The organism is Mesorhizobium sp. M1078 (assembly GCF_040318615.1).
Classification (GTDB): Bacteria; Pseudomonadota; Alphaproteobacteria; order Rhizobiales; family Rhizobiaceae; genus Mesorhizobium.
The window spans coordinates 1-57,671 of the sequence record NZ_JAMYMP010000029.1; the positions used below are offsets into that span (position 1 = coordinate 1).

Annotated in this window: 50 protein-coding genes and 1 tRNA gene (1 of these 51 running past the window's edge); 18 read left to right on the forward strand and 33 right to left on the reverse strand. The window is 64.1% G+C overall.

Annotated elements, in window-relative coordinates; translation table 11 throughout:
* Positions 1-287: 287 nt before the first annotated feature.
* Positions 288-1,520 carry an ABC transporter substrate-binding protein gene (locus tag NKH38_RS26120; RefSeq protein ID WP_023730189.1) on the reverse strand — a complete coding sequence of 411 codons (1,233 nt, stop codon included), beginning with the start codon at positions 1,518-1,520 and terminating at the stop codon, positions 288-290.
* A gap of 177 nt (positions 1,521-1,697) precedes the next feature.
* On the opposite strand from NKH38_RS26120, the gene NKH38_RS26125 reads away from it, so the two are divergent.
* The 3 genes from NKH38_RS26125 to NKH38_RS26135 are packed head-to-tail and all read left to right on the forward strand — an operon-like array spanning position 1,698 to position 4,470.
* Entirely contained in the window at positions 1,698-2,468 is a 771-nt protein-coding gene (locus tag NKH38_RS26125; RefSeq protein WP_023704977.1) for an SDR family NAD(P)-dependent oxidoreductase, read from the forward strand.
* A gap of 2 nt (positions 2,469-2,470) precedes the next feature.
* Entirely contained in the window at positions 2,471-3,538 is a 1,068-nt protein-coding gene (locus NKH38_RS26130) for an ABC transporter ATP-binding protein (protein WP_023730190.1), read from the forward strand.
* A 50-nt stretch (positions 3,539-3,588) separates the two neighbouring features.
* Positions 3,589-4,470, forward strand: a complete 882-nt coding sequence (locus NKH38_RS26135) for a MurR/RpiR family transcriptional regulator (RefSeq protein WP_023730191.1) — start codon at positions 3,589-3,591, stop codon at positions 4,468-4,470.
* Between the two features lie 3 nt (positions 4,471-4,473).
* On the opposite strand, the gene NKH38_RS26140 is transcribed toward NKH38_RS26135, so the two are convergent.
* Entirely contained in the window at positions 4,474-4,788 is a 315-nt protein-coding gene (locus tag NKH38_RS26140; RefSeq protein WP_023730192.1) for a DUF167 family protein, read from the reverse strand.
* Between the two features lie 13 nt (positions 4,789-4,801).
* Positions 4,802-5,092, reverse strand: a complete 291-nt coding sequence (locus NKH38_RS26145) for a YggT family protein (RefSeq protein WP_023668602.1) — start codon at positions 5,090-5,092, stop codon at positions 4,802-4,804.
* A 148-nt stretch (positions 5,093-5,240) separates the two neighbouring features.
* Between NKH38_RS26145 and NKH38_RS26150 the strand changes: the two genes are divergently transcribed.
* Positions 5,241-5,316 (forward strand) — tRNA-Ala (locus tag NKH38_RS26150).
* Positions 5,317-5,417: 101 nt separating this feature from the next.
* On the opposite strand, the gene NKH38_RS26155 is transcribed toward NKH38_RS26150, so the two are convergent.
* On the reverse strand, positions 5,418-7,379 hold the full coding sequence (locus NKH38_RS26155; protein ID WP_084569919.1) for an acyltransferase family protein: 1,962 nt from the start codon (positions 7,377-7,379) through the stop codon (positions 5,418-5,420).
* 103 nt (positions 7,380-7,482) lie between these two features.
* Positions 7,483-8,091, reverse strand: coding sequence for a TetR/AcrR family transcriptional regulator (locus tag NKH38_RS26160; protein WP_023737945.1), 609 nt, complete (start codon positions 8,089-8,091; stop codon positions 7,483-7,485).
* A 107-nt stretch (positions 8,092-8,198) separates the two neighbouring features.
* Here NKH38_RS26160 and NKH38_RS26165 point away from each other — a divergent pair, with 107 nt between their 5' ends.
* From NKH38_RS26165 to NKH38_RS26175, 3 genes are all read left to right on the forward strand, one after another.
* Positions 8,199-8,885: a PspA/IM30 family protein gene (locus NKH38_RS26165; protein ID WP_352765254.1), complete on the forward strand. Its 687-nt coding sequence runs from the start codon at positions 8,199-8,201 to the stop codon at positions 8,883-8,885.
* 111 nt (positions 8,886-8,996) lie between these two features.
* Positions 8,997-9,284 carry a YiaA/YiaB family inner membrane protein gene (locus NKH38_RS26170; RefSeq protein WP_023668598.1) on the forward strand — a complete coding sequence of 96 codons (288 nt, stop codon included), beginning with the start codon at positions 8,997-8,999 and terminating at the stop codon, positions 9,282-9,284.
* Between the two features lie 91 nt (positions 9,285-9,375).
* Positions 9,376-12,801, forward strand: coding sequence for an acyl-[ACP]--phospholipid O-acyltransferase (locus NKH38_RS26175; protein WP_352765251.1), 3,426 nt, complete (start codon positions 9,376-9,378; stop codon positions 12,799-12,801).
* Between the two features lie 48 nt (positions 12,802-12,849).
* Here the strand turns inward: NKH38_RS26175 and NKH38_RS26180 are convergent, their stop codons facing one another.
* The 12 genes from NKH38_RS26180 to exbB all read right to left on the reverse strand — a co-directional run bounded on the left by NKH38_RS26180 (position 12,850) and on the right by exbB (position 25,849).
* Positions 12,850-14,061: a hypothetical protein gene (locus tag NKH38_RS26180; RefSeq protein WP_023730197.1), complete on the reverse strand. Its 1,212-nt coding sequence runs from the start codon at positions 14,059-14,061 to the stop codon at positions 12,850-12,852.
* A gap of 49 nt (positions 14,062-14,110) precedes the next feature.
* The gene (locus NKH38_RS26185; protein ID WP_031238722.1) at positions 14,111-15,061 is read right to left on the reverse strand and encodes a hypothetical protein; all 951 of its coding nucleotides are present in this window, start codon (positions 15,059-15,061) and stop codon (positions 14,111-14,113) included.
* Positions 15,062-15,188: 127 nt separating this feature from the next.
* A complete protein-coding gene (locus tag NKH38_RS26190) occupies positions 15,189-16,970 on the reverse strand; it encodes an ABC transporter ATP-binding protein (protein WP_352765248.1) in 1,782 nt (593 codons plus the stop codon).
* A 187-nt stretch (positions 16,971-17,157) separates the two neighbouring features.
* Entirely contained in the window at positions 17,158-18,102 is a 945-nt protein-coding gene (locus NKH38_RS26195) for an acetamidase/formamidase family protein (RefSeq protein WP_023668593.1), read from the reverse strand.
* Complete coding sequence (locus tag NKH38_RS26200) at positions 18,092-19,687, reverse strand: ABC transporter substrate-binding protein (protein ID WP_502896679.1); 1,596 nt, start codon at positions 19,685-19,687, stop codon at positions 18,092-18,094. The genes NKH38_RS26195 and NKH38_RS26200 overlap by 11 nt, the downstream gene beginning before the upstream one ends.
* 75 nt (positions 19,688-19,762) lie before the next feature.
* Positions 19,763-20,683, reverse strand: a complete 921-nt coding sequence (locus tag NKH38_RS26205; RefSeq protein WP_023668591.1) for an ABC transporter permease — start codon at positions 20,681-20,683, stop codon at positions 19,763-19,765.
* A 13-nt stretch (positions 20,684-20,696) separates the two neighbouring features.
* A complete protein-coding gene (locus tag NKH38_RS26210) occupies positions 20,697-21,599 on the reverse strand; it encodes an ABC transporter permease (protein WP_352765243.1) in 903 nt (300 codons plus the stop codon).
* Entirely contained in the window at positions 21,577-22,191 is a 615-nt protein-coding gene (locus tag NKH38_RS26215; RefSeq protein WP_023668589.1) for an ANTAR domain-containing response regulator, read from the reverse strand. Before NKH38_RS26215 ends, NKH38_RS26210 begins: the two co-directional genes overlap by 23 nt.
* On the reverse strand, positions 22,188-23,282 hold the full coding sequence (locus NKH38_RS26220; protein WP_023668588.1) for a transporter substrate-binding protein: 1,095 nt from the start codon (positions 23,280-23,282) through the stop codon (positions 22,188-22,190). The genes NKH38_RS26215 and NKH38_RS26220 overlap by 4 nt, the downstream gene beginning before the upstream one ends.
* Positions 23,283-23,453: 171 nt before the next feature.
* A complete protein-coding gene (locus NKH38_RS26225) occupies positions 23,454-24,410 on the reverse strand; it encodes an energy transducer TonB family protein (RefSeq protein WP_352765240.1) in 957 nt (318 codons plus the stop codon).
* On the reverse strand, positions 24,407-24,865 hold the full coding sequence (gene exbD, locus NKH38_RS26230; RefSeq protein WP_352765238.1) for a TonB system transport protein ExbD: 459 nt from the start codon (positions 24,863-24,865) through the stop codon (positions 24,407-24,409). The genes NKH38_RS26225 and exbD overlap by 4 nt, the downstream gene beginning before the upstream one ends.
* A 6-nt stretch (positions 24,866-24,871) precedes the next feature.
* The gene (exbB, locus tag NKH38_RS26235) at positions 24,872-25,849 is read right to left on the reverse strand and encodes a tonB-system energizer ExbB (RefSeq protein WP_352749145.1); all 978 of its coding nucleotides are present in this window, start codon (positions 25,847-25,849) and stop codon (positions 24,872-24,874) included.
* Positions 25,850-26,193: 344 nt separating this feature from the next.
* Between exbB and NKH38_RS26240 the strand changes: the two genes are divergently transcribed.
* Entirely contained in the window at positions 26,194-26,868 is a 675-nt protein-coding gene (locus NKH38_RS26240; RefSeq protein WP_352765259.1) for a cysteine hydrolase family protein, read from the forward strand.
* A gap of 245 nt (positions 26,869-27,113) precedes the next feature.
* On the opposite strand, the gene NKH38_RS26245 is transcribed toward NKH38_RS26240, so the two are convergent.
* Both NKH38_RS26245 and NKH38_RS26250 read right to left on the reverse strand, forming a co-directional pair.
* Positions 27,114-28,070, reverse strand: a complete 957-nt coding sequence (locus NKH38_RS26245; RefSeq protein ID WP_352765236.1) for an LLM class flavin-dependent oxidoreductase — start codon at positions 28,068-28,070, stop codon at positions 27,114-27,116.
* A gap of 158 nt (positions 28,071-28,228) precedes the next feature.
* Positions 28,229-28,384, reverse strand: coding sequence for a hypothetical protein (locus NKH38_RS26250; protein ID WP_023670454.1), 156 nt, complete (start codon positions 28,382-28,384; stop codon positions 28,229-28,231).
* Positions 28,385-28,617: 233 nt separating this feature from the next.
* On the opposite strand from NKH38_RS26250, the gene NKH38_RS26255 reads away from it, so the two are divergent.
* Entirely contained in the window at positions 28,618-29,385 is a 768-nt protein-coding gene (locus tag NKH38_RS26255) for an SDR family NAD(P)-dependent oxidoreductase (RefSeq protein WP_352765162.1), read from the forward strand.
* A gap of 210 nt (positions 29,386-29,595) precedes the next feature.
* Here NKH38_RS26255 and NKH38_RS26260 read toward each other — a convergent pair whose 3' ends face one another.
* The 8 genes from NKH38_RS26260 to NKH38_RS26295 form a co-directional block, all read right to left on the reverse strand.
* The gene (locus NKH38_RS26260) at positions 29,596-30,540 is read right to left on the reverse strand and encodes an ABC transporter permease (protein WP_023702405.1); all 945 of its coding nucleotides are present in this window, start codon (positions 30,538-30,540) and stop codon (positions 29,596-29,598) included.
* Positions 30,537-31,589: an ABC transporter permease gene (locus NKH38_RS26265; protein ID WP_023806411.1), complete on the reverse strand. Its 1,053-nt coding sequence runs from the start codon at positions 31,587-31,589 to the stop codon at positions 30,537-30,539. The genes NKH38_RS26260 and NKH38_RS26265 overlap by 4 nt, the downstream gene beginning before the upstream one ends.
* The gene (locus NKH38_RS26270; protein WP_352765104.1) at positions 31,589-33,100 is read right to left on the reverse strand and encodes an ABC transporter ATP-binding protein; all 1,512 of its coding nucleotides are present in this window, start codon (positions 33,098-33,100) and stop codon (positions 31,589-31,591) included. The genes NKH38_RS26265 and NKH38_RS26270 overlap by 1 nt, the downstream gene beginning before the upstream one ends.
* A gap of 174 nt (positions 33,101-33,274) precedes the next feature.
* Positions 33,275-34,300, reverse strand: coding sequence for a BMP family protein (locus NKH38_RS26275; protein ID WP_023670460.1), 1,026 nt, complete (start codon positions 34,298-34,300; stop codon positions 33,275-33,277).
* Positions 34,301-34,426: 126 nt separating this feature from the next.
* Positions 34,427-35,374 carry an ABC transporter permease gene (locus NKH38_RS26280; RefSeq protein WP_352538938.1) on the reverse strand — a complete coding sequence of 316 codons (948 nt, stop codon included), beginning with the start codon at positions 35,372-35,374 and terminating at the stop codon, positions 34,427-34,429.
* A 2-nt stretch (positions 35,375-35,376) separates the two neighbouring features.
* A complete protein-coding gene (locus NKH38_RS26285; protein ID WP_023694460.1) occupies positions 35,377-36,348 on the reverse strand; it encodes an ABC transporter permease in 972 nt (323 codons plus the stop codon).
* Position 36,349: 1 nt separating this feature from the next.
* A complete protein-coding gene (locus NKH38_RS26290; RefSeq protein WP_352740978.1) occupies positions 36,350-37,867 on the reverse strand; it encodes a sugar ABC transporter ATP-binding protein in 1,518 nt (505 codons plus the stop codon).
* A 48-nt stretch (positions 37,868-37,915) separates the two neighbouring features.
* Entirely contained in the window at positions 37,916-38,929 is a 1,014-nt protein-coding gene (locus tag NKH38_RS26295; protein ID WP_023670464.1) for an ABC transporter substrate-binding protein, read from the reverse strand.
* 203 nt (positions 38,930-39,132) lie between these two features.
* Between NKH38_RS26295 and NKH38_RS26300 the strand changes: the two genes are divergently transcribed.
* The 9 genes from NKH38_RS26300 to NKH38_RS26340 all read left to right on the forward strand — a co-directional run bounded on the left by NKH38_RS26300 (position 39,133) and on the right by NKH38_RS26340 (position 52,804).
* Positions 39,133-41,553, forward strand: coding sequence for a glucan 1,4-alpha-glucosidase (locus NKH38_RS26300; RefSeq protein ID WP_352765101.1), 2,421 nt, complete (start codon positions 39,133-39,135; stop codon positions 41,551-41,553).
* Between the two features lie 47 nt (positions 41,554-41,600).
* Positions 41,601-42,614: a phosphogluconate dehydrogenase (NAD(+)-dependent, decarboxylating) gene (gene gnd / locus NKH38_RS26305; RefSeq protein ID WP_023694463.1), complete on the forward strand. Its 1,014-nt coding sequence runs from the start codon at positions 41,601-41,603 to the stop codon at positions 42,612-42,614.
* Between the two features lie 23 nt (positions 42,615-42,637).
* Positions 42,638-44,011 (forward strand): glucose-6-phosphate dehydrogenase, encoded by a 1,374-nt coding sequence (gene zwf / locus NKH38_RS26310; protein ID WP_023687745.1) that lies wholly within the window; start codon positions 42,638-42,640, stop codon positions 44,009-44,011.
* A gap of 116 nt (positions 44,012-44,127) precedes the next feature.
* The gene (locus NKH38_RS26315) at positions 44,128-44,832 is read left to right on the forward strand and encodes an ROK family protein (protein WP_023730211.1); all 705 of its coding nucleotides are present in this window, start codon (positions 44,128-44,130) and stop codon (positions 44,830-44,832) included.
* Positions 44,833-45,046: 214 nt separating this feature from the next.
* Positions 45,047-45,511 carry a Ros/MucR family transcriptional regulator gene (locus NKH38_RS26320; protein WP_023730212.1) on the forward strand — a complete coding sequence of 155 codons (465 nt, stop codon included), beginning with the start codon at positions 45,047-45,049 and terminating at the stop codon, positions 45,509-45,511.
* Positions 45,512-45,635: 124 nt separating this feature from the next.
* Entirely contained in the window at positions 45,636-46,736 is a 1,101-nt protein-coding gene (locus NKH38_RS26325) for an aminotransferase class I/II-fold pyridoxal phosphate-dependent enzyme (RefSeq protein ID WP_352765099.1), read from the forward strand.
* A gap of 158 nt (positions 46,737-46,894) precedes the next feature.
* Entirely contained in the window at positions 46,895-48,136 is a 1,242-nt protein-coding gene (locus NKH38_RS26330) for an MFS transporter (protein WP_023670472.1), read from the forward strand.
* Positions 48,137-48,497: 361 nt separating this feature from the next.
* On the forward strand, positions 48,498-49,604 hold the full coding sequence (locus tag NKH38_RS26335; protein WP_023687741.1) for an efflux RND transporter periplasmic adaptor subunit: 1,107 nt from the start codon (positions 48,498-48,500) through the stop codon (positions 49,602-49,604).
* Positions 49,601-52,804 carry an efflux RND transporter permease subunit gene (locus NKH38_RS26340; RefSeq protein WP_023694470.1) on the forward strand — a complete coding sequence of 1,068 codons (3,204 nt, stop codon included), beginning with the start codon at positions 49,601-49,603 and terminating at the stop codon, positions 52,802-52,804. Before NKH38_RS26335 ends, NKH38_RS26340 begins: the two co-directional genes overlap by 4 nt.
* 30 nt (positions 52,805-52,834) lie before the next feature.
* Here NKH38_RS26340 and NKH38_RS26345 read toward each other — a convergent pair whose 3' ends face one another.
* The 6 genes from NKH38_RS26345 to NKH38_RS26370 form a co-directional block, all read right to left on the reverse strand.
* Positions 52,835-53,470: a LolA family protein gene (locus NKH38_RS26345; protein ID WP_023687739.1), complete on the reverse strand. Its 636-nt coding sequence runs from the start codon at positions 53,468-53,470 to the stop codon at positions 52,835-52,837.
* 56 nt (positions 53,471-53,526) lie between these two features.
* A complete protein-coding gene (locus NKH38_RS26350) occupies positions 53,527-53,790 on the reverse strand; it encodes a YMGG-like glycine zipper-containing protein (protein WP_023670477.1) in 264 nt (87 codons plus the stop codon).
* A 188-nt stretch (positions 53,791-53,978) separates the two neighbouring features.
* Positions 53,979-54,695, reverse strand: coding sequence for a glutamine amidotransferase (locus NKH38_RS26355; RefSeq protein ID WP_023752685.1), 717 nt, complete (start codon positions 54,693-54,695; stop codon positions 53,979-53,981).
* Between the two features lie 14 nt (positions 54,696-54,709).
* Entirely contained in the window at positions 54,710-55,189 is a 480-nt protein-coding gene (locus NKH38_RS26360; protein ID WP_023687738.1) for a tellurite resistance TerB family protein, read from the reverse strand.
* A 76-nt stretch (positions 55,190-55,265) separates the two neighbouring features.
* The gene (locus NKH38_RS26365; RefSeq protein ID WP_023806421.1) at positions 55,266-56,867 is read right to left on the reverse strand and encodes a heme biosynthesis protein HemY; all 1,602 of its coding nucleotides are present in this window, start codon (positions 56,865-56,867) and stop codon (positions 55,266-55,268) included.
* Between the two features lie 10 nt (positions 56,868-56,877).
* Positions 56,878-57,671, reverse strand: partial view of a COG4223 family protein gene (locus NKH38_RS26370; RefSeq protein ID WP_023730221.1) — the 3' portion only. 697 nt of this gene lie beyond the right edge of the window; 794 of the gene's 1,491 nt are visible here — the last part of the coding sequence; its start codon lies off the right edge, out of view; it ends in the stop codon at positions 56,878-56,880.

Consider the following 57,671-nt stretch of genomic DNA (forward strand, 5'->3'; position numbering starts at 1 on the left):
CCCCCCGCGGTCCTGCCCGGCCCCCCCGCCCCGCCGCGGGGGGGGGGGTGGTGGGTGCCGCGGCTCGGTGGTCGGGGGGGGGGCCCACGGAGTGGATGTCGACCCTTGGGGCGCAAGGCGAGGTGATGTTTGCCCCTATTGCCCCTTCCTATGTCCATCGCGGCGGTTGCCAGGTGGTTCCCCCACTCCGTCTCGGCTTCGCCGAGCCACCTCTCCCCCCTCCGGAGGGAGAGGAAAGTGTGGCGCGCCCCGATCTCTGGGGCGCGCCGGGCGCAGGGAGATACGCCCTATTTCTTGATCACGGCGTTGGCCTTGGCAGCCGCTTCCTTCAAGCCTGCCTCGGGGTCGCCGCCGAGATAGATCTTCTGCATGGCATCCGAGGTGATCTGGGCGACTTCTTCCCAGCCGGGGATGACCGGTGCAAAGCGAGCGTCGGGCAGCAGCGCGGTGAACGCTGCCAGATCGGCATTGTTGACGTAATAGTCCATCTTGGCCTCTTCCTTGTTCACCGGCAGGAAGCCTTCGCCTTGCGTGAACTTGGCGCGCTGTTCGGTGGTGAACAGGAAGTCGAGCAGCTTCCAGGCCTCATCCTTGTTCTTGGAATTCTTGAACATGATGATGGAATCGGTGACGCCGTACGTGCCGCGCGCGCCGGTCGGTCCGGCGGGGATAGCGGCCACGCCATATTTCAGGTTCGGCGCCTCGTCCTTGATCTGGTTGGACAGGAAGGGCGCGGTGATCATCATGCCGACCTTGCCCTGCTTGAACAGGTTCTGGACGTCCTCGCGGTTGTTGGAGGTGACGCCGGGTTCCGTCAGGCCTTCGTCGATCATCGACTTGTAGAGCTTGGCGGCTTCGAGCGCGCCCGGCGTGCCGAGGCCCGACGTGCCATCCTTGTTGAGAATCTCGGTGCCTTGCGACCACATCGCATAATAATAATAGACGTCGGTCTCGATCTCCTTGCCCTGCAGGCCGAAGCCGAACGTGCCGGTGCCCAGTGCCTTGATCTTGCGCGCATCCTCCTGCAACTCGGTCCAGGTTGCCGGCGGGTTAGCGATTCCGGCCTTCTCGAACAATTCCTTGTTGTAGTACATGGCGCGCGCCGAGGCCGCGATCGGCAGGCCGTAGGTCTTGCCCTCCATGATCGAGGGCGACAGGAAGGTGTCGATGAAGCGGTCCTTGAACTCCGGCTTGATATAGCCGTCGAGCGGCTCGGCGACATCCTGCTGGACGAAATCGATCAGCCAGCGGGTGCCGATGATCGACAGGTCGGCATTGGTGCCGGCCGTGATGTCGGTGGTCAGCTTCTGCAGCAGCACGTCCCACGGCACAACTTCGAACTTGACGGTGATACCCGGGTTGGCTGCCTCGAATTCCTTTTTCACCGCTTCGAAATACGGGCCGGTCTTGGCGCTGTATTCGGCGACGGTTACGCGCACCTCGCCGGCATCTGCCTGCGCGGCCAGGGCGAGCAGGCTCATTCCGGCCATCAGGCCGACAGTCCATTTTGCAAGCTTCATTCGATCTCTCCCATTTGATTGCGCCTGCGCTCTTGCGGCTTCCAGGCGGCCAAGGCTTTATGTGACTTTCCTACATTATCGGTGATTTCACGCTGTGCAAGCGGATTATCCTGTTGCTTAATTACATTTGTTAAAATAGCGTTTCCGACTATCGTAGATCCCAGGGAGGCGCGCAGGGTGGTTTCAACGGCCGAATTCGCCGGCAAGACCGTGCTGGTGACCGGCGCCGGCGGCGGGCTCGGCTCGGCTATTGTGGCGCTGCTGGCCGAACGAGGCGCGCGGGTCGTCGGCTGCGACCAGTCGCAAGATGCGTTGCGCAGCCCACACCTGGCGTCGCGTCACGCCTTCGACCTCCTCGACCGGGCTTCCATCGAGGCGGCGATACCAGCGATCCTTGAGAAAGATGGCGTTCCCGACATGCTGATCAACAATGCCGGCTGGACGCGCGCAGAGACGCTTGCCGCATTGACACCTGATAAGATTGAGCACGAGCTCGACCTCAATCTGACCGGGGTGATGCTGTTCGCCGATCCACTGATCAAGGCAATGGCCGCGCGCGGTTCGGGCAGCGTCGTCTTCATCTCTTCCGTCAACGCCATCGCCCACTTCGGCAACCCGGCCTATGCCGCAGCCAAAGCCGGCATCAATGCCTATGCCAAAGCGATCGCTGTGGAACTCGGCCGCAACGGGCTGCGCGCCAATGTCGTCTGCCCCGGCTCGATCCGCACGGCCGCATGGGACCATCGGCTGGCCAAGAACCCGGATGTTCTCGGCAAGCTCAAGCGGCTCTATCCGCTCGGCCGCATCGTCGACGCCACGGAAGTGGCCGAAGCGGTGGCCTTCCTTGTTTCGGATCGCGCATCGGGGATAACCGGCGCGGTGGTGCCGGTCGACGCCGGACTGACCGCCGGCTTCCTGCCCTTCATCGACGACATATTGGGAGCCTGACAATGACCGATGTCGAGTTCCGCGACCTGTCGAAATCCTTCGGACGCCATAAGATCCTCGAAAACATCAGCCTCGACATCAAGAGCGGCGAGTTCGTCGTGCTGGTCGGCCCTTCCGGCTGCGGCAAGTCGACCTTGCTGCGCATGCTGGCCGGGCTGGAGCCGATCACCTCAGGCGACCTCTTGATCGGCGGCGTGCGCGCCAACGATTTGCCGCCACAGCAGCGTAACATCGCGATGGTCTTCCAGTCCTATGCGCTGTTTCCGCACCTGAAAGCGGCCGACAATATCGGCTTTGGCCCAAAGATTCGCGGCGAAAGCCGCACGGCAATCGACGCCAAGGTGAAAAAGGCCTCTGGCGTCCTCAACCTGTTCTCCTATCTCGACCGCTATCCCCGGGAGTTGTCGGGCGGCCAGCGCCAGCGCGTCGCAATGGGCCGCGCCATCGTGCGCGAACCCTCGGTGTTCCTGTTCGACGAGCCGCTCAGCAATCTCGACGCGCAATTGCGCGTGCAGATGCGCACCGAGATCAAGGCGCTGCACCAGCGGCTGAAATCGACCATCGTCTATGTCACCCACGACCAGATCGAGGCCATGACCATGGCCGACCGCATCGTGGTGATGGACCGCGGCAAGATCCAGCAGGTCGGCGCACCGCTGGAGCTCTACGACCGTCCCGCCAACAAATTCGTCGCCTCCTTCATCGGCTCGCCGTCGATGAGTTTTGTCTCCGGCGCCCTGAAGACGACGCCCGAGAAAAGCTGGTTCGAATCGGCCGGCGGAGGGCGACTGGCGCTCGGCAGCAAGACGGTGCCGGCTGGCAGCACGGTCGAGGCCGGCATACGGCCCGAACACTTCGTCATCGGCGAGGCTGTCGACGCGATGGCGATCAAGGTCGATGTCGTCGAGCCGACCGGCTCGGAAACCCATGTCTATGGCGCGATCGGCGCCGACACGGTGCGCGCCGTGTTCCGCGATCGGATACAGGTCAAGCCGGGTGAAATGCTGCCGGTCTCGGTCGCGCCTGCAAACATCCATCTGTTCGACACGGCGACAGGCCTGCCGCTATGAGAGCGCCGGCATGAAAACGAAAACACCACGATGAAGACGACAACCCAGAAATGAAAACGCCGGCCGACATCATCACGCGCCTGCAGCTGATGTCGCAGGACGGCACCAAATCGGACCGCCGCCTGGCCGGCCTCGTGCTGACCGATCTCGACTTCGCCTCAAAGGCGGCAATCTCGGAAATCGCCGCGCGCGTCGGCGTCAGCGAGCCGACGGTCACCCGTTTCTGCCGCAATCTCGGCTGCGAGGGTCTGCGCGATTTCAAATTCTACCTGGCGCAGGCGATCGCCATTGGCGGCCAGTATCTGTCGCCCGAACCGCTGAACCGCGACGCGCGCGAGCAGCGCATTGCGTCGGCCATCACCGAAGCGGCAATCGCCGCCCTCCAGCGCGCCAGCGAAAACCTCGACATGAAGACGCTGGTGGGCGTGGCCGCTCGCATCGTCAGTTCGGGCAATGTGCTGTGCATCGGCTCCGGCGGCATTTCCTCGATGATGGCGACCGAGATGCAGAACCGGCTGTTTCGGCTCGGCGTGCCGGTGCTGGCGCAGATCGACGGGCAATTGCAGCGCATGTATGCCGCGGTCGCCACATCGGAGACGACGCTGATCGCGTTCTCGGTGTCCGGCTATGCGCGCTCGGTGATCGACGCCGTTCAGGTGGCCCAGCAATATGGCGCCACCACCATCGCCGTAACCCCGCCGGAATCAGCGCTCGCCAAGGCCGCCGATACCGTCATCCAGTTCCAGTCGCTGGAAGACGGCAACATCTACAAGCCGACCTCGTCGCGCTATGCGCTGCTGTCGATCGTCGACATGATCGTCACCTCCGTGGCCGAAACGCGCGGACCCAGGGTTCTCGAAAACCTGCGCCGCATCAAGCAGAGCGTGAACACGCTGAAGGTCGACGATCCGAAGCTGCCGCTGGGGGATTGAGGATTATCCGGCGGCCAGTGCCTCGATGCTCTTCACCAGCGTCGATGGTTCGCCAACCACACGCACCGTCTTCAGCCGCGCCGTGCCGCCTGCAATGACCGACACGACCGATGCCGGAACGCCCAGCGCCTTGGCCACCAGCCGTTCCAGCGCCGCATTGGCCGCGCCATTCTCCGGCACGGCGCGCACGCGCGCCTTCAAATGGCTGCGCCCGTCGGCCGATTTTTCGGCGCCTCCGAGCCTGTCCACGGAAGACTTCGGCGTCAGCCGGATAAACAGGTCGATGCCGTCGGCGCGCAAGTGGAATGGCGCGTTCATGCCATCGTCGGGTTCACAGGACCAGCGGCGCTATCGTGGTGAGAATGAGCTGCCTGAGGAAGAACAGGAGCAGAAGCAGGATGATCGGCGAGATGTCGACGCCGCCAAGGTCGGGCATGAACCGACGGATCGGTCGCAGCGCCGGCTCGGTCAGCCGGTAGAGCATGTTGCCGATGCTGCCGACGAACTGATTGCGCGAGTTGACGACGTTGAACGCATAGAGCCAGGAAAAGATCGCCGAGGCGATGATGACCCACCAGTACAGGTCCAGCGCCATGACGATTGTTTGAATGAGGGCGAGCATGCCGGTCTCCGATTGTTGCCGACATGTAGCCATTGCGCGCGAAACCGGCAAGGGCCGGTCGCCTACAAGCTCCGGGCACAAGGGATTTCGGCAAAACCCCGCCTTGACAGGAAACCGCAGCCTTCGATAAATGCGCCATCCGCTGGACGGGGCTGTAGCTCAGCTGGGAGAGCGCGTCGTTCGCAATGACGAGGTCAGGAGTTCGATCCTCCTCAGCTCCACCAGCGGAATTTCCATTTCCTTGCTCGTCCCGAAAAATATCTGGACTCTGTGCCTGCTGGAGCAACTTGGGAAAGCGCGTGGCCCTTTCGCTTTGGGAATCGCATCAGAGGCCGAGCCTGGGGGCGAGATAAGGCGCGAGCGCAAGCGAATAGGTGGCCGTCAAATGACCGGTGTCGCGCCAGACGATCATATTGCCGACGACCGCCGGGCATAGTTCCGGTCCGCACAAAGCGTCAGTCATATCGACGACGCGCACGTTTTTCTGACCCTCCGCGGCAAGCGCCAACAGGTTGTTGAGCTCGGCGTCGCTTCTTTTGGTGAAGCATTTTGCGGGCGTGGCGCTCAGGCAATCGCCGGGTTCGAATCGCATCAAGGGCGTGTTGCGGATGACGATGATCTGCGGACCTGCCTCGGTCAGTTCGCTCCAGACATTGCGCAGCCCCTCGATCATCAGGTCATCCGGAACCGATCCGGCGTTGGACTGGCTGGTGATGACGGCGAGCGGCCTGAGCTTTAAAATCTCAGCCAGCACTTTCTCCCTCCACTCGTAGCAAGATGGATACGGCTTGCCGTCCGACTTGGTGGGCGCACGCGCGAATGCGCAGGCGGATTTCGAGAAAGAAACCAGCTTGTATTTGCGGTCCCTGGCGATCTTGTTCAAGGCTGGACCCCATTGGGCAGCGTGGGAATCGCCAACGAGGACGATGGTTTTCGGGCCGGCGGGGTCGCCCAGCACGCATCCCACCGGTTTTGCGCCTTTGAGGTTCTGCTGACATCCCGCCGAGAACAACCTCGACACATCCCGCCTTAGCCTGGCCAGCGGCGGCAGGAGGTCCACATCGTCCGGAACCGCGGCGCCGGTCAGCAAGGCGGCAGGCCCGGGATAGGCCGGCGTGCCGATCAGCGTAATGTCGGTGCGTTGCGTCGTCACGAAATGCAGCAGCCCCTCCGATGCCGCCACGCATGCCAGGACAGCGATGGTGCCGTACCCCAGCGGCTTCCACCAGGCACCCCGGGATTGCCGGCAGGGTTGTTCGACATAGCGATAAGACAGGTCCGACAGGACCACGGTCACCGCAATCAGGCCGGCACCACTGGCAAAGGTCAGCGAAAAGCCCTGTCCTAGGAAGAATGTGATCAACGGCCAATGCCAGAGATAGATCGAATAGGACCTATCGCCGATGAACCGAAGCGGCCACAAATCGAGCCCACGAAACCGACCGGCTTGGACTTCGCCAGCCAGGATGATGAGCACGGTGGCCAGGGTTGGCAGCAACGCACTGAGGCCAGGGAACGGTGTCGCCGCTGAAAACAGAAGAGCGGAGGCAAGGATGCCGGCGGTGCCGGCAAGCGCCATCACCCGGCTTGCACCCGCGCCCAGGCGGAACCGGTGCTCGCCAAGCACCAGCAGGCCGCCCAACGCCAATTCCCACAGGCGTGTATGGCTGACGAAATAGGCCTGTGCCGAATCCGTTTTCGTCAGGATGACCGAGGCGGCCAGCGATGCCAGGAAAACGAGCGACAATGTCGTCGCCAGGCATCGTCGCAAGGAGAGATGCCATCGCCGCGCCAGCCAGATCACGCCGATCATGAGCACCGGCCAGACGATGTAGAACTGCTCTTCTATGGAAAGCGACCAGTAATGCTGCACCGGCGTCGGCAGATTGTCGGCGTCGAGATAGCTGACTGCCTCGTGGGCCAGACGCCAGTTCTCGACATAGAGCGCGCTGGCCAGGATCTGGTTGGCCGTTTCCTCCCAGCGCGCCTTGGAAATGAACAGCAGCGTACCGAGCAGCGTCACCAATAGCACCAGGATCGCTGCTGGCAGGAGCCGGCGGATTCGTCGCGAATAGAATTCGATCAGCGAGACGCGACCGTCGCGCAGCGCCATCTGCGCCAGCAGCCCGGTGATCAGATAGCCAGAGATGACGAAAAAGACGTCGACACCGATATATCCGCCGGGAAGAGCATGGGGCCACAGGTGAAAGACGACCACCAGAGCGACGGCCAGTCCGCGCAACCCTTGTATTTCGGGTCGAAACCGACGGTTCTGATCGATTGTCACCGGGTATCCCCCAACAGTCTCAGCCGGCCTGGATCAACCGGCAGTCCGCGCCACGATCTTCATAAGGGCAGAGTGCCGTGAGGCAAGAGCCGATCGCAGCAGTTCATTCCCTTTCCGTCTCCAGTCCGCTCACCAGCGTGTCGACGAAACCCAGCAGCTCACTTTCGAGGTCGGTGGACGCCAGGCCAATGAAACGGTCTTCGAGCGAGATGGCGACGATCCCATGCACGGCGGAGAACAGCGTGCGCGCGCGGGCCAAAAGCTCCGGCGTTGCCGCCGCCGGGAGCAGCTGGGCCAGCGGCTCAACCAGATGCTGGACCAGCACCGCATGTTCGGCCAGATGCCATTCGGGCACCGCCACGCCTGGCGCCATACGGTGCTCGAACAGCGCCTTCCACGCCATGCGGTTGTCGCGGGCGAAGCCGAGATAGGCCTTGGCCAGCGCCTTCAGCCTTGCCCTAGGCTCGGCGACGCCGGTCGCCTCTTGCTGCAGGGCCGCCCCCAGCCTGGCCAGTGTGATCGAATTGACGTGCAGGATGAGCTCGTCCAGGTCGGCGAAGGCGGTGTAGAGCGCGCCCAGCGCGCAGCCGGCATCGGCCGTGATGTCGCGCGCACGCAGACCGGCGAGCCCCGAGGACTGGATGCGCGCTTGCGCGGCCTCGATCAGCCTGCCTTTGAGGTCCTCGCGTTTGGCGTCCCGTTTTGCGGTCATTAACCTTCTCTTATGCGCAATCATGAACACCGTTCATTTTCTCCTTGAACGCCGTTCACAATGTGCTACTTTGCCTCATGAACAACGTTCATAGAGGAGAAACGGAAATGTTGAAACAGTTTTTTGCTCTCGTTCGCGGCCGAAGCTACGAAGCCGCCGAGGCGGTCGTCGACCGCAACGCGCTGATAATCCTGCGCCAGCAGATCCGCGATTACGCCGACGCTATCGCGGCCGCCCGCCGGGCGGTTGCAATTGCCATCGCCCAGAACGAACAGGAAGTCGCGCAGTACAAGAAGCTTGTCCTCCGCATCGACGATTTGGAGAAGCGCACGATCGCCGCGATCGAGCAGGGACAGAATGAACTGGCCCGCGAAGCCGCCGAAACCATCGCCATGCTGGAAGCCGAACGCGACGCCTCCGCCGAGGCGCAGAAAAGCTTCGGCACCGAGATTGAGCGTCTCAAGCGGATTATCCGCGTCTCCGAAATGCGCCTGCGCGAATTGCAGCGCGGCCAGCGCATCGTTGCCGCGGTCGACTCGACCCAGCGCCTGCGAGAAAGCGCGCCCGGCTCCAGCCTGTCGGCGCTCAGGGACGCCGAGGAGACGCTGCTGCGCCTGCGCACCAGGCAAAAGCAGATCGACGACACCGCGGCCGCCATGGCCGAGATGGAACAGTCGGGCGATCCTGCCGCGGTCTCAGAGAAGCTTGCGGCCGTCGGCTGCGGCGCGCCGCTGAGAAGCAGCGCCGACGCCGTGCTCGAACGGCTCACGAAGACCATGACCAAGCCGGCCTGATCGTACCCGGCCTGATTGTTATCCAGTCTGATTGTATCCGGCCTGATTGTATCCAGCCTGAAACAGACCCACGCCCAACCAACCTAACCTCGAAACGAAAGGACCATATCGATGACCCCGAACACCTATTCCCCCAAGGACTCAAGCGCCTGGAAGACCTTCACCATGGCCAGTTTCGCCGTTGCCGCCACAATGATGGCCGGCGGCATCTACTTCATGGAGGCGAGCTTCGCCGCCAAGGGGTTTTATGCCATGGCCGCCATCATGCTCGTGCACACCTCGATCACCATCACCAAGACGCTGCGCGACTCGGAAGAGGCAAGCCGCTTCATCAACCGGCTGGAAGACGCCAAGACCGAGAAGTTGCTGATGGAAGTCAGCCGCAGTAACGAAGTGTAACCTGGTTCCCGCTAAACAAGGCTCAACGCGCAAGACCGCTGATCGATCCAGCCAGGATTTTAATCGGTCTTGCCCAATGGAAGTCGCCGCTATGGAAATCGCCCCGATCAACCGACCGACAGCTCATCTGATGACGTCCAGGCGCTTTGCGCCCTTGTTCTGGACGCAGTTCCTGTCCGCCTTCAACGATAATTTCCTCAAGAACACGCTGGTGTTCCTTATTCTGTTCACGCTGGCGGCGGACCAGGCGGCATCACTGGTCACCTTGGCGGGCGCCGTCTTCATGGCCCCCTTCCTGCTCCTGTCGGCGCTCGGCGGCGAGCTCGCCGACCGCTTCGACAAGGCTCTCATAGCCAAGCGTCTGAAATTCGCCGAGATCACCGCGGCGGGTGTCTCCGTCGTCGGCATCGCCCTGTCGTCCATTCCCGTGCTGATGACGGCGCTGTTGATGTTCGGCATCATCTCGGCGCTGTTCGGACCGATCAAATACGGCATCCTGCCCGATCACCTCGAACGCAAGGAACTGCCCAAGGCCAACGCCTGGATCGAGTCAGCCACGTTTGCCGCGATTCTCGGCGGCACCATAGCCGGCGGCGTCGTTTCCGCCGATGGCATCGGCGTCGCGGTGTTCGGACCGATCATGATGGCGCTCGCCGTCGGTTGCTGGCTCGTCAGCCGCTACATCCCGTCCACCGGTTCGGCGGCGCCCGACCTTGTCATCGACAAGAACATCTTCCGCTCGACCTGGCGCCAGGTCGCCGAATTGCGCACCGACACGGGCATCTGGCGCGCCGGCCTGATGACGTCGTGGTTCTGGCTGATCGGCGCCATCGTGCTCTCGCTCCTGCCGGTGCTGATCAAGGATTCGCTCGGCGGCAACGAAATGGCCGTCACCGTCTACCTCGCCGTGTTCGCCGTCTCGATCGCCATCGGTTCGGCCATCGCCGCCTGGATGTCGCAGGGCCGCATCGTGCTGTTGCCGGCACCGGTCGGCACGGCGCTGCTCGCCCTGTTCGGCCTGCATCTCGCCTGGACCATCTCCGGCATGACGCCGTCGCCCCAGGCGGAAACCCTTGGCGCGTTCTTCGCCGGCCCAAACACGGTCCGCGTCGCCATCGACCTCGCCGGCATGGCCATTGCAGCCGCTTTCCTGGTGGTGCCGACCTTCGCCGCCGTGCAGGCCTGGTCGCCCGAAGCGCGGCGCGCCCGGGTCGTCGCCGCCGTCAGTATCGTCAATGCCGGCTTCATGACTGGCGGCGGCATCATCATGGCCCTGATCCAGACGAAGGTCTCGACCGGCAGCATCCTGTTCGGCCTCGTCGCGGCCAATGCGATTGCCGCCTGGCTGATGCTGAAATATTTGCCGACGAACCCCTTCCGTGACTTCGTCTCCATCCTGTTCCGCGCTTTCCTGCGCCTCGAAGTCGAGGGCATGGAAAACCTCAAGGCGGCCGGCAAGGCGCCGATCCTGGCGCTCAACCATGTCAGCTTCCTCGACGGTCCGCTCGCCTTGACGCTGACCGATAAGGAGCCGGTCTTCGCCATCGACTACACCATTGCCCAGGCTTGGTGGATGAAGCCGTTCATGAAACTTGCCCGCGCTTTGCCGCTCAACCCGGCCAAGCCGATGTCGACCCGCACGCTGATCAAGATCGTGCAGGGCGGCGACCCGCTGGTGATCTTCCCGGAGGGACGCATCACCGTGACCGGCGGCCTGATGAAGGTCTATGACGGCGCCGCCATGGTTGCCGACAAGACCGGCTCGATGGTTGTGCCGGTGCGCATCGACGGGCTGGAGAAGACCTACTTCTCGCGGCTGAGCTCGCAGCATGTGCGCCGCCGCCTGTTCCCGAAGGTCAAGGTGACCATTCTGGAACCGGTCAAGCTCGAGGTGCCGCAGGAGCTGAAGGGCCGCAAGCGCCGCGCCGCGGCGGGTTCCGCGCTCTACCAGGTGATGTCGGATCTCGTTTTCCGCACCCAGGACATAGACAAGACCGTACTGGAAAAGATCATCGAGACGGCGAACGAACGCGGCATGAAACAGCTCGCAGTTCAGGATCCGGTCACCGGTTCTCTCAGCTACAGCAAGCTGCTCACGGCTGCCGCCGTGCTTGGTGAGAAGTTCCAGAACCTTTATGCCGACCAGCAGACGCTGGGCATCATGCTGCCCAACGCCAACGGCTCTTGCGCGACGCTGCTCGGCGTCATGTCCGCCGGCAAGGTTCCGGCGATGATGAACTTCACCGCAGGTGCTGCCAATATTCTGTCCGCCTGCAAGGCCGCCGAAGTCCGCACCGTGCTGACGTCCCGCGCGTTCGTCGAACAGGCAAAGCTCGGCGCTGTAGTCGAGGAACTCGGTCGCTCGGTCGACATCGTGTGGCTCGACGATCTCAGAAAGACCATCAGTCTCAAGGATAAGCTGCTCGGCTTGCTGCGCAAGTCGACGCCGCGCGCGAAACGCAAGCCCGGCGATGCGGCGGTGATCCTGTTCACCTCGGGTTCGGAAGGCTCGCCGAAGGGCGTCGTTCTGACCCACCGCAACATCCTGGCCAACGCCGCCCAGGCGGCGTCGCGTATCGACTTCCATTCGGGCGACAAGGTGTTCAACGTGCTGCCGATCTTCCACTCCTTCGGCATGACCGCGGGCACGGTGCTGCCGTTGATCTCCGGCGTGCCGGTCTATTTCTACCCCTCGCCGCTGCACTACCGCCTCGTGCCGGAACTGATCTACGGCTCGAACGCGACGATCATCTTCGGCACCGACACCTTCCTCTCCGGCTATGCGCGCACCGCGCACCCCTACGACTTCCGCTCGATACGCTATTGTTTTGCCGGCGCGGAACCGGTCAAGACAGCGACGCGCATGACCTATATGGAGAAGTTCGGCCTACGCATCCTCGAGGGCTACGGCGTCACCGAGACGGCGCCGGTGATCTCCATCAACACGCCGATGTACAATCGCTCTGGAACCGTCGGCAAGATCATGCCCGGCATGGAATACCGCCTCGATCCGGTCCCCGGCGTCGACGAAGGCGGCCGGCTGTTCGTGCGCGGCCCCAATGTCATGGCCGGTTATCTCCGGGCCGAGAAGCCCGGCGTGCTCGAACCGCTGGAGGACGGCTGGCATGATACGGGCGACGTCGTCGCTATCGACGAAGGCGGCTTCATCACCATTCGCGGCCGCGCCAAGCGCTTCGCCAAGATCGGCGGCGAGATGATCTCGCTCGCCGCTGTCGAAGCGCTGGCCGGCGAATTGTGGAAGGGCTCGCTGTCGGCGGTCGCCACGGTGCCCGACGCGCGCAAGGGCGAAAAGCTGATCCTCATCACTGAGGCATCCGGCGCCACACGAGCGGAATTCCTCGCCTACGCCAAGGCCAACGGCGCCATGGACCTGATGGTCCCGGCCGAAGTGCGGGTGGTCTCAAAGGTACCGGTCCTTGGCTCCGGCAAGCTCGACTTCGCCGCCGTGACAAAAATGGTGCGCGACGAAGAAGCCTCGAAGACCAAGGCCGCCTGACCCGGCTACGGCAACGGGCCGACGCAAGAGCCGGCCCGTTCAGTATGATCAACCCTTCGCATGCCGCTGCGAGATCAGCATCGCCATGCGCTGGACTGCCCGCAGCTCCATTTCCACGCCCGGCGACGATGCCAGCGCCGGCATGTTGAGCGCCACCACGGTCAACGGCTCGAGCGTCGCCAGCAGCACATGGGTCGCCTCAAATTTCTCGAACAGCCAGGCCAGCTGCTCGCGTATATCCTGGTCGACTGGCGCCCCCGGCTGCGTATCGGCGAGCGAGCGCACGGGCTCCTGCTCTAGTGCACGGGCCAGCACCTTCAGGTCGAAATCACCGAGGTCGGCTGCCGGCAGGATCAGCGCACCGTCGACAAGAATATGGCTCTGCAGGCCGCGCAGGAAGCGCGCCGAATCGGTGAGGTCGCCCTCGGCCATATGCTTCAGCAACGAGTCGCGGCGCTTCTCCGCGGTGAGGCTGACGCTGTCATTGTAGATGACTGCCAGCAGCGTCGCCGAAAGCACGATCACCACGCCCTGCACACTGCCGCGCCAGCCGAGATCGTCGATGCCGCCCAGCGCCAGCCCGGCGAAAACCGAGCTCAGCGTAATCACGGTAAAGGCGCCGATCGTGTCGCGATGGCCGAGGCTCGCGCGTCCAAGGCCGATCGTCAGCCAACACAGGAACAGGATGGCGATGCCGCCAAGCCGAACCGGCACTTCGAACAGGCCGGGCCGGTAGTCGGTGACCATGAACGGAATGATCAACAGCAGCGACAGCGCCATGCGCTCGACCGTGCGGTTTTCGGCCGCCGACAGGCTGTCGCGATCGCGCGTCATCACCAGCCAGCCGATGGCGAGAAAACCTCCGAACTGGAAGGCAAGTAGTACCGCCATCCGCCATGGCTCGGCAAAGCGTTCCGGGATCGGCGCCAGCAGTAGAAACAGCAGGGCGCCGCCGGCGGCAAAGAACTTTAGCGCAAACGGCGCATGCCGGCGCAACAGCCCCTCGGTCAGCAGCAGTGCGGCCAGCGGCAGCAGGCCCGCCGCCGCGATGGTGACGAAGCGGAAGAGTGCGAGGCCGGTAGTCCAGTCGAGGATGCGGCAGGCGAGCAGAACCGTCAGCACCCGCAAACCGAACAGAAAACGCCGCGACAGCGGATCGCCGGTGTCGCGCCCGCCGACGACCGATATCACGATCAGCAGCCCGAACAGCGCCGCCAGCGAGGTGATGGTGTCGGCCACGAGCGTGTCGTCGAGGTTCATCGGTCAGCGCCCATCAGCTCACACCCAGGCATCATCACGGATGAAGCCATCAGCGTGTCCATGGTCTCAGCACATTCCATTGGCGGCTGCTATCCGCCCAGTGTACCACCGGCAAAACCAGCCGCTGCAGCGTGGCCGCCGCACCTGCTACCGCAAGGGCGGCAAGCGAGCCGCGCGGAACCGCGTCGGCGAGATAGGTGCGCGCGGACTGGAAACTCATCTGGCCGATCTGCAGCACATCGTCGCCGCGCCCGTAGTCGAGTTCCTTGCGGCAGAACTCGTTAAAGGTCTCCTCGCGGTGCTTGGCCGCCTCATCGAAGGTTTTCTTCAGATCGTCCGAGCCGCCGGTATAGGCATTGGTGATGACAAAACGCTCTTCATCGAAACCGGCTTCCGGCCCGACACCGAAGACATGGCGATGGCGTGCCATGATCTGCCGCGCCAAAAGCACATGGGTGAGCGAGCGCCGCGCGCCTGCATGCGGCCCCGGAAACACGTTGCTGAAGGCCTCGGCGACCATGCCGACGACGGCGGGTACCTGGGTGACATTGGAAATCCAGATCGGCCGCAGTTGATTGCGCAAAAACATCAGGAAGCAGGTCAGGCCGTAGAGGATCCAGCTCAGCCCGCGGCTGCGCTCATCGGGATCGATCATGACCAGACCGAGGTGCAAGACTTCATAGGGCTTGCCGGCGAGCGATATCTCCATCAACGCCAGCGAGTTGAAGGCGATCGGCTGCCCGTCGCTGCGCCGGTAGACAATGGTGATGATGGAATGTTCCAGCCGGCTGCGGTCGCCGGAAAACACGCCATAGGTCAGGCTGCCGAACTTCAGTGTCTTGGACGCTACCAGCCGCAGATCGCTGCTCAGCTGCTCCAGTTCGGCAGCCTTCATCCAGCGCCCGGGCCGCTCCACGACGCGCGTCTCGTAGTCGGCGGATACGCGCATGCGCACATCCATGAACCGACCCGGCAGCAGCTGCAGAACCGCCTTGAGCACTGTTTTCCCCCAGGGCAAGAACGCCGACCGTATAGTGGCCGTCATCTACCTAAGGCGTGGTAAACCCGAGATGACAAGTCCTGGTTGTGCTTAACAAGGTAAAGCTGCAATCGCCAGCCAGTGCGGCTCAGCTTTCTGCAGCAACCAGATGGCCGTTGCCGACATCGTTCAGAGCCAGCTTCAGCGGCGCCTCGCCGATCCTGCGGGTGGCGCTCGGTATCTCCTGGTCGAGGCGGGCGAAGCGGCTTCTGCGCTGGGCCGGATCGGGCACCGGCACCGCTTCGATCAGCCGCCTCGTATAGGGATGGCGCGGGTTGGAAAACACCTGGTCGCGCGTGCCCATCTCGACGATCTGGCCGAGATACATGACGGCAACGCGGTCGGAAATGTTCTCGACCACCGCCATGTCGTGCGAGATGAAGAGATAGGCGACGCCGAATTCGCGCTGCAATTCCTTCAGCAAATCGAGCACACGCGCCTGCACCGAGACGTCGAGCGCGGAGACGCTTTCGTCAGCGATGATCAGTTTTGGTCGTAGCGCCAGCGCTCGGGCGATGCAGACGCGCTGGCGCTGGCCACCGGAGAATTCGTGCGGGTAAAGCTCCATCTGTTCGGCCGACAGGCCGACACGCTCGAACAGCGCCGCCACCCGTTCCCGGCGCTCGTCCTTGGAAGCGATGCCATGGATCACCAGCGGCTCGGCAACGAGGTCGCCGACGCGCATGCGCGGATCGAGCGAGGCGAAGGGATCCTGGAAAATCATCTGGACGTCACGGCGCACCGCCTTGCGTTCGTCGCGGCCAAGACCGGAGAGATTGCGCCCGCCAATGACGATGTCGCCGCTATACGGCGCCAGTCCGGCCAGCGCCTTGGCGGTGGTCGACTTGCCGCAGCCGGATTCGCCGACCAGAGCGAGCGTTTCGTTGGGCGCGATCGAGAAGCTGACGCCCTCGACGGCGTGGACGCGGCGGGTGACCTGGCCAAAGATGCCGCCACGCAGATCGAAGCGGACATGCAGGTCGTTGACCTCGGCGACATTGGCCGGCTCCAAGACGTCAATCGCATCCCTGGATTTCTGTCGACCGACACCACTGCCGATGCGCGGCACGGCAGCCAGCAGTTCGCGCGTATAGTCGGCCTGCGGGCGGGCAAAAATATCCGATGTCGTGCCTTCTTCGACCATGCGGCCGTCGCGCATGACGATGACCCGGTCGGCCATTTCGGCAACCACGCCCATATCGTGGGTGATCAGGATGACGCTGGTGCCATGCTGGCGCTGCAGGTCGCGCAACAGCTCCAGCACTTCGCCTTGCACGGTGACGTCGAGCGCCGTCGTCGGCTCATCGGCGATCAGCACGTCGGGCTCGAGCGCCAGCGCCATGGCGATCATCACCCGCTGGCGCATGCCGCCGGAGAGTTCGTGCGGAAACTGCTTTAGCCGGCTTTCCGCCTCCGAAATGCGCACCGCCTTCAACGCCTCGATCGCGCGCTGGCGGGCTTGCGCCGACGACAGGCTGGTATGCGCTTCGATGGATTCGGTCAGTTGCCGGCCGATCGACAGCACCGGATTGAGCGAGGTCATCGGCTCCTGGAAGATCATGGCGATGCGGTCGCCGCGAATGCGCCGCATCTGGCGTTCGTCGAGGGTTGCTAGGTCGGTGTCGCCCCGATTCCCATCCCGAAGACGGATCATGCCTGACGATATGCGCGCCGCCGGCTGCGGCAAAAGCTGCATGATCGCCAGCGCGGTCATCGACTTGCCGGAGCCGGATTCGCCGGCAATGCAGAGCGTCTCGCCGCGCGCCAGCGTCAGCGACAGGTTGGAGACGACATCGCGCTCGCCGTCCTCGCCGCGCACGCTGACGGAGAGGTTGGCGATGGAGAGGACGGGGGTGTCGGCGAGGGTCATTGTGGGTGGAGCCCTGCGACGGATTGGTTCCGTCGCACCATTCGCACAAACCTTGGCGCTGACCCCCACCCGGACGTCCGGTCCGACCTCCCCACAAGGGGGAGGTAGGGCGGCAGCGCTTTACCCTCCCCCTTATGGGGAGGGTCGCTGCGAAGCAGCGGGGTGGGGGTGCAGCGCCGACCTGACATCATTCAAACACGCAACGCGGAAAATAGAACGACACCACCCAGTTCGGCATGTCGACGATCTCGCTGATGCGCAGATCACCACACACCGAGGCCAGCATATAGGCCTCGACCGGATCGATCTGGTAACGCCCAGCGAGCAGATCGACCATCTGCGCCACCGCCTCCTTCGCGCCCGCCATCAGATCCGGCCCAATCCCCGTCGTCACCTCGTAACCCTTGGCGTCGAGATGGCGCGTCACCGGGCCCGGCGTGGTGAAGCGCGGCGTCTTCAGCCTGGCGTCCTTGACAAGGTCGAGCTTGAGCACGACGTCCATCGGGCTCTCGATCGCCGTGCCGCAGACCTCGCCATCGCCTTGTGCGGCGTGCGTATCGCCGACCGAGAACAGCGCGCCGGCCACCTCAACCGGCAGATAGAGCGTCGTGCCGGCAGCGAGATCGCGGATGTCGAGATTGCCGCCGACCCGCCGTGGCGGCACCACCGAGTGAAGCCCCATCTCAGCCGGCGCATTGCCGATGGTGCCGGCGAACGGCTTCAGTGGCACGCGCGCGTTTTTCCCGAACAGCGCCGGTTCGAGCGCGGCTGCATCGTATTTCCAGATGTTCAGCGCCGGTTCCGTGAAGTCATCGGCGAGCAGGCCGAAACCGGGAATGTTCGCCGTCCAACCGAAGCCGGACGGTTTGAACATCTCGATCGTCACCTTGAGCGCGTCACCCGGCTCGGCGCCCTCGACGAAGATCGGCCCGGTCACCGGGTTGACCCCGGCGAAGTCGAGCTTGACGATTTCGGCGACCGTGCTGTCGGCGTTCAGCTGGCCGCCGGCGGCATCGAGGCACTGGAACTCGATGGTCGCGCCGGGCGCCACCCGCTCGGCCGGGACAAAGGAATTGTCCCAGCCGAAATGGTGATGGCGCCCATGGATGGTGTAGTCGCAGCTATTGCACATCTTTTACGTACACATTGTCATAGTTGATCGGGATATGGACCGGGTCGACATAGAGGTTGTCGGCGCCGCCCATTCGGGCGGATTTCATGGTGAAGCGCTGTTCGTTGAAGACCGGCGCCCAGGGCGCGTCTTCCATCACCTTGTCGTAGATGGCGCTCCACATCTTGTCGCGTTCGCCGGCCTTTGCCGGGTCGACCACAGAATCCGCCTCGGCCGCCTCGGCGTCGAGGTCCTTATTGCAGTACCACGACCAGTTCCAGCCGCCCGGCACCGCGCCGGCGCAGCCGAGGATCGGGCCGTAGAAATTCGACGGATCGGGGAAGTCGGCGATCCAGGCCATGCCGCCCGACCAGATCATCGGCGCGCCGGCCTTGTCACCGCCGGCGGCGATGACATTGGCCTGCGCCAGCGATTGGATGCTGGCCTTGATGCCGATGGCCGCCAGGTCCTGCTGGATCGCCTGGGCAATGCGCGGGTTGGGATCGGTGTTCATGGCGAACAGCTGCGTGTCGAAACCATCGGGATGACCGGCCTCGGCCAGCAGCGCCTTGGCCTTGGCTACGTCATAGGGATAACCTTTGTATTCCTTGTCGTAGCCCGGCATCGACGGCGGCAGCGGCTGGTTGGCCGGCACGGCGCGGCCGTTGATGATCTGGATGATGCGCGCCTTGTTGAGCGCCATGTTGACGGCCTGACGCACCTTCACATTGTCGAACGGCGCCATGGTGGTGTTCATGGTGACGTAGCCGGTGTGCAGCTGACCGCCTTCGACGACGCGCGCCTTCTGCTCGGGATCGGCCATCACCTCCTGGAATTTTGCCGGCGGAATGCCGTCGCCGGGCACATCGATCTCGCCCTTCTGCAAGCGCAGCAGCGCCACGATCGGTTCCTGGCCGATCTCGAAGGTGATCTTGTCGAGATGCGGCAGGCCCTTGTGCCAGTAATCCGCATTGCGCTCGAAGACGATGCGTTGGCCGAGTGTCCACTCGGCGAGCTTGAAGGCGCCGGTGCCCACCGGATGCTTGCCGAAATCGGCGCCATATTTCTCGACCTCTTCCTTCGGCACGACATGGGCGAAATTGATGGCCATGACATGCAGGAAGGTGGCGTCGGGCCGGGTCAGCTCGAACTTCACCGTGTAGGGATCGACGACGGTGACGCCGGAAAGGCCTTCGGCCTTGCCGGCAGCGACATCGTCATAGCCCTTGATCGAGCCGAAGAAGCCGGCGCCGGGGCTCTGCGTCTTCGGATTGGTGACGCGGTCGAGCGAATATTTCACGTCGTCGGCCGTCATCTCGCGGCCATTGTGGAATTTCACGCCATGGCGCAGCTTGAAGGTAAAGGTCTGGCCGTCGGGCGAAATCTCGTAGCTTTCTGCCAGATCGGGTTTCAGGTTGGTGGTGCCTGGCTCGTAATCCATCAGCCCATCGAACAGGCTCTTGATCATCGACCAGTTCTGCCAGTCATAGCCGATCGCCGGATCGAGGGTCGCAACATCGTCCTTGTAGGTGATGGTGATGGCGCCGCCTTGCTTGGCGTTGGGATCGACCGTGTCTTCGGCGCGGACGCTTGTCATGCCGAGCATGAGGGCCAAGGCGGATGCCGCGACTGTGGATACGAGAAACTTTTTCATGTTGTGTTCCCTTTCTCTGTTTCATTTTCATCTGAGCTTGATGCGGGGATCGATGAACGGCGCGATGATGTCGGCGAGCAGATTGCCGAGCACGATGGCGAAGGCCGACACCAGCGTGACGCCCATGATGATCGGAATGTCGACGCGCTGGATCGCCTGCCACGCCAGCTGACCGATGCCGGGCCAGCCGAACACGCTTTCGACGACGACGATGCCGCCCATGAAGATGCCGATGTCGATGCCGATCATGGCGATGACCGGCAGGATGGCATTCGGCAGTGCGTGGCGGAATATGATGGCGCTGCGCGCCAGGCCCTTGGCCCGCGCCGTGCGGACATAATCCTGGCGCAGGACGTCTATCATCGACGAGCGCATCATGCGCGCATACCAGCCGGCGCCGAGTACGCCCATGGTCAACGACGGCAGCACCAGATGGCGCCATGTGCCGTAGCCGCCGATCGGAAACCAGCTTAGCCGCACGGCAAAGACGTAGAGCAGCAACAAGCCGACGACGAATTGCGGCGCCGAGACGCCGACGAAGGAGGCCACCATCAGGGTCTGGTCGGTGGCGGAGCCGCGCTTGACGGCGGCGATCAGCCCCATGCTTAGACCGATCAGCAACTCGCACAATATGGCGCCCACCATCAAAAGCAGGCTGGCCGGCAGCCGCGAGACGATGAGCTCGGTAACCTCCGAGCGCTGGATGTAGGAGCGGCCGAGATCGCCGCTGATTAGCTTCGTCAGGTAGTGCCAATACTGGACGACGAAAGGCTGGTCCAGGCCGAGCTGCTGGCGGATGTTTTCCACGGTCTGCGGCGTAGCACTGCGGCCGGCGATCTGCCGCACCGGGTCGGCCGGCAAGAGGTAGAGCAGCGCAAAAGTGATCAGCGAGACGCCAAGCAGGATGAGCAGCGACTGGATCAGCCGGCGGCCGAGATAGGCGATCATGACCGGCCCCCCATTATTCCCGGCCCCTTTGCGTCGGATCGAGGATGTCGCGCAGCGCGTCGCCGATCAGATTGAAGGCCAGCGCCAACGCCAGGATTGCGGCGCCGGGGAAGAACACCAGCCAGGGCGCGGCCTGGAAATAGGTCTGGTTCTCGAAAATGATGTTGCCCCACGACGCCGTCGGCGGCTGCACGCCGATGCCGAGGAAGGAAAGCGTCGCCTCCAGCAGTACCGTGGTGGAGATGCCGAGCGTGCCCCAGACGATGATGGTGGGCAGGAGATGCGGCAGGATGTGGCGAAACAGGATGCGCGGCGCACTCGCCCCGATGCTGCGCTCGGCGTCGATGAACTCGCGTTCGGCCAGCGACGATGTCTCGGTGTAGATGACACGCGCCGTCTGCACCCAGTTGACCAGCGCGATGACCATGGCGACGATCCACAGGCTGGGCTGAAACACTGCCGCCAGGCAGATGGCGAGCAGCAGCGCCGGGAACGCCATCATCAGATCGGTGAAGCGCATCAGCGCGCTGCCGATCCAGCCGCGGAAATAGCCTGCGGTGACGCCCACCAAAGTGCCGATCAAAAGCGCCACGCCATTGGCGACGATGCCGATGATCAGCGAGGTGCGGGCGCCGTAGAGGATGCGGGTCAAGAGGTCACGTCCGAGCAGGTCGGTGCCGAGCCAGTACTGGGCGCTTGGCGGCAGCGGCGAGCCCTCGATGGTCAGGCCGTCGAAAATCTGCTCGTTGGGGTCATAGCCGGTCAGCCGAGGCGCCAGCACAGCGCCGGCAAGGACAATGGCGACGATGACCAGGCCGAGCAGCGCCAGGCGGCGTTTCACCAGCCGGCGCCAGACACCGGCGCGCGGTTTTGCCGGCATGCGCACCGGTAGATCAGGCGCGATGGGACTGGTCATCGCCGCCTTCTTCCCCCGTCGCTTCCTCGCTTGTCATTGCCACGATCCGACGCGCGGCATCCTCGACGCTGATCTGCCAGCTCATCGCCAGCGAACGCAGCTGCGCATAGGCGCGCTCGTCGTCGCTGCCTTTCGACAAGGCCGTCACCGCGCGCACGATGGTCTGGCGCTCGGCGACGCGCTGGCGCAGCGACGCTATCTCGCCGGCTAAATGTTTTCGGGCCTCGAAACTCTGTCTCGCGATCAACAGAGCGCTGTAGACGCCGGCATTGCCGACCGGCTTCAGCAGCTGCGCATCGGCCTTGTGCGACAGCGCCCATTCGATACGCCCCGGCGCCTCGGAACCGATCAGCGCCACCAGCGGCATCGGCGCCTCGCCCGGCTTCCACGGGAATTGCTCGTCGAAACCGAGATCGGCATCGAAGAAGACGAAATCGGCGGCGAGAGCTTCCGGCGGCAATTCCGGCCAGCAGTCGATCGTAGCCAGGCCGATGGCCGACAATTGCCTGGTGATTGCCTGCACCGTCGGATGCGGGCGATGCAGGATGAAAGCCCGCGCGCCGCCGAGATTGGGGATGCGCGTCCGGGTCATGACACCACTCTCAGACGCGGACGGCCGAACGTGTTGGCGGGGTCGTAGCGCGACAGATATGGATCCGGCGCGACCTCATCCTCCTGGCTGACGACCTCGAAGAAGCCATCGGCGATCCGGCCGATGATCACCGGCAGCGTCGCGTGCTGGGAGTGGGCGTCGATGGCGATCGGCCCGAGCCGGGTGGAGAAGCGCCGCTCGGCGAAGGCTTTGGAAAATTCCGCCGGGCCGGCATCAGTGTCGCGCGACAGCACGTCGGCCATCACCTGCACCGAGGCATAGGCGGAGGCCTCGAAGGACGAAGCGAAGGCAGCCGGCCGGGGCGCGAAATAGGGCCCGACCGACAGATGCCCTTTCCCTGTATCGCCGATCGCCGGCAACTCGCCTTCGGTGAGGTTGCAGGAGATGACGGGGCAGTTTTCCGGCCTGAATGCCGCATCCTCATCGCCCAGCTCGCGGTAAGCCGCCAGGAAGGCGTAGGATGAGGTGCCGATCAGATTGTTGAGGATGAAGCTCGGCCTCGTCGCCCGGATTTCCGCGATCAGCCGCGACACGTCGGTCTCGCCGATGCGCAGATAGCGCTCGCCCAGCACTTTGCCGCCGGCATCCGCGATCAGGTCGCGCGCCACGCGGTTCATCTCCCAGCCCCAAATGTAGTTCGAGCCGAGCAGGAAGCCGTTGGCGCCGAAACGCGGCACGACATGCGCCATCAGCGGAACCAGATGCTGGTTGGGGCAGGCGTGCATGTAGACGACATGCTCGTTGGCCTCGAACCCTTCATAGGGGCAGGCATACCAGAGCATGCCGCCGGCCTTCTCCAGCACCGGGATGGTTTCCTTGCGGCTCCACGAGGTGACGCAACCGACGACATGGCGCGCGCTGCTGGTCCTGAAAATGTCCTCGCACAAAGTCGCGTAGCGATCGGCATTACTTTGCGGATCGCGCTCTACCGGAACCAGTTCGATGCCATAGCTCCGATCGGCATTGATGTCGGCGATGGCGCGCATGGCGCCCATCCGGCACGCATCGGAGACCAGCTGGTAGCTGCCCGAGCGGGAATACAGGATGCCGATCTCGATACGCCGTTTCAAACCGATCCTCAGAAATGACAATGCCCCGCAGCCAGCGCCGGAGGGCGAGGCATACGAGGCATATTTGCCGCCCGGCGACCAAGGCCGGTATTTTGCGCTAGCGTATTCGGTCCGGCGGGTCAGTCAAGCGAGAAAGTACGTGGTCATGGGATCGACCTTGTCCGGCTGCTTCTAGTTCCGCAGCGTGAACATCAAAGGCGCCACGACAGACGTACCGGCCTTCTCAGGCGGTGGCGCGGGCACCGTCGCACCCTGCAGAATGCTGAGCGCGGCGCGATCGAGATCGGCGTCCCCCGAAGATCGTGTCAGCCGGACGGAGGTCACCTTGCCCGAAGCGCTGACGACGAAGGTCACATTTGCGGTACCCACGGCGCGCCGCGACCTTGCCGCGCTCGGGTAGCGCTTGTGCCGATTGATCCATCCGATCAGCTGGGAGTTCCATTTGCTTGCACTGACTGATGATCCTCTCGATTGCGAAGCCTTCGGCGCCGACGCCTTCGCCGCTGCCTTTTGATCGACACTGGCGGTCACGACCGCTTTCCCCGGCGCGGCCTTTTCCTTCTTCTCTTTCGGTTTCGGCTTGGGTTTTTCGGCAGCCTTCTTCGCCTTCTCGATCGGCTTGGCCTCCACCGGCTTGGTCTCCGCCGGCTTGGTCTGGGGCAGCGGAATGACCACATCCGGCGCTATGGTCGGGACGATGTCGGGCACCACCTCATCCAGCGGCGGCGATTGATCGGGCTGCTCGGCCGCTGCCGTCTCGATCGGAGCGGCGGGTTGAACCGCTTCCGTCTTCTCGGCGACCGGCTCCGGCTGACCGGGCTCGGGCTCTACGACGGGCTTCAGTTCGGCAACCGCCTCCTCGATCTGGTTCGGCGGCTCGGGCGTCACCACGTCGGCCGCTGAGTCCACCCGCACCGCCGGCGCCACCATCATCGGCGACAGCTCGATAGCCACAGCCGGCGGCGGGCCGCCATCGGCCATGTTGGCCAGGCTGAAGCTCTGCACGGCATAGGCGATTGCGACATGCGCGCCGACAATGACAATGGCCGCAGCCGCCCACAAACCGATCTCGCGCGCGCCGGCGCGCGGCGGGTCGGCGGTGGGAACGGCCGCGGCCAGTTGCGTCATGGGGCGGCGCCCGGGTGCGGCGCGGATGCGTCCGCCGGCACCGTCTCCAGCCCGACCAGCGCGATCTTCAGATAACCGGCGCCGCGCAGCAGGTTCATCACCTCCATCAACTCGCCATAGCCGACCGCCTGGTCCGCACGCAGGAAGATGCGTATCTGCTTGTCGCCCTTGGTTCTGCCGTCGAGCACGGAGGCAAAAGTCTGGCGCGGCACGCTGTCATTGCCGATCGCCAGCGTCAGATCGTCCTTCAGCGTCAGGAACAGCGGCGTTTCCGGCCGCGGCGCCGGTGTCGCGGTCGAACCCGGCAGATCGACATTGACGTCAACTGTCGCCAACGGGGCAGCGACCATGAAGATGATCAGCAGCACCAGGATGACGTCGATGAACGGCGTCACGTTGATCTCGTGGTTTTCCTCGAGATCGCCGTCGATAGTCTCGCGAATTCTAGCCGCCATGGCCCATCACTCCGCCGCCAGCGCGGGCGCCTGCGGCACCGTGCGGAAATCGAGATCGCGGCTGACCAGCCGTTCGACCCCGGCCGAGGCATCGGCAAGAAGCTGCCGGTAGCCGGCTATCGACCGCGCAAAGACGTTGTAGATGACCACCGCGGGAATGGCCGCGACCAGGCCCATCGCCGTGGCGAGCAGCGCCTCGGCGATGCCGGGCGCGACGACCGCGAGGTTGGTGGTCTGCGCCTGCGAGATGCCGATGAAGGCGTTCATGATGCCCCAGACGGTGCCGAACAAGCCCACGAAGGGCGCCGTCGAGCCGATCGTCGCCAGCACGCCGGTGCCGCGCGACACGCGCCGCGCCGCCGCCGCCTCGATGCGCGACAGGCGCGACGCCACTCGTTCCTTCAGCCCGTCGCCGGTAACATGGCCGAGCGCACCGGCCGAAAGGGCAGTCTCTTCCTCGGCTGCCCGCACCAAAAGCGCACCGGGGCCGCCATTGTTGCCAAGCGAGCGTCCGGCCTGGCGCAGTGTGGCGGCATTGCCGATGGCGCGCGCAGCGCGCCGGGCGCCGAGCTTGCCGAAGAGAATCTCCAGCGATTTGGCCAGCCACACCGTCCAGGTGACGAGCGAGGCGAAGGCCAACCCGATCATCACCGCCTTGACGATGATGTCGGCGGCCATGAACATGCCCCAGGGCGACAGATCGTGCGGCAGCGTCAGCGATATTGCCGAAGGCTCGGCCTGCGCGGATGCACCGGGCTGGTTTGCCGGCTGGGGCGCGGTCGGCGCCGCCTGCCCGGCAGTTGGCGAAGCCGGCGCGACAGGCGCAGCCGGTGCGGGCTGTTCGACTACGGTTGGCGCCGACTGGGGATCTGCAGCGGGCACCGTCGTCACCCTGGGCTGCGTGTTTGGCTGCTCTTGCGCAGCAGCGCTGCCGGCCGACAGCATGACCGCGGCCAGCGCCGCCAACAAACCATTTCTGGACACGCTTCGTCCTCGCTTCGTCATTGCACGTAACCGATCGGCTGGCCGGTGACGGGATGCGGGAACACCCCCATCTCGACCCCGAAAACTCCAGCCACGGATTCTGGCTTCTCTCAAACGCGGCACCGCCGCTGGAAAACAATTCAGGCGGCCGAGTGCCCCTGCTTGACTATAAAACATGAGCTTTGTAGTCAACAAACAAGATGGCTTTTTGGCCGACGATTGTGGGCGCGATGTCTCAACGGCACATCGTCCTGGCATCGGTCTACCTAGTGTCGTCGCACCGAGGGATGGACGGCCCAGGGTTGCTGGGCCACGATGCCGAGCAGCAATTGAGGCAGGCTACGATGATCAAGGCGATACCGTTCGATTTCCCCTATGACGGCCGGCTGGTGCCGGCAAACACCGCGCTGCTGGTCATCGACCTGCAGGAGGATTTCCTCTCGCCGACCGGCTATTTCGCCAGGAAGGGTTATGACCCCGCGCCGCTGCGCGCCATCCTGCCTACGGTCAACCGACTGATATCAGCGGCACGCGCGGCCGGCCTCACCATCATTCACACCATGCAGGGATATCGCGGCGACATGGCCGACATGACGCCGTACGAGAGATGGCGCCGCAAGCGGGCGGGTCTCGAAGGCACCGACGTGCTGCTGCGCTCCGGCCCCGGCTTTCAGATCGTCGCCGAGATCGACGTCGCGCCGCACGACATCATCGTCGACAAGACCTGCAACAGCGCCTTCACCTATACGGATCTGGAGCTTGTGCTGCGCGCACGCGGCATCACCCATCTGATCTTTTCCGGCTGCACGACCGATGTCTGCGTGCACACGACGCTGCGCGAGGCCTGCGACCTCAATTTCCAGTGCCTGACCATCGCCGACGCCTGCGCCAGCGGCGACCAATACGCGCATGACGCGGCGCTGCATATGGTGACGGTGGAGGACGGGGTGTTTGGTGCGCTGACGGAATCTGGCGCGGTGCTGGAGGCGCTGGAGCGGTCGAGTGGGAAAGCTGGTTAGATTACCAAAGCGAAGGCGTTGGGAACCATTTGACGCTGGAGGGGCAGCACCCCCCTCTGGCCTGCCGGCCATCTCCCCCGCAAGGAGGGAGATCAAGTGCTCAACCGCTTTCGCCACTCTCCAACGTCGAAGAGCTGAGCGATACCTCGAAGCTGCCAATCTCCCCCCTTGCGGGGGAGATGCCCGGCAGGGCAGAGGGGGGTGTGAAGGAACGCTACGAAATAGCTTTCATTCCACCCGCAAATTCACCCTGCGTGAATATCCGACCCGCCCCGCGAGGCAAACGCGCCGGGCTGCGGCACCTCCGCCTCCCGGCGTGCCAGCGAGTTGCGCAAGAGCGCGATCGTCTCGCGGCCGACGCTGGCGATCTCGCGCGGCCGGTCGACACCGACGATCATGAACTCGCTGATGCCCAGCGCCGCATAGGGCAGCAGCGACAGGGCGATCTGCGCCGGTGGTCCGGAAAGTTCGACCGCCTTGTGGCCGACGGTAGAGGCGCCACCCTCCGAGCGGACCCGGACCGGAAGCGCAAAACGCAGCTTGCCGGCGCGGCCATGCTCGGCGGCGGCGCTGCGCGCCCGTTCCATCAGCTGGCGGATCTCGTCGAGCGAACCAGCCGTGAGTTCAAACACGTCGGCATGGCGGCCGGCGACCTTGAGCGCGGTGCCGGACTGGCCACCCATGCGGATGATCACGTCGACGCCATGCGGCCCCTTGCGCGGCACATAGCCACCCTTGATGCTGTAGAATGCACCTTCATGGTCGAAGGGCCGGTCGTTCGACCACAGCCGCTTCAGCAGCACCAGATATTCGTCGATTCGCTGCCAGACCACGGTGTGGCCGACCGGACGCGTCTCGGCATCGTCGTCATCCAGCGGCTCGCTCAGCATCCTCAGCGCCAGCCGGCCGCCGCTCCTGGCGTCGAGCGCCGCCAGTTGCCGCGCCGCAACGGCTGGCGCGATCACGCCGGCCCAGTGCGTCAGCACCACTTCCAGCGACGCGGTGCGGTCCAGCGCCTGGGCGGCGATGTCCATATTGGTCAACAGCCCGGCCGGGTCGTCGACGACGATGTTCTGGAAGCCGGAATCCTCGATCAGCGACAGCTTGGTCGCCGTCTCGACGAAATCATAGAAGAACGGTACGGCCGAACCGGCATCGGCGGCGTGCGTTTTACCGGGAACATGCGTGAACTCGATCGGCATTGCCATCTCCTCCATCACGTTGGATGTATGTCGCCCCCGGTTTTGAGACGACGACATGCGTAAAAACAAGCATCAGCGCCAAAGCGCGTCCGCGTTCGGTTCATCAACTCCGGTCACTCACTGAAAGCGCTAGGTCGCCACCCTTTCGGCCTGATCGGTCAGGGAATCAAGCCGAGCACGACTGCCCCGGTGAACACGAACGCAAGGGCAAAGACGAGATAGGCGAAAGCGCCGGCATAGGCCGGGCGGAAAGCCTGGCTATTGGCCAGCCTCTGGCTGGTGCGGTCCGTCTCGGCGTTCTGGATATAGGACATATCGACCTCCGTCTTGCGGATTAATCTATAAAATCAGTAGACTTTGTCGAGTGCTATTTTTTGGAGATATGTAGAATGATTTTCTCAGTAGTCCTTGTTATTTGGTTTGGCATTGCTGGGAGACCCCTGTTGGAGACAAGCGAGCGACAAGCTTGGCCGACGTCTGCATAGACGATAGCATCGCCATTCCGGCGTAAATGCGGATTATTTCGATCGGGAACGGGGAACAGAACATGGGTACAAGACTAGCCGGCAAGATTGCAATCATCTCGGGCGGCGCGACCGGAATGGGCGGAGCGGCCTCGGAATTGTTCGCCGCCGAAGGCGCCAAGGTGGCGATCATTGACCGCAATGGCGAGGCGGCGGCAGCCATTGCGGCGGCGATACGCGCGCGGGGACATATCGCCGAACACTGGGTGGCCGACGTCTCGGACGAGGCGCAGGTCGAGGCCGCAGTGAAGGCGGCGACTGCCAGGCTCGGCCCGGCCACGGTGTTGTTCAACCATGCCGGCACCATCGTGATAAAGCCGTTCCTGGAGACGACAGTGCAGGAATGGGACTGGCTGCATGCGGTCAATGTCCGCTCGATGTTCCTGATGACGCGCGCCGTGTTGCCGGGCATGATCGCTGCCGGTGGCGGTTCGATCGTCTGCACCTCGTCGATCTCGGCTGTGGCGGCCACACCCATGGAGGTGCTCTACGACACCACCAAGGGCGCCTGCCACATGTTCGCGCGCGCCATCGCAGTCGAATTCCGCGACCGCAACATACGCTGCAACGCCGTCTGTCCCGGCTTCATCCGCACGCCGCACGGCCTGCGCGAGGTCGCCGATCTCGGCAAGCTCGGCGTCGACGTGTCGGACGCCGCATTGGCCGCACAGCAGGGCCGCATCGGTGAGCCGGAGGAAGTGGCCAAGGCAGCGCTGTACCTCGCCAGCGATGAGTCCAGCTTCGTCAATGGCACGCATCTGTTTGTCGATAATGGTTTTACGGCGATGTGAGTATCCCAGGCTTGGCGCCCTTCCTCTCCCCCGTCGATCGGGGGAGAGGTGTCGAGCGAAGCGCGCAGGGGGGGGGGGCGCCACGTGGGGGAAGGGAGATTTAAGGGCGCCCGGTGGGAACAATGGGGAGGGGGGTTGCCGGCCCGGCGCTGCTTCGCAGCGCCACCTCTTCCCCCGGAGGGAGAGGAAGGGCGCCAAGTCCTACTCGCCTTACCGCTCTTCTCGTCGAAACGGCTTCAGCAGCGCCGACGGCGCAACCGCGTTGCGTGACATCACGGCCATCGCGACGATGGTGAAAATAAAGGGCAGCATCAAGAACGCCTCATAGGGAATATGCCCGAGGCCGCTCGCCTGCATGCGCAATTGTAGCGCATCGACGAAGGCGAACAGCAGCGCCGCGCCCGCAGAGCGCCACGGGTCCCAGCGGCCGAACACGACCAGCGCGATCGCCACCCAGCCACGGCCCGACACGACACCAAAGGTGAAGGCGTTGAACTGTGCCATGGTGAGGAAGGTGCCCGCAAGCCCCATCAGCGCACCGCCGAGGATGACCGCCTGGAAGCGCGTGGCGATGACGCTGACCCCAGCGGAATCAGCGGCGCGCGGGTTCTCGCCGACCATCCGCACCGACAGCCCCCAAGGCGTGCGGTAGAGCACGAAAGCAGCGAGCGGGATGGCAATGATTGCCAAGTAGACCAGCGCAAACTGGTTGAAAACCGCTGACCCCAGAACCGGAATATCCGACAGCAGCGGGATCGGCACCGTCTGAAAACCCTTGATGCTGGGCGGCACCGATTGCTGGCCGAAGGTCAGACGGTAGAGGAAATAGGCAAGGCCGGACGAGAACAAAGTAACGCCGATGCCGCAGACATGCTGGCTGAGGCCGAGCGCCACCGTGAACAGCGCATGCAGCGCGCTCATCGCCATGCCGGTCAACACCGCGGCCAGCACGCCGAGCCACAGGCTGCCGCTGAGGCTGGCGGCGGTGAAGCCGGTCATCGCGCAGAGCAGCATGATGCCTTCGATACCGAGATTGAGCACGCCGGCCCGCTCGGAGAACATCTCGCCCAGCGTGGCAAATGCCAGCGGCGTGGCGATGCGGATAATGGCGGCGAGGAAGCCGACCTGAAAGATCTGTTCGAACACCGCGCTCATAAGGCGCCGACGCGGCGGATGCGATAGGCCGTGAACAGCAGCGCCACAAGCATGGCGAGCAGCGCCGTGCCCTGGATGACATCGCTGAGGAACGCCGGCACGCCGGTGGCGCGCGACATCGCTTCGGCGCCGGTCATCACGGCGGCCAGGAAGATCGCCGCCGGTACGACGCCGAGCGGATTGAGCCTGGCCAGCATGGCAACGACGATGCCGGAATAGCCATAGCCCGGCGAAATGTCGCTCATCACCTGGAAATGCACGCCGCCGACCTCGCCGACGCCGGCAAGCCCGGCCAGCGCGCCCGACAGCAGCGCCGTCGAGATCAGCACCCGCTCGACATGTATGCCGCCATAGCGGGCGGCTTCCGGGCTTTCGCCGGTGACCCTGATCCGGAAGCCGAGCGTGGTGCGCACGATCAGGAACCAGATCAACGGGGCCGCGATCAACGCGGCGATGACACCCAGATGCAGCCTTGTGCCTTCGAGCAGCACCGGGAAATTCGCCGAATCCTCGATCGGCGGCGAGATCGGATAGCCGCTGAACGAGTCCTTCCACGGCCCCTCGATCAGCGCCATCAGCGCATAGTAGATGACCGAATTGAGCAGCAGCGAACTGACGACGTCGTCCACCTTGAATTTGACCCTGAGCGTCGCGGGCACCAGCGCTACCGCGGCACCGGCAGCAGCGCCCGCCAGCGCCATCGACAGGATCGCCAGCGCACCCGGCATTGGGATGGCGCCGACGAAGCAGCTGGCCACGGCGCCGGCCAGCAATTGGCCCTCGGCGCCGATGTTCCAGAATTTGGCCCGGAAGGCGACGGCCACAGCCAGCCCGGTGAAGATCATCGGGGCGGCGCGCACCAGCGTTTCGGTGATGGCATAGCTGTCGCCGAACGAGGCCGACAGCATCACGCCATAGGCCTCAAGCACGCCGGCGCCGGCCAGCGCGATGAGGCCGCTGCACAGGACCAGCGCTGCGCCGATGGCCAGCAGCGGCAAAGCGAGATTGAACCAGGCGGGGGTGGAACTGCGGGCTTCGAGGCGGAACATCAGCTATGCCCCTCCGCCCCGGTCATCAGCAGCCCAAGCCGCGCGATGGTCGCATCGGCGCTGTCCAGCGTGCCGGCGATGCGGCCCTCATACATCACCGCGATGCGGTCGCAGAGCACCAGCAGCTCTTCGAGATCTTCGCCGATGACGATGATCCCGCAGCCCTTGGCGCGCATGTCGAGGAATTTTTCGTGGATGAAGCGGGCGGCGCCGATGTCGAGGCCGCGCGTCGGCTGCGAGACGATCAGCACCTTCGGGTCGAAAGCCAGTTCGCGCGCCAGCAGCGCCTTCTGCAGATTGCCGCCCGACAGCGCGCCGGCGCGGGTCATCGGCCCGGGGCACCTGATGTCATAGGCCTTGATCTGTTCTTCGGCGAAGGCGCGGATCGCATCTGGCTTGAGCAGGCCCCGGCTGCTGAAAGCCGCAGTACCAATGCGCGGCAACACCATGGAATCGGCGAGCGGCAGATTGGTGACCAGCCCGGTCGTCATACGGTCTTCCGGGATGCGGCCAAGGCCGAGCGCCTGCACCTCGCGCGGCGAGAACCGCGTAACAGGTTTGCCGGCTATCGTCATCGCGCCGGCGTCGGGCGCGCGCGTGCCGGAAATCACCTCGGCCAGCGCCCGCTGGCCATTGCCGGAGACCCCGGCAATGCCGAGGATTTCGCCCGCGCGAACGGCAAGCGATACATCGCGCAGCGGCGTCCCCGAATGCCGTGAGGTGGAAATACCGTCGAGCGTCAGCACCGCCGCGCCTGGGGTCGAAGGTCCTCTTGCCGGCGGCACGATCTCATGGCCGCACATCAGCTGCGCCATTTCTGCCGATGTCGTGTTCGCCGGATCGTCGACACGGCCGGCGACGCGGCCGTGCCGCAATACGGTGCAGCGATGGGTGAGCGCCCGCACCTCGTTCAATTTATGCGAGATGAAGATGATGCCGAGCCCCTGCGCCGCCATCGAGCGCAGCGCCGAAAACAGCCCGTCGACCTCGCTCGGCGCCAACACCGCCGTCGGCTCGTCGAGGATTAACAGCCTGGCGCCGCGAAACAGCGCCTTGACGATTTCGAGCCGCTGCTGCTCGCCGACCGACAGCGCGGAGACAGGCAGGTTGGGGTCCAGCGTCAGCCCATGCCGACGTCTGATGTCGGACAACCGGGCAAGTCCGCCGGCGCGGTCGATGCGGCCGGATTTGCCGGGAATGCCAATCAGAAGGTTTTCCAGGACCGTCAGCCTTGGCGCCAAATGAAAATGCTGGTGCACCATGCCGATGCCGGCGGCCAGCGCATCGGCCGAACTGGTGATCCGCACGGTCTTGCCCTGGATAAGAATTTCGCCGGCATCCGGCGCATAGGCGCCGAACAGCACATTCATCAGCGTCGTCTTGCCGGCGCCGTTTTCGCCCAGCAGGCCGAGGATCTCACCTGGGGCGACGCTTAGATCGACAGCCTCATTCGCCTTGACGGCGCCGAAGCTCTTGGTGATGGCGCGCATTTCGATGAGAGGGGCGGACAAAGGTGCTCCTGCGGAGATACCCCTCCCCCTCGAGGGGAGGGTGCCGAGCGAAGCGAGGCGGGTGGGGTCACCTCAACTGCCTCAACCTATGACTTAGCAGGATGGAGCACTTCGCGGAGGACCCCACCCGGCCCTGCGGGCCACCCTCCCCTCAAGGGGGAGGGGTACGCCGAGCTAATCCGAAACCGGCGTGTTCTCGTCGACATCCACCCGGAAATTGCCTTCCAGGATCTCGGCCTTCTTCTTCTCGACCAGATCCTTCACATCCGCCGGCAGCGTCTTGTCGAATTTATGGTAGGGCGCCAGGAACGACCCGCCCTTGGCCATGCGCGAGAAATCGCCATAGTCCTGCGCGGTGAAGACACCGGCCTTGACCAGCTTGATCGCCTGCTCGACCGTCGGATACATGTCCCAGACCGGCCCGGTTATGACCGTGTCGGGGCCGAGGCTCGACTGGTCGGACATGTTGGAGATGGCGAGGATCTTCTTGTCCACCGCCGCCTCGATGACGCCGAAGCGCTCCGCATAGATGACATCGACGCCGGCATCGATCTGGGCGACCGCCGCTTCCTTGGCCTTGGGCGGATCGAAGAACGAGCCAATGAAGGCGACCTTCTTCTTGATGTTGGGATTGACCTCCTTGGCGCCGGCAAAGAAGGCGTTGACCAGCCGGTTCACTTCCGGAATGCCCATGGCCGCCACCGCGCCGATCGTGCCCGACTTCGACATCTTGCCGGCGATCATGCCGGAGAGATAGGCCGGTTCGTGGATCCAGTTGTCGAAGACGCCGAAATTGGGCTCGGCCGGCCCGGCGCCCGAGCCGAACAGCCATGCCGTCTTCGGGAACTGCTTTGCCGTGCGGCGCGATTCACGCTCGGCGGCGAAGGCGTCGCCCAGCACCAGCTGATACCCGCCTTGCGCATATTCGCGCATGACGCGGCTGAAATCGGCGGTCTGCACCTTTTCCGACCATTTGTATTCGATGCCGAGTTCCTTCTCGGCCTTCTGCAGGGCGACGTGGATCTGGTTGTCCCACGGCTCCTCGATCGGCGTGGCGAAGATCGCCGCCACCTTCAGCTTCTTGTCCTTGGCGAAGGCTGCACCCGGCAGCATGGCTGCGGCCAAGCCAAGTGCGCCGAGTTCCAGCACGTCGCGCCGCGACAGGCCGGTCGATTGCGATTTGTTTTTCCGGTTTTCCATCTAGTGCCCCTCTGTTTGACAGCCGTGTCGAGCCGGCTGTTCCGAAATCAGACGCGGAACTATGGAACGGGTGCGGACTTTTGTCCACATGGTCAAATTTGGCGGTGTCGCTGGCAGGAGCCGGCGCTAGCGTACCGCTTTCTCGCCGCCGGCTACGGTGATGACGCCGACGATGATCAGCCCGGTCAGCAACAGCCGAACGCCGGCGCTGACGCCGAACGTGTTGAGCATGGTCAGAAGCAGTACCAGGAACAGCGCCGCGCCCCAGACACCGGGAACATTGGCCTTGCCACCGGCGACCGAGGTGCCGCCGATGACGACGACGGCGATCGAGGCCAGCAGGTACTCGTTGCCGATATCGACATTGGCGCCGCGGAAATAGCCGGCGAGCAGCGCCCCGTCCATGCCGCCGAGCGCGCCCGACAGCGTGTAAGTCAGGAAGCGGGTGCGGCCGACATTGACGCCGGCAAGCCACGCGGCGCGGATGTTCTGGCCGATCGCCAGCACCGAGCGGCCATAGATCATGCGCTGCAAGGCGATGGCCGCACCGATGCTGAACAATACGGTAAGGATCGCCAGCACTGGAATGCCCAGGATTTGCCAGTTCGCAAAATCGGCAAAGCCGGGCGGCGGCTTGATCTGCAGGCCACGCCCATAGCTGATGTCGATCGACTGGATGATGAAGCTGGCCGACAGAGTGGCGATGATCGGCGGGATCCTCAGCGCCCAGATCAGGAGATAGTTGACGGCACCGATGGCGGCGCCGCAGGCGAGCGCGGCGAGCAGCCCGACCACGATCATGGAATCGCTGCCGCCCATGACCTTCATGGCGACGGCACTGGCGAGCCCGATATTGGCCGGCAGCGACAGGTCGACATTGCCTGGCCCGAGCGTGATGACGAACATTTGGCCGACTCCGACGATGACGGTGAACACCGCCAGCGACAGTGCCGCCGTGACCATGCCACCGCCGCCATAGCCGCCGGTGAAAGCGATGGTCGCCAGCCAGACGAACATCGCGCCGATGAACGACCATATCCAGGGTTTGGCGGCCAGCGATTTAACCAGCGTCATCGCTACCTCTCCCTGCGGCTGATCAGGACGCGGGCTGCCAGCACGATGATCAGGATGGCGCCGTTGGCGGCGACCTGCCAATCCGGCGGAATGTGCATGAAGGTGAGCAGAGGCGATGCCGCCAGCGCCAGTGTCAGCGCGCCGAGCACGGCGCCGATCGGCGACACCCGGCCGCCGACGAACTCGCCGCCGCCGAGAATGACGCCGGCGATCGCCAGCAGCGTGTAGCCATTGCCGATATTGGCGTCGGCCGAGGTGGTGATGCCGATCAGCGCCATGCCGGACAGAACGCCGAACAGGCCGGTCAGCGCAAACAGCACGATCTTGGTTCGAAGCAGCGACCAGCCAGCGCGCCTGAGCGCCGCCGGATTGCCGCCGGATCCCCGCAGGATGACGCCATAGGAGGTGCGCATCAGCCCAAAATGCACCACCGCTGCGATCGCCAGCGCGGCGATGATAGGGAACGGAATGAAGGGCGGCTTGAAGGCCATCAGCGACAAGAGCCAGTCCGGCGCCTTGCCACCGGGCTTGGGCAGCACCAGAATGGCAAGCCCCTGCCAGACGAAGCTCATGCCCAGCGTCACCACGATCGACGGCAGATTGCGCAGATGGATCAGTGCGCCGAGCAGCGCATAAACGCCTATGGAGCCGAGCAGGATGATCACGCCGAGCAGCGGCGCGTCCTTCAGCCAGGTCGCGGTGACGCAGCCGACAAAGCCGACAAAGGTGCCGATCGACAGATCGAGCTCATTGCCGGCGATGACGAACATCTGGGCGATCGTCGCCAGCGCGATCGGAATAGCGAGGTTCAACATCAGGCTGAAGCCGAAATAGCTGATGGCGCGTGGGTTGAGCCAGGCGATGGCGATAACCACCAGCGCCAGCGACAGCGCCGGCAACAGGCTGCGCAGCAGGCGCGCGCGGGCCGCGCTGCTGCGCGGCGAGGACGTAGGGCCGGGAGCGACTGCCGTCATCTCAGGCCGCGTCGCCGAATGAGGACTGGATGATCTTTTCCTCGGTCAGCTCGTCGCGCGTGAGATTGGCGACGATGCGGCCGTTCTTGAAGACATGGATGTGGTCGCAATTGTCGAGCTCTTCGGTCTCGGTGGTGTACCAGAGGAAGGTCCGGCCCTTGGCCGCCTCCTCGCGCACGAGATCGTAGACCTCGAGCTTGGTGCCGATGTCCACGCCGCGCATCGGATCGTCCATCAGCACGATCTGCGCATCGGAACCCAGTGCGCGGGCAAACAGCGCCTTCTGCTGGTTGCCGCCGGACAGCGAGAAGATGTTGTTGGTCATGTCAGGCGTGCGGATGCCGATCTTCTGCTTCCAAAACTCAGCAAGCTCGGCCTCGCGCTGCGGCGAGATCAGCAACCCTTTGCGCAGCCGCGCCAGCGAGCGGATGCCGATGTTTTCGGCAATAGACCATTGCGGGAAAATGCCGTCCGATTGGCGGTCTCCGGCCACCAGCGCCACCGGGGCGGTCACCTCGATATCAAGCCTTCTACGCGTCGCGGCGGCAAAGATCGCCAGCAACAGGTCGGTCTGGCCATGGCCGGCAAGCCCGGCAAGCCCGATGATCTCGCCGGCGCGGGCGACAAGCTCCTTGCCGTCCTGCTGCCGCTCGGGCCGCGCCCGCACCCTGAGCGGGCCCGCCGCCGGCCTGGCGGCGATCTCCGCCGCGATCTTCTCGCGCGCTTCCGCGCCGCCCATCGTCGTCACCAGCCGGTCGCGGTCGAACGCTTTTGCAACGTCCGTGGCGACCACCTTGCCGTCGCGCATGACCACGATGCGGTCGGCATTCTGCAGCACCTCGCCCAGCACATGCGAGATCAGGATGCAGCTGCCCCCGGTGGCGACGAAACGGCGCACGAAGGCAAGCAGCTGGCCCGCAGTATGCGCGTCCAGCGAAGAGGTCGGCTCGTCGAGGATGACCAGGTCGAGCGGATCGCGCGTCACCGTGAAGGCGCGCGCCACCTCGACCATCTGCCGCCGGCCGATGGAGAGATCGCCGGCAATGTCGTCCGCCGAGATGCCGTGATCCGGAAAGATTTCGTCCAGCTTGGCGGCAATGAGAGCAGCCGCCTTGCGTCGCCAGCCGAAGCCGGTGAGCGCCGGATGGTTGATGCGCGTATTCTCCGCGATACTGAGGTTAGGGCAGAGCGACAGTTCCTGGAACACGCAGCGTATGCCGAGTTTCAGCGCGCGCGCCACCGAGTAGTCGGTTTCGGCATTGCCACGCACCGCGATCTCACCGCCATCGGGCTGCAGTGTACCGGCCACCATATGCATCAGCGTCGACTTGCCGGCGCCGTTGTGGCCGACCAGCCCGACGCATTCGCCTGATGCGACATAAAAATCGACGCCGTTAAGCGCCCGAACGGCGCCGAAATGTTTTTCGGCGCCGTTCAGCCTGATGATGTCCAAATGGGCGGCGCCGATTTGTTTTTCGGCGCCGCCCAGTCTGATGATGTCCGTATTGGCCTCAGGCATGCTCAACGATATCCGGTCGGTCATGCCGCTGGCAATGAATGCAATGCATCACTTGATATTGGCTTTGATCGCCGCGATTGCGTCTTCCTGGCTGTATTCGTGGGTGGCGACGCCGCCCTCCTTGATTTTCGGCAGCTCGGTCTCGAAATTGTCCTGGGTAAAGGCGAGATACGGCACCAAAAGGTCATGCGGAATGTCGGTGCGGCCGTCGAGCACCTGCTGCGCCACCCAGAAGGCCAGCGACGACACGCCGGGCGCGATCGAGGCCGACCAGGTCTGGTAGCCATCCTTGTCCTTCTGCTCCTTCCACCATTTCAGCTCGTCCTGGCGGTTGCCCATGATGATGGTCGGACGCGGCTTGCCTGCGGCGGCAAAGGCTTGTGCCGCGCCATAACCGTCACCGCCCTGGTCGACGATGCCGACGATGTCGGGCAACGAAGGCAGGATCGTCGCGACCGCCTTCTGCGCCGTCGTCTGGTCCCAGTCGCCGGTCACCGAACCGACGATCTTGAACTCGGGATGGGCGGCGACGCCTTCGAGGATGCCGGCATGGATGGCATCGTCGATCGAGGTGCCGGCAAGGCCGCGGATTTCCAGCAAATTGCCGCCCTTGGGCTGGAACTTGGCCATCTGCTCGACTTCCTGCTTGCCCATATCCTTGAAGTCGACGACGACGCGGTAGGCGCAAGGTTCGGTGACCGTCCCGTCGAAGGAGACGACGACGATGCCGGCATCGCAGGCCTGCTTGATGGCGCCGTTCAGCGCATCCGGCGATGCGGCATTGATGACGATGGCGTCATAACCCTGCAGGATCAGGTTCTGCACCTGGGCAGCCTGGGTCGGCACTTCCTTGTCGGCGGTGGTGAAGATGTCGGCGGCGCCGACGATCTTATCCTCCACCGCCTTCTTGGTGACGATGCCGTAGCTGTCGAGCATCGCCTGGCGCCACGAATTGCCGGCGTAATTGTTGGAGAAGGCGATCTTCTTGCCGCTGGTGTCGGCAAGCGCCGTGCCCGAGGCGAGCATCGCCGCCAGAGCGCTCAGGACGAGCAGTGTCTTCATGTCATAATCCTCCCATAGATTGTCGGCCCGCCGACTGTTGCAGATGGTTTTGGCGTTGTCTGCCTGTTTTTTATCTATTGTCAGACAAATGCAGATGAGCTCGCTTGTCAACTGCGATCGGTTACGCTTTGGCGATCAACTTCAGGTGCGATGATTGAAAAGCCTTCGCCTGCTGGTTTAGGGAAGGGCCCAGGAGACCATGCATGGCAGCGACGCCGCCGACCCTTCCCCCCAGTGCACCCAAAAGAATGGGCGCGCCCGGAATTCCGGCGCGCTGGACGTCAAGCGCCAAGAGCGGCGTAGGTGCCGCGCTTTCAACGGCGAGCCGCGTCTGGTTCACGCTCAGCCATGGCATCGTCAATGAAGTCTACTATCCCGGCCTCGACAGCGCCTGCACGCGCGACATGGGACTGCTGGTCACCGGTCCCGGCGGCTGGTTTTCCGAGGAGAAGCGTGACGCCACACATGCCATCGAGCCGTTCGAGGACGGCGTGCCCGCCTACCGGCTGGTCAACGCGACGGCCTGTTACCGGGTCGAAAAGCGCATCCTGGCGGATCCGGCGCGCCCGGCCTTGCTGCAGGAAACCAGCTTCACGGCACTCGAGGGCGTGGCCACGGACTACCGCGTCTACGCCCTGCTGGCGCCGCATCTGGTCAATGCCGGCATGGCCAACACCGCCTGGATCGGCGAGCACAAGGGCAAGCCGATGCTGTTTGCGTCCGGGCGCGGCGTCTGCCTGGCGCTTGCCTCCTCGCTGCCCTGGGGCGACTGCTCGGCCGGCTATGCAGGCTTTTCCGACGGCTGGCAGCAACTCAGCCGCGCCGGCCGGCTCGATCCGGCCTGCCAAAGCGCGGAGGACGGCAATGTCGCGCTGACCGGCGAGATCGGCTTTTCCTTAGCCAACAGCAAAGCCTTGCTTGCGCTTGGGTTTGGGGCGACGCCGGATGAAGCCGCCGAAAACGCCGCCGCCAGCCTGAAACGCGGTTTTGAGCCGGCGGCAAAGGCCTATGTCGCGAAATGGCGGAAATGGCAGGCAGGCCTGACGCCGCTCGACCACCATGATGCATCCGGCCTCAACACCTACCGCGTCAGCACAGCGGTGCTGGCGACGCACCTGTCGCTGGCGAGGCCCGGCGCGGCCGTTGCCAGCCTGTCGATCCCCTGGGGAGCGAGCAAGGGCGACGACGACCTTGGCGGATATCATCTGGTCTGGCCGCGCGACCTTGTGGAAACTGCGGGCGGCTTCCTCGCCGCCGGCGATCCGGCGCAGGCGCTTGAGATCCTCGCCTATCTCTGTTCCATCCAGCAGCCGGACGGCCACTGGCCACAAAATGTGTGGCTCGACGGCTCGCTCTATTGGCCGGGCATCCAGATGGACGAATGCGCCTTCCCGCTGCTGCTTGCCGATGCGCTGCACCGCGCCGGCCACCTGCCGCGCGCAAAGCTCGCCGCCTTCATGCCGATGGTCGAGAAAGCAGCGTCCTATGTCGTGCGCAACGGCCCCGTCACCGGGCAGGACCGCTGGGAGGAGGATGCCGGCTACAGCCCATTCACGCTCGCCGTCGAAATATCGGCACTGCTTGGCGCCGCCGATCTGTTCGACGTTGACGGAAAACCGGAGCCGGCTAACTATTTGCGCGAGGTCGCGGATTACTGGAACGACCAGATCGAGCGCTGGACCTATGTCAGCGGCACACCGGAGTGCCACGAGGCTGGCGTCGACGGCTACTACATCCGCATCGCGCCGGCCGACGGTTCAGGCGCCGCATCGCCGAAGGACGGCTTCGTACCGATCAAGAACCGTCCGCCGGGCGATACCGACAAGCCGGCCGAAGCGATTGTCAGCCCGGACGCGCTGGCGCTGGTCCGCTTCGGCCTCAGGGCCGCGGACGATCCGCGCATCGTCGGCACGGTCAAGATCATCGACGCGCAACTGCGCTGCGACCTGCCGCAAGGGCCTATATGGTACCGCTACACCAGCGACGGTTATGGCGAACACGCCGACGGCGCCCCCTTCGACGGCAACGGCCAGGGCCGGCCCTGGCCGTTGCTGGCCGGCGAACGCGCCCACTACGAGCTGGCCGCCGGTAACAAGGCCAAGGCGGCAAGCCTGCTCAGGACATTCGAGGCTTCGGCTGGCGTGGGCGGTCTGCTGCCGGAACAGGTCTGGGACGGCGCCGACATACCGGAGCGCGAATTGTGGCTGGGCAGGCCGTCGGGCAGCGCCATGCCGCTGGTCTGGGCGCATTCGGAACACATCAAGCTGTTGCGCTCGCTCCGCGACGGCGCCGTCTTCGACATGCCGCCGCAAGGCGTCAAGCGCTATGTCAGGGACAAGACCGGCTCGCCGCTGAGGATATGGCGCTTCAACAACAGGCTGCGCACCATGGAAGCCGGCAAGACGCTGCGGGTTGAACTGCTGCAGCCGGCACTGATCCGCTGGAGCGGCGACCAGTGGCAGACCAGCCATGAAATCAGCACGTCCGTGAATGTCTTTGGCGTCCATCTGGCGGATCTGCCGGTGGCCGATATTCCGCGAGGTAATACGATCGTCTTCACTTTTTTCTGGCCCGACGGCGACCGTTGGGAGAATGTCGACTTCACCGTCGGCATTGAGAACTAACTCGCCAGCAATTTTCTTTTCTTTCCTCAAGCGACTAGGACAAGACCATGCAGATCGGAATGATGGGACTGGGCAGGATGGGCGCCAACATGGTGCGCCGCCTGATGCGCGACGGCCATGAATGCGTCGTCTACGACATCAACCCGGCAAGCGTTGCCGGCCTGGTTGCCGATGGCGCCATCGGCGCCGCCTCCATGGAAGAGTTCGTCGGCAAGCTGTCCAAGCCGCGTAGCGCCTGGCTGATGCTGCCGGCGGCGATCACCGGCAAGATCGCCGACCAGGTGGCAGCATTGATGGAGCCCGGCGACATCATCATCGACGGCGGCAATTCCTATTATCACGACGCTGTCGACCAGGCGGCCGAGCTTGCGGCCAAGGGCCTGCACTATGTCGATGTCGGCACCAGCGGCGGCGTCTGGGGCTTGGAGCGCGGCTATTGCCTGATGATCGGCGGCCCCGATACGGCGGTCAAACACCTCGATCCGATCTTCGCCACGCTGGCGCCCGGCGCCGATGCCGGCGCCACGCCCGACAAGGCGGGCGGAACCGCACCTTTTGGCTACCTGCATTGCGGACCGAGCGGCGCCGGTCATTTCGTCAAGATGATCCACAACGGCATCGAATATGGCGTCATGGCCGCCTACGCCGAAGGCATGAACATCCTGAAATCGGCCAATGCCGGCAAAAGACAGCGCACTGCGGACGCCGAGACCAGCCCTTTGGAAAACCCGCAATACTATCAGTTCGACATCGACCTGCCGCAGGTGGCCGAGGTCTGGCGCCATGGCAGTGTGATCGGCTCGTGGCTGCTCGACCTCACCGCCGGCGCACTGAAGAGCGACCCGGCATTGGCCCAGTTCGGCGGCCGCGTCTCCGATTCCGGCGAAGGACGCTGGACGCTGAAGGCGGCGATCGACACCGGCGTGCCGGCGCCGGTTCTGTCCTCGGCTTTGTTCGACCGCTTCTCCTCGCAGGGCGAATCCGAATTCGCCGACAAGCTGCTGTCGGCCATGCGCTATGCCTTTGGCGGCCATGTCGAAAAGCCAAAGGCCGGCAAGTGAAGGCCGCAGGGGAGACGCGCAAGATGAGCCCGGAACGGTCCGACACGCTGGTGCTCTTCGGAGCAACCGGCGACCTTGCCCACAAGAAGATATTTCCGGCCCTCTACCAGATGGTAGCCAAGGGGACGCTGACCGAGCCGGTGATCGGCGTCGCCTTCGATGCCTGGGACATCAACCAATTGCAGGCGAGGGCCCGCGACGGCATCGTCAACGCTCTCGGCAAGATCGACGAAAAGATCTTCGCCAAATTCGCCAGTCTGCTGCGCTATGTCAGCGGCGACTACCGCGACGGCGCGACCTTCGAGAAGCTGAAGACGGCGCTCGGCTCGGCGCAGCGGCCTCTGCACTATATGGCGGTGCCGCCGACCATGTTCGAGACCGTCGTCCAGGGGCTGGAGCAATCCGGTACCGCGCATGGCGCGCGGCTGATGGTGGAAAAGCCGTTCGGCCACGATCTCCAATCGGCGCGCTGGCTGAACCGCGTGCTGCATCTGGTGTTCGAAGAGCAGTCGATCTTCCGCATCGACCATTATCTCGGCAAGGAGGCGATCCAGAACCTGCTCTATTTCCGCTTTGCCAATTCCTTTCTCGAGCCGATCTGGAACCGCAACTTCGTCGAAAGCGTACAGATCACCATGGCCGAGGACTTCGGCGTCGAAGGCCGTGGCAAATTCTATGACGATGTCGGCGCTATCCGCGATGTGATCGAGAACCATCTGCTCAACATCCTTTTGCTGCTCGCCATGGAACCGCCGGTCGGCCGCTCGGCCGACGATCTGATCGACGAGAAGGTGCAGGTGCTGCGCGCCATCCGCACGCTGACCAAGGACGACGTCGTGCGCGGCCAGTTCACAGGCTATCTCGCTGAACCCGGCGTGAAGCCGAACTCGCCGGTCGAAACCTTTGCCGCCGTGCGCTTCATGGTCGACACCTGGCGCTGGCAGGACGTGCCCTTCTTCATCCGCACCGGCAAGAACATGCCGGTGCATGTGACCGAAGTGATCGTGCGGCTGAAGCGGCCGCCGCTGGACGTCTTCGATCCGATCAAGCCCAGCGACGCCAATTACGTGCGCTTCCGCATCGACCCGCAGGTGGCGATCTCGATCGGCGCGCAACGCAAGGCACCCGGCGACGACATGGTCGGCGAGCAGGTCGAGCTCACCGCGCTCGACGATTCGAAGGGCGACATGCCGCCCTATGAGCGGCTGATCGGCGATGCCATGAACGGCAATGGCCAATTGTTCACCCGCCAGGATGCCAGCGAGCTTGCCTGGCGCATTGTCGGCCCGGTGCTCGGCGACACCACGCCGCCGCATATGTATGAGCCGAAGACCTGGGGGCCGGCCGACGCCATGGCCAGCTTCGGGCCGCCCAACGGCTGGATCAATCCGAGTTGAGCAATTCAGGAAGGTGCGAGCGGTTTTTCCGTCCGGAATTGCGTAAAAACAAAGAGTTGGAGCGTTCCCCCGTTCCCTGAAACGGGGGAATGCGCCAAGTGAGCGGAGGAAACGACATGGCCAAGGCAGCCAGGCCCGCGAAGGCCAAGGCCGAACCGATCGTGCTGACGATCGATGTCGGCGGCTCGCATGTGAAAATCCTCACCAGCGCAGGCGGCGAGATGCGCCGAGCCGATTCCGGACCGGACCTGACACCGCAGCAGATGGTCGCCACGGTGAAGACGCTGGCCGAAGGGCTGGCCTATGACGTGATCTCGATGGGCTATCCCGGCCCGGTCAGGCACAACAGGCCTTCGCTCGATCCCGCCAATCTCGGCAAGGGCTGGGACGGCTACGATTTTGCCGCCGCCTTCGGCAAGCCGGTCAAGGTCGTCAACGACGCGCTGCTGCAGGCGATCGGCAGCTACGATGGCGGGCGCATGCTGTTCCTCGGCCTCGGCACCGGCCTGGGCGCGGCGATGATCCTCAACAATGTCGGCCAGCCGATGGAACTGGCGCATCTGCCGTACCGCAAGGGCGGCAGTTTCGAAGATTATGTCGGCGAGCGCGGCCTGGAGAAATACGGCAAGAAGAAATGGCGCAAATACGTTTTCGACGTCGTCGGGCGGCTGCGTGCGGCGCTGCAGCCGGATTATGTCGTCATCGGCGGCGGCAATGTCGACAGACTGGATGAATTGCCCGCCACATCCAGGCGCGGCGACAATACGCGCGCTTTCGAGGGCGGTTTTCGACTATGGCGCGACAAGGCGCTCATCGTCTGATAGTATTAAAATTCAGTATAGTTGTTCAAAATGACGTGTGGCGCGATACGAAGTCATTGCGTTACGCAGATTTGGCGATTAGATCGGTGGCACCGGATGGAATCATCTGGCGCAACCGCACATATGCGGCAAGACAAATGACTAGAGCGGATTTCCGGCTCCGCTGGGACCACTCTGGGAGTTTCCGCCACCCCCCTAGCGACGGAGAGATAAATTGGCCGACGACAGCAACGACTCTGACAAGGACATCGACCTGCTCGAGCTTACCGCCCATATCGTGTCCGCTTACGTCGAGAAGAACCGCTTGCCCGTTGCCGGCCTGAGCGATCTCATCGCCAGCGTTGCGGCGTCGATCGGCGGGCTCAGCCAGCCGCCGGCCCCAGTGGCGGCGCCGCAGATCCCGGCCGTCAATCCCAAGCGGTCGGTGACGCCGGACTACATCATCTGCCTCGAGGACGGCAAAAAATTCAAATCGCTGAAGCGCCATCTCGGCGTCCATTTCAACCTGACGCCGGAAGCCTATCGTACCAAATGGGGCCTGCCGGCCGACTATCCGATGGTTGCCCCCAACTACGCGGCGTCGCGCTCCGAGCTGGCCAAGTCGATCGGCCTCGGCCGCAAGGCCGCAGTGGCGCCGCCAGCCAAAGCCAAGGGTCGGAAGGCCAAAGTCCCGGCCTGAGTGGGCTCAGCGCCTCGGCGCTGAGCCAATCGTTTGGACGATTGGAACAGAAGCCTGCCAGCGAATGAGCCTTGGCAGGCTTCGTGCTTTTGTACACCACAGAGATTGCTTTGGGGGAGCAGCGATGAACTACGCCAGAATGGTGATCGAGAAAGAGGCGCCGGAGGAATACGGCTACGATCGCATCCGCTTCAATCTCTCCGAAAGCTCGATCGCCGATCAGAAACTCTCCGACGTCGGCCTGTCGCTGCCGGATCTCATGCTGTTCTACGGCGAGCATCGCGGCGACAAGGAGTTGCGGGCGCTGATCGCAGCGCAAGACAAAGGCATCTCCGCTGACGATGTTCTGGTGACCGCCGGTGCGGCGGGCGCGCTCTTCATCATCTCGACCTCGCTTCTGTCGGAGCGCGACCACCTTGTCGTCGTCCGGCCGAACTACGCCACCAACATCGAGACCCCCAAGGCGATCGGCTGCGCCATCTCCTATGTCGATCTCGATTTCGACGCAGGCTTTGCCATCGATTTCGGCCGCGTCGCCGCCAGCATGCAACCGAACACCAAGCTGATCAGCGTCACCTGCCCGCACAACCCGACCGGCACCATGATGGGCCGGGCCGATCTCGACGCGCTGATTGCGCTGGCCGAAGCGAGCGGCTGCCATCTGCTGGTCGACGAGACCTATCGCGACCTCTCCTATGGACAGCGCCTGCCGGCGGCGGCTTCTCTCAGCCCCAAGGCGATCAGCGTCTCGTCGCTGTCGAAAGCCTTCGGCATTCCCGGCATCCGCATTGGCTGGCTGATCACCAGCAATGCCGAACTGCAGGAGCGCTTCCTCGCCGCCAAGGAGCAGATCGGCATTTGCGGCAGCGTCATCGACGAAAGCATTGCGCGCGGCATGCTGGAGCGCCGCGACGCTTTCTTGGCCGCGCTGCTGCCCGAGATGGCGAAACGCCGCGACATCGTGCAAGCCTGGATCGACCGCGAGCCGCTGGTCGACTGGGTGCGGCCACAAGGCGGCGTCGTCGGATTTCCAAGGCTCAATGTCAGTCCAGACTTCGACCTCGACCGTTTCTACGTCAATCTCTTGGAAAACCACGGCACCTATGTCGGTCCCGGCCACTGGTTCGATATGCCCAAGCGCTTCTTCCGCGTCGGTTTCGGCTGGCCGAAAGAGGCGGAATTACAGGGCGGCCTCGACGCCATCACCGCCGCGCTGAGGCAGTAACGTGCGCGTGCAATCGGGCGAGCGGCTGGAAAACCGCTTGATCCAGGCCCGATTTTCACGCATACGCGCCCCGAACTTTGATAAGTTTCATTGGCCGGAACAGCGCCCATTTCCGGGAAGTGCCCCGCCGGCCAATGCAAGCAACGGGGCCTGTATCCATGACGTCCCATTCCCATACACCGCCTGACCGGCGTTACGCCGCCTTCCGCCATCGCTCCTTCCTGAGCTATTGGGCGGCGCGTTTCCTGACCACCTTCGCCACCATGATCGTGTCCGTCGCCGTCGGCTGGCAGATCTATGATCTGACGCGCGATCCCTTCGATCTCGGCATTGTCGGCATCGTCCAGTTCCTGCCGTCGCTGCTGCTGGTGCTGGTCACCGGCGTTGTCGCCGACCGTTTCGGCCGCCGCCTGATCATGGCGCTGGCGACGGTAGTCGAGGCAGGTTGTGCGCTTGTCCTGTTGTACTTCACGCTGCGCGGTCTCGTCAGCCCGCTGCCGATCTTCATCGTGCTGGCTATGTTCGGCCTGGCGCGCGCTTTTTATGGGCCGGCCTCGTCGTCGCTGTTCGCCAACCTTGTTCCGCCGGAAGATTTCGGCAATGCGATCGCCTGGAACTCGTCCGCCTGGCAAACTGCGACCATTGTCGGCCCGGTCGCCGGCGGCCTGCTCTATGGCGTCTCGGCCGAAGCCGCTTACGCCGTTGCCTCCGTGCTGATGCTGGTGGCCGGTCTGCTGATCTTCACCATTCCGAAACCGGCCCAGCAGAGCGCCACCGACAAGCCGACCATGGAAACGCTGTTTGCCGGCTTCCGCTATATCTGGAGCGAGAAGATCGTCCTGGGCGCCATCTCGCTCGACCTCTTCGCCGTGCTTCTGTCCGGTGCCTCGGCGCTGCTGCCGGTCTATGCCCGCGATATTCTGGAACTCGGCCCGTGGGGCCTCGGCCTGCTGCGCTCGGCGCCCGGCATCGGCGCCATCTGTGTCGCGGTCTGGCTTGCCGGGCATCCGCTGCGCGACAGTGCCGGCAAGATCATGCTCGGCTTCGTCGCCGGGTTCGGCGCCTTCACCGTGCTGTTCGGCGTCTCGACCATCACCTGGCTGTCGATCCTGGCCCTTGCCGGCCTCGGCGCCACCGATATGTTCAGCGTCTATATCCGGGAGACGCTGATCCAGCTGTGGACACCCGACGAGGTTCGCGGCCGCGTCAACGCCGTCAACCAGGTCTTCGTCGGCGCCTCCAACGAAGTCGGCGAGTTCCGCGCCGGCACCATGGCGGCGCTGATCGGCACCGTGCCGGCGGTGGTGATCGGCGGCGTCGGTGCGATTGCCGTCGCCGGACTGTGGGCGGTGCTGTTTCCGCAACTGCGAAGGGTGCGGCATCTCAACAGCCGCAACTGATCGAGTAAGCCGCAGGATCCGGCGCTCGGTCCAAATCAGCTTGCGCCGATGACGGCTGAGATGGGCCGGAAGCGGATGGGCCGGTTCTGGGCGAACTAGCCAGATGGCGGGGCAGCCACAGGGTGGACATTTCAGTCCGTATGGAAAATGATCATGTTGCCATGCACAATACTGCAGTGCTCTGGTCTCGACGAGAAACCTTAAATATAGAAGAGAACCACCCGACCTCCGGGTCCAGCGAGCGGGGACGCAAATGGACACTTCAGGGAATCGGCAATCGCATCGCGACGCAAGCGGGCGACCCAGCCGATCGGTCGGCTGGCTGGCCCGCTCCGCCGTCCCAGTGGCATTCCTGCTCGGTATGGCTTTCAGCAGCAACGCGTTTGCGCAGGACCAGCAGCTGCCGGTGGTGACGGCGGCCAAGCCGGTGGTGCGTGAAATCGTCGAAGACGACGAGTTCGTCGGGCGCTTCGAAGCCGTCGACGAGGTCGCCATCCGTTCGCGCGTCAGCGGCTATCTGGACAAGATCAGCTTCCAGGACGGCGCACTGGTCAACAAGGGCGACCTGCTCTTCACCATCGACCAGCGTCCGTACCAGGCGGCCTACGATGCCGCCAAATCGCAAGTGGACGTCGCCAAGTCCCTGCTCGAATTCTCCAAGATGCAGCTGGATCGCGCCGATGAACTCGCCAAGACCGGCAATATCTCGGCCGCTACGGTCGACGACCGCCGGCGGGAATACCTTTCGGCGCAGGCGCAGATGCAGGGCGCGACGGCGGCGCTGACGACGGCCAACCTGAACCTGGAGTTCACCGAGATCAAGGCGCCCTTGTCCGGCCGCATCGACCGCCGGCTGGTGTCGGTCGGCAACCTCGTGCAGCCGGATTCCACCTTGCTGACGACCATCGTCACGCGCGATCCGATCGACTTCTATTTCGACGTCGATGAGCGCCTGTATTTCAGCTACGCCCGCGACGCGAAGGAGCGCGGCGGCAGCATGCAGGAAGGCGCCGGCGGGCTCGAGGTGGTGGTTCGCGTCGCCGACCGCGCGGAGGCGGTATTCAAGGGCAAGCTCGATTTTGCCGAGAACCGGATCGACAACGCGACCGGCACCATGCGGGTGCGTGCAAGGTTTGCCAACGCCGACGGCGTTCTCCAGCCAGGCATGTTCGGGCGCATCAACGTGCCGGGGTCGCTGCCGCATAGCGGCGTCCTGGTGCCCGACGAGGCGGTCGGCGCCGATCAGGATCGCCGCATCGTGTACCTAGTGGATGAGGCTGGGATGGTGTCGGCGAAGCCCGTGCGCACCGGCCCGCTTCTCGACGGCTACCGGGTGATCCGCGCGGGCCTGACCGGCGACGAGACGATCATCGTCAACGGGCTGATGCACGCCAGGCCCGGCACCAAGGTGAAGGTCGAGATGGTGACGTTGCCGCCTAAGGTCGAGACCGCCGGGTTGCAGCAATGAGGTTCGCCCATTTCTTCGTCGACCGTCCGATCTTCGCATCGGTGGTTTCGATCGTCCTCCTGATCCTCGGCGGGATTGCCTATACCCAGCTGCCGATCGCGCAATATCCCGAGATCGCGCCGCCGACCATCGTCGTTCGCGCCCAGTACCCGGGCGCCGACGCCGAGACGGTGGCAGCGACGGTGGCAACGCCGATCGAGCAGGAGATCAACGGCGTCGAGGGCATGCTTTACATGTCGTCCTATTCGTCGGGCGACGGAGCGATGGCGCTGACCATCACCTTCAAGCTGGGCACCGATCTCGACCAGGCGCAGGTGCTGGTGCAGAACCGCGTCTCGGTCGCCGAGCCGCGCCTGCCCGAAGAAGTCCGCCGCCTCGGCATCACCACCATCAAGAGCTCGCCCGACCTGATGATGGTCGTGCACATGCTGTCGCCCGACAATACCTACGACCAGCTCTACGTCTCGAACTACGCCCGCTCGCGGGTGCGCGACATACTGCTCAGGTTGGACGGCGTCGGTGACCTCATCATCTTTGGCGAACGCGAATATTCGCTGCGCATCTGGCTCGATCCGGAAAAACTGTCCGCCTTGGGGATGACCTCGGGCGATGTGGTGCAGGCGCTGCGCGACCAGAACGTCCAGGTGTCGGGCGGCTCCATCGGCGCGCCGCCGACCAATACCGGCACGGCGTTCCAGTACACGGTCACCACGCAAGGCCGCTTCAACGACGCACGGGACTTCCGATACGTGATCGTCAAATCGGCCGAAGACGGCCGCCTGATCCAGCTGCAGGACGTGGCGCGCATCGAGCTCGGCGCCAAGGATTACGTCACCAACTCCTATCTCAACGGCAAACCGGCGGTGGCGCTCGCCATCTTCCAGCGGCCAGGCACCAATGCGCTCGCCGCAGCCGCGGAGATCCAGGACAAGATGAAGGAGCTTTCCCAGGACTTCCCGAAGGGATTGAGCTACGACATCGTCTACAATCCGACCGAGTTCGTCGCCGAGTCGATCCAGGAGGTCTACAAGACGATCCTCGAGGCGATGGTTCTGGTCATCATCGTCATCATCGTCTTCCTGCAATCGTGGCGCATGGCGATCGTGCCGATCGTGGCGATCCCCGTGTCGCTGATCGGCACGCTGGCGGTGCTTTACGCCGCCGGCTTCTCCCTCAACATGCTGACGCTGTTCGGCCTCGTGCTGGCCATCGGCATCGTCGTCGACGATGCGATCGTCGTGGTCGAGAACGTCGAGCGAAATATCGCCAGCGGGCTGGCGCCCAATCCGGCGTCGCATCTGACCATGGACGAAGTCGGAACGGCGGTCATCGCGATCTCGCTGGTGCTGATAGCGGTGTTCGTGCCGACAGCCTTCATTCCCGGCATTTCCGGGCAGTTCTACCTGCAGTTTGCGATCACCATCGCGGTGTCGACGGCGATCTCGGCATTCAATTCGCTGACGCTCTCGCCGGCCTTGGCCGCGCTGCTGTTCAAGCCGCACCACACTGCTGCGGCGCCGCCGCGCTTTTTCCTGGCGCGGTTTGGACGGGCGCTCGCCGACGGCTTCAATCGCGGCTTCGACAAGGTCGCCCATTGGTATTCGAGCATCGTGCGCGTGTTGGTCGGCTCGCGCATAGCGATCGCCGCCACGCTGGCCGTTTTCGCGGCCCTCATCTACGCCACGGTCTATATGGTTCAGACGGTGCCGCGCGGTTTCATTCCGTCGCTCGACCAGGGGTATGCGATCGTCGTCGTCCAGTTGCCGGACGGCGCCTCGCTATCGCGGACCGATGCCGTCATCCAGCAGGCGTCGCAGATCATCCAGAAAACGCCGGGCGTCGACTACGCGGTCGCCTTCGCCGGCTTCTCCGGTGCCACCTTTACCAATGCCAGCAACGCGGGCGTGATCTTCGCCAGGTTCAAGCCGTTTGACGAGCGACTGGAAGCCGGCCAGTCCGCGACCCAGGTCATCGGCAATTTGTTCGGCAGCCTGCAAAGCATCAAGGAAGCCTTCATTATCGCACTGCCGCCGCCGCCGATCCGCGGCGTCGGCAATGCCGGCGGCTTCAAGCTGCAGATCCAGGAGCGCAACAGCGCCGACATGCGGCAGATCCTGGCGCTTGCCTATGAAATTGCCGGCAAGGCCAACAAGACGGCGGGGCTGACCGGCGTGTTCACCACCTTCTCCGCGTCCAGCCCGCAATTCTTCCTGGCGATCGATCGCGACAAGGCGCGCATCCTGAACGTGCCGATCCCCAACATCTTCGAGACGCTGTCGATCAATCTGGGCACCGCCTACGTCAACGACTTCAACGCTTTCGGGCGCGTCTACCAGGTGCGCGCGCAGGCCGACCAGGCGTTCCGCCTCGATCGCGCCGACATCTTGAAACTGAAGGTGCGCTCGGCGACCGGCGCGCTGGTTCCGCTGGGCACGTTGATCGAGATCCGCGACGTCACCGGCCCGGCGCTGGTCCAGCGCTACAACATGTACGTCTCCGTGCCGCTGCAGGGCAACGCCGCGCCCGGTGTTTCCACCGGCGATGCGCTTGCCAAGATGGAAGCGATCACGGCACAGACGTTGCCGGCCGGTACCTCCTACGAATGGACCGAACTCGCCTATCAGGAGCGCAACACCGGCAATGCCGCTGTCTATATCTTCGGACTGTCGGTGCTGTTCGTGTTCCTGGCGCTGGCGGCGCAATATGAAAGCTGGGTGCTGCCGTTCGCCATCGTGCTGGTGGTGCCGCTCGGCGTGCTCGCGGCGTTGCTCGGCGTGTCGTTCCGAGGGCTGGACAACAACATCCTCGTGCAAATCGGCCTCATCGTGCTGATCGGACTTGCCGCCAAGAACGCGATCCTCATCGTCGAATTCGCGCGGCAGGCGCAGGAACGCGGCCTGTCGGCCGCCGAGGCTGCCGTCGAAGCCTGCCGGCTCAGGCTGCGGCCGATCCTGATGACCGCCTTCTCGTTCATCCTCGGCGTCGTGCCGCTGATGATCGCGACAGGCCCGGGCGCGGAAATGCGCCAGTCGCTCGGCACCGCGGTGTTCTCCGGCATGCTCGGCGTCACCTTCGTCGGCCTGTTCCTGACGCCGGTGTTCTACGTCACGCTAAGGTCGCTGTTTTCACGGCGCAAGCCGCATGCCGAGGCCGAGCCTTCGGCACCGGCAGAGGTGCCGTCGGAGACGGCCGCCGAGTAGTGTTACACGGGCAGTTCGTGGCGCTGCCGACTATTTCGTTTTGGTGTTGAATTCACGGTTTGCGGCATAGTCGATAGTGAAGGTGCCCGCAGGAGCGCGAACGCCCTGCTTCACGTTGGATATGGTGACTGTCGAGGTAAGGCCCCTCTCGTCAGTCAGGGTCCATCTGCGTAGATCGAGCGATTCCCTGTCAAACACCATAGTGATATTCGAATTGCCGAAGGCCGACTTGTCGGCCAGCCTGATGATCACCTGGGCGCCATCGTCCTTGATACTTTTGAGGCGATTGCCGGAAAAGTTGACCTGATTGTCGAGGAGCAGCTTGAGCGGCGTCTTCGAGAGAGCATAAAGCCGCGATGTCTTGAGCTTCTTGTTATAGACCACCAAGGATTTTCCATCTGCAATTACGCTGACCCCTGATTGGCCTGCATAGTTGAACCGGATCTTGCCCGGCCGCTGGAGGAAAAATTTCCCTTTGGTCCTTTCCGCTCTTGGGCCCGACTGGACAAAGTCCCCGGACATGGACTTTACCGATGAGAAGTGATCGGCAATCGTCTTCGCTTCTACAGGTGCGGCCAAGGCCGCGGTCGAAAGTTCGGCGTTTATCGCGACAGCGCTGACAACGGCGAACCAGAAAGCCCGCAGTCTTTTGCTGTTATATGCCATTCAGTTATCCTACCCCGAAAAGACGCGTGATCGAAAGAGATCACGCGTCTTTGAGATCAGTAGCCGTCCGGGCACTGAGCAACGTAAACTCGACCGTTCCGACCGCGATATCTGCACTGGCCGGCTTCGCTGGCGTGCCCGATGACCGCCCCGGCCAGCGCTCCGACCGCCCCGCCAACAACCGCCCCTTTTACCGGGTCGCCGGCCACTGCTGCGCCTACAGCTGCGCCACCCAAACCACCGACGGCAGCGCCTTGTTCGGTGCGGGAGCATGCCGCGAGCGGAATGAGTAGGCTCAAAATGAGCAGCGTCTTCTTCATTGGTTCTCTCCTGGGGCCGTTATTAGCCGAAGCTTAAATGCGCCACGGAGTTTTTCGATCCATCGGAGTGTTTGGGGCGCAATCCAAATCTGCGGGAACGGGCTAAGGTCCCGGATCCATCGTACACGCCTCCCAGAGGTAAGTCGTCTTTGGGCAAGCTCGGCCGTTCAGAGTAGTTGGATTTTGCTCTATCCCTCAGTAGGCTTGCCGAAGATCAGGCTCAAAAATTCGCTCAGCCAGCGCTTGAGGTGCATATCCCAGATCAGCCGGCCGCCGAGATGGTCGCGGCCGGGCTGCGCGCCGGGCAATTCGAAACGGTGCGCGCCGCGCACCACCCAGCGCTGCATCATCAACCGGGTCAGTTCGCCATGGAACTGGATGCCCCAGGCATTGTCGCCATAGCGAAAAGCCTGGTTGGGGTAGGTTTCCGCCGTCGCCAGCAGCGTCGCATCCCTGGGCAGCGAAAAGCCTTCGCGGTGAAACTGGTAGACCATGTCGGGCCAGGGCAGCAGCTTCTTGCCGGCTTCGGTCGGCTTCAGCGGATACCAGCCGATCTCGACCAGCCCCTCGCCATGCCCCTCGACCTTGCCGCCGAGATGATTGGCCAGCATCTGCGCGCCAAGGCAGATGCCGAGGAAGGGCCGGTTCTCCTTTAGCGGAACATTGAGCCAGTTGGTCTCGCGGCGGACGAACTCATCTTCGTCATTGGCGCTCATCGGCCCGCCGAACACCACGGCGCCGGCGTGTCCCTCCAGCGTCTCCGGCAGGCTGTCGCCGAGAGGCGGCCGGCGGATGTCGAGGTCGAAACCTTCCTCGAGCAGCATGTGGCCAACCCGGCCGGGGCTCGAAGTCTCCTGATGCAGCACGATCAGGACTTTTGGTTTCGAGCTCGGTCTGGGCGGCATGGAAAGGCGGAATCCTATTCGTCGCTCGACGTTCCGCTGGCGTCGGGCGCGGCGGCCGCCGCCTTGCGGCGCGCCTCGACGCGATCCTGGCGCTCGACGCCGATCAGTTCGGCAACGCGCCAGACGGTGTTGTCCTCCAGTTCATGCAGTTCGCCGTCGGCATAGACGATTTCCCACATCAGGCCGATGAAAGCCTTGCGCGCCTCGGCGTCGAGATGGCGCTTCAAGACGCTGGTGAAGGCATAGAGGTCGATCGCCTCATTGTCGGCGCGCTCGCCGGCGGCAGCCAGTGCATCGAGCTCGTCGCCGCTGATCGAATAGCTCTGCGCCAGCACCTGCTTGAACCGCTCCCACTCGACATCCTGGCGCACGCCGTCGGCATTCATCACATGATAGAGCAAAGCCGACGCCGCAACGCGCGGATCGTCCGCATTGGCGCGAGCCCCAGCCCCGGAGGGCAGGTCTTTCAGAAAGGCCAGGACGCGTTCGAACATGGTGCTCACTTCACATTATTGGAGCATGATCTTTTCCAAAAACCGGTATCCACTTTTTGGGATCATGCTTCAGGGATCAAAACAGGCGGAAGCGGCGCGGTGACTTCTCCGCTTCGTCATCGGGGTCGACGCCGGGGTCGTCGGGCAGCCGCGCCAGTTCCTCGGCAGGTTCGACGGGTTCGGCGTCGTTTGGTATTGCGGCGAAAGCGGCGGCGGTGACCGGCGTGACCTGGTCATCGCCCACAGCGGGCTTCGGCTCGATCGGCGCCTCGCTGCTCGTCCTGGCGATGGCCGGATGATCGATCACTTCGGCTTCCTTTGCCGGTTTGGCAGGTGCCGCAAGCACCGGCACATCGGCTTCGTCTTCATGGCTGTCGATGAGCTGGCCCAGCCGCTCCATCGGCGCGCGCCAGGCGAAAGCATCGAGCTTGCCGCTGACCGGCGATACCGGCGCCCAGCGTTCGGAGACGACGCCGTCGGCGACCCAGGCCGGATCGCGCGGCGCCCTGACCGCCTTGGACAGCAATTGCCTGATCTTGCCCTGGTCGCCGGTCTCTGCCTCCTCGATATCGGCCAGCAGCAGGTAAGCGCCTTCCCGGCGATCCATGCGGATCGCCGCTTCCGCCTCGCCGCGGGCGGTGGAAAAATCCTGCGCATCGAGCGCGGCGCGCGCCACCGTCATCGACGATTCGGCATTGTTGCGCTTCAGCTCCTGCAGCTTCTTCGCCCGGTTGAGACGATCGACCACGGCATCTCCCGGCCTTGCATGGGTGTAGAGCTCGGCGATCTCGGGATGCGGCTCAGCCTTCCAGGCTGCCTCAAGGATCTTCGAGCCTTTGCGCACATCGTTCTGTTTGAACAGAAGATTGGCGGCTGCAACCGCGGCCGGCGCGAAATCGGGCGCGAGCTTGTTGGCCTCGAGAGCGGCTGCCTTGGCTGCATTGGGGTCGCTGTCGGTCAGCGCCTGCGCCTTGGCGGTCAACAGCACAGCGCGGCGGCGATTGGCGGCGTCGCGTTCGATCTGCCTGGTCGACTTCTGCGCCTCCACCAGCTTCAGCGCGCCGTCCCAGTCGCCGCGCCCGGTCAGATCCTCCAGCGTCGATTCGGCGGCCCAAGCCAGTTGCGGCGCGACGGAAGCGGCGCGGCCGGCATAGTGACGCGCGGCGTTGCGGTCGCCGAGCCGTTCGGCTTCGAGATAGAGCCCGCGCAGGCCAAGCAGCCGCATTTCGGGGTCGTCGAGCATGGCCTCGAATTTTTCGCGCGCGCCCTCATGGTCGCCTTCGAGCAGCGAGGCTTGCGCTTCGAGCAACTGGATCAGCGGCTCCTGGTCGGAGCGGATCAGCTTGGCGGCTTCCTTGGTCTTCTTGCGGGCTAGCGCGCCGTCGCCGGCGCCGGCTGCGATCATGCCGGTCGACAGCGCCTGGTAGCCGCGGTCGCGGCGGCGCACGCGGAAATAGCGCGAGATCGTGTATGGGCTGTTCCACAGCGACTTGATCAGCCACCAGACGATCATCACCGCTGCGACGACGGCAACGATCGCCACCGCAGCCACCATCAGGCTGACCTGGTATTGGTAACCGTTGAAGGTGACGACCATCTCGCCGGGACGATCGGCCAGCCAGGCAAAGCCAAGACCGAGGGCGAAGACGGCGCCGAGAAAGATGAGAATGCGGATCATCGTGTCGTCCTCATGCCTTCATCGCACCTGCAATCAGCGCGTCGACCTGCGTCTCGACGTCGATGCGCGCCTTCAGTTTGCCGGCAAAGTCGGCGCCGGCGGCCTTGACCGCATCCGGCAGCGTTGCGTATTCGCTGAGCGCCTTGGCGTAGTCGCCCTGATTGACCGCCACTTCGATGCGCGCCACGGTTTCCGGCGCGCCGGCGCCTTCGACGGCGCCGATCGGCCGAACCTTGACCAGCGATTCGGCGCTCGACAAAAGGTTCTGGAAGAAGCCGGCATTTTCATCGACCGGCGTCGCCGCCGCGACCATCGCATTGGCCGCGGCGTCGGCCTCGCCGGCAATCTCGGTGCGGGTCGGGACGCCCTTTTCAGCGTAGGGGCGCAGCGCCGCAATCTGCGGTGCATCGGGCGAGATCGCTGCGAAGGTCTCCAACTCGGCGGCGAACGGCGCGCCGCGGTCAAGCGCCGCCTTCAAGGCCGAAGCGGCGATGGCCATCGCGATCTTTGGCTGCGAGGCCTGCGCATCGACCTTGCCGGCGAGCTGCGTCACCGACTGCTCCAGCGCGGCGATCTTGCCTTCCTGCGTCTTGGCTGCCTCACCGGCCGATTTCACCAGTGCGTCGAGGCCCGCCAGTCTTTCATTGAGCGGCGCGAGATCGACGGGCGCTGCACCACCGGCCTGGCCAAGGGCGGCGACCGCGGTCTCGATCTGCTTGACCTTGTCGCCAAGCGAGGCAAGCCCGGCATTGTCGCCGGCGCCGCCCCTTTCGACCGCCGATTTCAGCGATGCGACATCGGCCT

Excerpts from the sequence above, each read along its gene's own strand:
- NKH38_RS26315 (WP_023730211.1), top strand. The coding sequence starts at position 44,128 with ATGGCCAAGGCAGCCAGGCCCGCGAAGGCCAAGGCCGAACCGATCGTG.
- NKH38_RS26290 (WP_352740978.1), bottom strand. The coding sequence starts at position 37,867 with ATGCCTGAGGCCAATACGGACATCATCAGACTGGGCGGCGCCGAAAAA.
- NKH38_RS26205 (WP_023668591.1), bottom strand. The coding sequence starts at position 20,683 with ATGATCGCCTATCTCGGCCGCCGGCTGATCCAGTCGCTGCTCATCCTG.
- NKH38_RS26180 (WP_023730197.1), bottom strand. The coding sequence starts at position 14,061 with ATGAACCTCGACGACACGCTCGTGGCCGACACCATCACCTCGCTGGCG.
- NKH38_RS26280 (WP_352538938.1), bottom strand. The coding sequence starts at position 35,374 with ATGACGCTGGTTAAATCGCTGGCCGCCAAACCCTGGATATGGTCGTTC.
- zwf (WP_023687745.1), top strand. The coding sequence starts at position 42,638 with ATGAGCCCGGAACGGTCCGACACGCTGGTGCTCTTCGGAGCAACCGGC.
- gnd (WP_023694463.1), top strand. The coding sequence starts at position 41,601 with ATGCAGATCGGAATGATGGGACTGGGCAGGATGGGCGCCAACATGGTG.
- NKH38_RS26145 (WP_023668602.1), bottom strand. The coding sequence starts at position 5,092 with ATGCTCGCCCTCATTCAAACAATCGTCATGGCGCTGGACCTGTACTGG.
- NKH38_RS26250 (WP_023670454.1), bottom strand. The coding sequence starts at position 28,384 with ATGTCCTATATCCAGAACGCCGAGACGGACCGCACCAGCCAGAGGCTG.
- NKH38_RS26340 (WP_023694470.1), top strand. The coding sequence starts at position 49,601 with ATGAGGTTCGCCCATTTCTTCGTCGACCGTCCGATCTTCGCATCGGTG.
- NKH38_RS26295 (WP_023670464.1), bottom strand. The coding sequence starts at position 38,929 with ATGAAGACACTGCTCGTCCTGAGCGCTCTGGCGGCGATGCTCGCCTCG.
- NKH38_RS26140 (WP_023730192.1), bottom strand. The coding sequence starts at position 4,788 with ATGAACGCGCCATTCCACTTGCGCGCCGACGGCATCGACCTGTTTATC.
- NKH38_RS26200 (WP_502896679.1), bottom strand. The coding sequence starts at position 19,687 with ATGCTCGGCATGACAAGCGTCCGCGCCGAAGACACGGTCGATCCCAAC.
- NKH38_RS26325 (WP_352765099.1), top strand. The coding sequence starts at position 45,636 with ATGAACTACGCCAGAATGGTGATCGAGAAAGAGGCGCCGGAGGAATAC.
- NKH38_RS26330 (WP_023670472.1), top strand. The coding sequence starts at position 46,895 with ATGACGTCCCATTCCCATACACCGCCTGACCGGCGTTACGCCGCCTTC.
- NKH38_RS26175 (WP_352765251.1), top strand. The coding sequence starts at position 9,376 with ATGGAAATCGCCCCGATCAACCGACCGACAGCTCATCTGATGACGTCC.
- NKH38_RS26260 (WP_023702405.1), bottom strand. The coding sequence starts at position 30,540 with ATGAGCGCGGTGTTCGAACAGATCTTTCAGGTCGGCTTCCTCGCCGCC.
- NKH38_RS26190 (WP_352765248.1), bottom strand. The coding sequence starts at position 16,970 with ATGACCCTCGCCGACACCCCCGTCCTCTCCATCGCCAACCTCTCCGTC.
- NKH38_RS26335 (WP_023687741.1), top strand. The coding sequence starts at position 48,498 with ATGGCTTTCAGCAGCAACGCGTTTGCGCAGGACCAGCAGCTGCCGGTG.
- NKH38_RS26210 (WP_352765243.1), bottom strand. The coding sequence starts at position 21,599 with ATGACCAGTCCCATCGCGCCTGATCTACCGGTGCGCATGCCGGCAAAA.
- NKH38_RS26360 (WP_023687738.1), bottom strand. The coding sequence starts at position 55,189 with ATGTTCGAACGCGTCCTGGCCTTTCTGAAAGACCTGCCCTCCGGGGCT.
- NKH38_RS26165 (WP_352765254.1), top strand. The coding sequence starts at position 8,199 with ATGTTGAAACAGTTTTTTGCTCTCGTTCGCGGCCGAAGCTACGAAGCC.
- NKH38_RS26275 (WP_023670460.1), bottom strand. The coding sequence starts at position 34,300 with ATGGAAAACCGGAAAAACAAATCGCAATCGACCGGCCTGTCGCGGCGC.
- NKH38_RS26225 (WP_352765240.1), bottom strand. The coding sequence starts at position 24,410 with ATGACGCAACTGGCCGCGGCCGTTCCCACCGCCGACCCGCCGCGCGCC.
- NKH38_RS26240 (WP_352765259.1), top strand. The coding sequence starts at position 26,194 with ATGATCAAGGCGATACCGTTCGATTTCCCCTATGACGGCCGGCTGGTG.
- NKH38_RS26120 (WP_023730189.1), bottom strand. The coding sequence starts at position 1,520 with ATGAAGCTTGCAAAATGGACTGTCGGCCTGATGGCCGGAATGAGCCTG.
- NKH38_RS26160 (WP_023737945.1), bottom strand. The coding sequence starts at position 8,091 with ATGACCGCAAAACGGGACGCCAAACGCGAGGACCTCAAAGGCAGGCTG.
- NKH38_RS26265 (WP_023806411.1), bottom strand. The coding sequence starts at position 31,589 with ATGTTCCGCCTCGAAGCCCGCAGTTCCACCCCCGCCTGGTTCAATCTC.
- NKH38_RS26245 (WP_352765236.1), bottom strand. The coding sequence starts at position 28,070 with ATGCCGATCGAGTTCACGCATGTTCCCGGTAAAACGCACGCCGCCGAT.
- NKH38_RS26285 (WP_023694460.1), bottom strand. The coding sequence starts at position 36,348 with ATGACGGCAGTCGCTCCCGGCCCTACGTCCTCGCCGCGCAGCAGCGCG.
- NKH38_RS26355 (WP_023752685.1), bottom strand. The coding sequence starts at position 54,695 with ATGCCGCCCAGACCGAGCTCGAAACCAAAAGTCCTGATCGTGCTGCAT.
- exbD (WP_352765238.1), bottom strand. The coding sequence starts at position 24,865 with ATGGCGGCTAGAATTCGCGAGACTATCGACGGCGATCTCGAGGAAAAC.
- NKH38_RS26170 (WP_023668598.1), top strand. The coding sequence starts at position 8,997 with ATGACCCCGAACACCTATTCCCCCAAGGACTCAAGCGCCTGGAAGACC.
- NKH38_RS26215 (WP_023668589.1), bottom strand. The coding sequence starts at position 22,191 with ATGACCCGGACGCGCATCCCCAATCTCGGCGGCGCGCGGGCTTTCATC.
- NKH38_RS26350 (WP_023670477.1), bottom strand. The coding sequence starts at position 53,790 with ATGAAGAAGACGCTGCTCATTTTGAGCCTACTCATTCCGCTCGCGGCA.
- NKH38_RS26195 (WP_023668593.1), bottom strand. The coding sequence starts at position 18,102 with ATGTGCAATAGCTGCGACTACACCATCCATGGGCGCCATCACCATTTC.
- NKH38_RS26345 (WP_023687739.1), bottom strand. The coding sequence starts at position 53,470 with ATGGCATATAACAGCAAAAGACTGCGGGCTTTCTGGTTCGCCGTTGTC.
- NKH38_RS26300 (WP_352765101.1), top strand. The coding sequence starts at position 39,133 with ATGGCAGCGACGCCGCCGACCCTTCCCCCCAGTGCACCCAAAAGAATG.
- NKH38_RS26135 (WP_023730191.1), top strand. The coding sequence starts at position 3,589 with ATGAAAACGCCGGCCGACATCATCACGCGCCTGCAGCTGATGTCGCAG.
- NKH38_RS26130 (WP_023730190.1), top strand. The coding sequence starts at position 2,471 with ATGACCGATGTCGAGTTCCGCGACCTGTCGAAATCCTTCGGACGCCAT.
- NKH38_RS26255 (WP_352765162.1), top strand. The coding sequence starts at position 28,618 with ATGGGTACAAGACTAGCCGGCAAGATTGCAATCATCTCGGGCGGCGCG.
- NKH38_RS26365 (WP_023806421.1), bottom strand. The coding sequence starts at position 56,867 with ATGATCCGCATTCTCATCTTTCTCGGCGCCGTCTTCGCCCTCGGTCTT.